Annotated in this window: 47 protein-coding genes (1 of these 47 running past the window's edge); 34 read left to right on the top strand and 13 right to left on the bottom strand. The window is 60.2% G+C overall.

Annotated elements, in window-relative coordinates:
• The 7 genes from FHS09_RS03790 to FHS09_RS03760 form a co-directional block, all read left to right on the top strand.
• On the top strand, window positions 1–1,201 hold the 3' portion of the coding sequence (locus FHS09_RS03790; RefSeq protein ID WP_183456875.1) for a glycosyltransferase. The gene continues 98 nt to the left of window position 1, outside the view; the window shows 1,201 of its 1,299 coding nt (coding positions 99–1,299); its start codon lies off the left edge, out of view; it ends in the stop codon at window positions 1,199–1,201.
• Window positions 1,198–3,642 (top strand): endonuclease/exonuclease/phosphatase family protein, encoded by a 2,445-nt coding sequence (locus tag FHS09_RS03785; protein ID WP_183456873.1) that lies wholly within the window; start codon window positions 1,198–1,200, stop codon window positions 3,640–3,642. The genes FHS09_RS03790 and FHS09_RS03785 overlap by 4 nt, the downstream gene beginning before the upstream one ends.
• Window positions 3,643–3,891: 249 nt before the next feature.
• Window positions 3,892–4,572: a Bax inhibitor-1/YccA family protein gene (locus tag FHS09_RS03780; protein WP_183456871.1), complete on the top strand. Its 681-nt coding sequence runs from the start codon at window positions 3,892–3,894 to the stop codon at window positions 4,570–4,572.
• Window positions 4,573–4,691: 119 nt separating this feature from the next.
• A complete protein-coding gene (tusD, locus tag FHS09_RS03775) occupies window positions 4,692–5,084 on the top strand; it encodes a sulfurtransferase complex subunit TusD (protein ID WP_183456869.1) in 393 nt (130 codons plus the stop codon).
• Between the two features lies 1 nt (window position 5,085).
• Window positions 5,086–5,448: a sulfurtransferase complex subunit TusC gene (gene tusC / locus FHS09_RS03770; RefSeq protein ID WP_183456867.1), complete on the top strand. Its 363-nt coding sequence runs from the start codon at window positions 5,086–5,088 to the stop codon at window positions 5,446–5,448.
• A gap of 1 nt (window position 5,449) precedes the next feature.
• Window positions 5,450–5,731: a sulfurtransferase complex subunit TusB gene (gene tusB, locus FHS09_RS03765; protein ID WP_183456865.1), complete on the top strand. Its 282-nt coding sequence runs from the start codon at window positions 5,450–5,452 to the stop codon at window positions 5,729–5,731.
• The gene (locus FHS09_RS03760) at window positions 5,731–6,066 is read left to right on the top strand and encodes a TusE/DsrC/DsvC family sulfur relay protein (RefSeq protein ID WP_183457289.1); all 336 of its coding nucleotides are present in this window, start codon (window positions 5,731–5,733) and stop codon (window positions 6,064–6,066) included. The genes tusB and FHS09_RS03760 overlap by 1 nt, the downstream gene beginning before the upstream one ends.
• Before the next feature lie 86 nt (window positions 6,067–6,152).
• Here the strand turns inward: FHS09_RS03760 and FHS09_RS03755 are convergent, their stop codons facing one another.
• Window positions 6,153–6,557 carry a secondary thiamine-phosphate synthase enzyme YjbQ gene (locus FHS09_RS03755; RefSeq protein WP_183456863.1) on the bottom strand — a complete coding sequence of 135 codons (405 nt, stop codon included), beginning with the start codon at window positions 6,555–6,557 and terminating at the stop codon, window positions 6,153–6,155.
• 78 nt (window positions 6,558–6,635) lie between these two features.
• Between FHS09_RS03755 and trmA the strand changes: the two genes are divergently transcribed.
• Window positions 6,636–7,724: a tRNA (uridine(54)-C5)-methyltransferase TrmA gene (gene trmA, locus FHS09_RS03750; RefSeq protein WP_183456861.1), complete on the top strand. Its 1,089-nt coding sequence runs from the start codon at window positions 6,636–6,638 to the stop codon at window positions 7,722–7,724.
• Window positions 7,725–7,811: 87 nt separating this feature from the next.
• Here trmA and FHS09_RS03745 read toward each other — a convergent pair whose 3' ends face one another.
• The 3 genes from FHS09_RS03745 to FHS09_RS03735 are packed head-to-tail and all read right to left on the bottom strand — an operon-like array spanning window position 7,812 to window position 10,585.
• Window positions 7,812–8,276 carry a DUF2489 domain-containing protein gene (locus tag FHS09_RS03745; protein WP_183456859.1) on the bottom strand — a complete coding sequence of 155 codons (465 nt, stop codon included), beginning with the start codon at window positions 8,274–8,276 and terminating at the stop codon, window positions 7,812–7,814.
• The gene (locus FHS09_RS03740; protein WP_183456857.1) at window positions 8,273–9,202 is read right to left on the bottom strand and encodes an AEC family transporter; all 930 of its coding nucleotides are present in this window, start codon (window positions 9,200–9,202) and stop codon (window positions 8,273–8,275) included. The genes FHS09_RS03745 and FHS09_RS03740 overlap by 4 nt, the downstream gene beginning before the upstream one ends.
• 6 nt (window positions 9,203–9,208) lie before the next feature.
• Complete coding sequence (locus tag FHS09_RS03735) at window positions 9,209–10,585, bottom strand: DNA recombination protein RmuC (protein WP_183456855.1); 1,377 nt, start codon at window positions 10,583–10,585, stop codon at window positions 9,209–9,211.
• A gap of 64 nt (window positions 10,586–10,649) precedes the next feature.
• On the opposite strand from FHS09_RS03735, the gene murI reads away from it, so the two are divergent.
• From murI to FHS09_RS03675, 12 genes are all read left to right on the top strand, one after another.
• Window positions 10,650–11,462 (top strand): glutamate racemase, encoded by an 813-nt coding sequence (gene murI, locus FHS09_RS03730; protein WP_183456853.1) that lies wholly within the window; start codon window positions 10,650–10,652, stop codon window positions 11,460–11,462.
• 75 nt (window positions 11,463–11,537) lie between these two features.
• Window positions 11,538–11,783 carry a type II toxin-antitoxin system CcdA family antitoxin gene (locus FHS09_RS03725; RefSeq protein ID WP_343057397.1) on the top strand — a complete coding sequence of 82 codons (246 nt, stop codon included), beginning with the start codon at window positions 11,538–11,540 and terminating at the stop codon, window positions 11,781–11,783.
• The gene (locus FHS09_RS03720) at window positions 11,783–12,100 is read left to right on the top strand and encodes a CcdB family protein (RefSeq protein ID WP_183456849.1); all 318 of its coding nucleotides are present in this window, start codon (window positions 11,783–11,785) and stop codon (window positions 12,098–12,100) included. Before FHS09_RS03725 ends, FHS09_RS03720 begins: the two co-directional genes overlap by 1 nt.
• Window positions 12,101–12,110: 10 nt before the next feature.
• Window positions 12,111–14,819 carry a PD-(D/E)XK nuclease family protein gene (locus FHS09_RS03715; protein WP_183456847.1) on the top strand — a complete coding sequence of 903 codons (2,709 nt, stop codon included), beginning with the start codon at window positions 12,111–12,113 and terminating at the stop codon, window positions 14,817–14,819.
• An 88-nt stretch (window positions 14,820–14,907) separates the two neighbouring features.
• Window positions 14,908–18,408, top strand: coding sequence for a UvrD-helicase domain-containing protein (locus tag FHS09_RS03710; protein WP_183456845.1), 3,501 nt, complete (start codon window positions 14,908–14,910; stop codon window positions 18,406–18,408).
• A gap of 195 nt (window positions 18,409–18,603) precedes the next feature.
• A complete protein-coding gene (locus FHS09_RS03705) occupies window positions 18,604–19,677 on the top strand; it encodes a 3-deoxy-7-phosphoheptulonate synthase (protein ID WP_183456843.1) in 1,074 nt (357 codons plus the stop codon).
• A 423-nt stretch (window positions 19,678–20,100) separates the two neighbouring features.
• Complete coding sequence (locus tag FHS09_RS03700) at window positions 20,101–20,646, top strand: hypothetical protein (RefSeq protein ID WP_183456840.1); 546 nt, start codon at window positions 20,101–20,103, stop codon at window positions 20,644–20,646.
• A complete protein-coding gene (gene pcp / locus FHS09_RS03695) occupies window positions 20,647–21,315 on the top strand; it encodes a pyroglutamyl-peptidase I (protein ID WP_183456838.1) in 669 nt (222 codons plus the stop codon).
• 199 nt (window positions 21,316–21,514) lie between these two features.
• Window positions 21,515–22,153, top strand: coding sequence for a thiopurine S-methyltransferase (tmpT, locus tag FHS09_RS03690; protein WP_183456836.1), 639 nt, complete (start codon window positions 21,515–21,517; stop codon window positions 22,151–22,153).
• An 85-nt stretch (window positions 22,154–22,238) separates the two neighbouring features.
• The gene (trxC, locus tag FHS09_RS03685; RefSeq protein ID WP_183456834.1) at window positions 22,239–22,694 is read left to right on the top strand and encodes a thioredoxin TrxC; all 456 of its coding nucleotides are present in this window, start codon (window positions 22,239–22,241) and stop codon (window positions 22,692–22,694) included.
• A gap of 113 nt (window positions 22,695–22,807) precedes the next feature.
• Complete coding sequence (locus tag FHS09_RS03680) at window positions 22,808–22,957, top strand: DUF3096 domain-containing protein (protein WP_343057396.1); 150 nt, start codon at window positions 22,808–22,810, stop codon at window positions 22,955–22,957.
• Window positions 22,958–23,428: 471 nt separating this feature from the next.
• Complete coding sequence (locus FHS09_RS03675) at window positions 23,429–24,706, top strand: endonuclease (RefSeq protein WP_183456830.1); 1,278 nt, start codon at window positions 23,429–23,431, stop codon at window positions 24,704–24,706.
• A gap of 236 nt (window positions 24,707–24,942) precedes the next feature.
• Here the strand turns inward: FHS09_RS03675 and FHS09_RS03670 are convergent, their stop codons facing one another.
• Window positions 24,943–25,716 carry a hypothetical protein gene (locus FHS09_RS03670; protein ID WP_183456828.1) on the bottom strand — a complete coding sequence of 258 codons (774 nt, stop codon included), beginning with the start codon at window positions 25,714–25,716 and terminating at the stop codon, window positions 24,943–24,945.
• Window positions 25,717–25,984: 268 nt separating this feature from the next.
• Here FHS09_RS03670 and hrpB point away from each other — a divergent pair, with 268 nt between their 5' ends.
• Complete coding sequence (gene hrpB, locus FHS09_RS03665; RefSeq protein WP_183456825.1) at window positions 25,985–28,528, top strand: ATP-dependent helicase HrpB; 2,544 nt, start codon at window positions 25,985–25,987, stop codon at window positions 28,526–28,528.
• Between the two features lie 87 nt (window positions 28,529–28,615).
• Entirely contained in the window at window positions 28,616–29,713 is a 1,098-nt protein-coding gene (locus FHS09_RS03660) for a calcium:cation antiporter (protein ID WP_183456823.1), read from the top strand.
• A gap of 150 nt (window positions 29,714–29,863) precedes the next feature.
• Here FHS09_RS03660 and nfuA read toward each other — a convergent pair whose 3' ends face one another.
• The 4 genes from nfuA to FHS09_RS03640 all read right to left on the bottom strand — a co-directional run bounded on the left by nfuA (window position 29,864) and on the right by FHS09_RS03640 (window position 33,176).
• Window positions 29,864–30,466 (bottom strand): Fe-S biogenesis protein NfuA, encoded by a 603-nt coding sequence (gene nfuA / locus FHS09_RS03655; protein WP_183456821.1) that lies wholly within the window; start codon window positions 30,464–30,466, stop codon window positions 29,864–29,866.
• A gap of 251 nt (window positions 30,467–30,717) precedes the next feature.
• Window positions 30,718–31,392 (bottom strand): type 1 glutamine amidotransferase domain-containing protein, encoded by a 675-nt coding sequence (locus FHS09_RS03650; RefSeq protein WP_183456819.1) that lies wholly within the window; start codon window positions 31,390–31,392, stop codon window positions 30,718–30,720.
• A 27-nt stretch (window positions 31,393–31,419) separates the two neighbouring features.
• Window positions 31,420–32,457 carry an NADP-dependent oxidoreductase gene (locus FHS09_RS03645; protein ID WP_183456817.1) on the bottom strand — a complete coding sequence of 346 codons (1,038 nt, stop codon included), beginning with the start codon at window positions 32,455–32,457 and terminating at the stop codon, window positions 31,420–31,422.
• 128 nt (window positions 32,458–32,585) lie between these two features.
• Entirely contained in the window at window positions 32,586–33,176 is a 591-nt protein-coding gene (locus FHS09_RS03640) for a TetR/AcrR family transcriptional regulator (RefSeq protein ID WP_183456814.1), read from the bottom strand.
• 453 nt (window positions 33,177–33,629) lie between these two features.
• Between FHS09_RS03640 and FHS09_RS03635 the strand changes: the two genes are divergently transcribed.
• Entirely contained in the window at window positions 33,630–34,151 is a 522-nt protein-coding gene (locus FHS09_RS03635; protein WP_183456812.1) for a DNA-binding protein, read from the top strand.
• 42 nt (window positions 34,152–34,193) lie between these two features.
• Here the strand turns inward: FHS09_RS03635 and FHS09_RS03630 are convergent, their stop codons facing one another.
• A complete protein-coding gene (locus FHS09_RS03630; protein WP_183456810.1) occupies window positions 34,194–37,814 on the bottom strand; it encodes a hydantoinase B/oxoprolinase family protein in 3,621 nt (1,206 codons plus the stop codon).
• A gap of 135 nt (window positions 37,815–37,949) precedes the next feature.
• Between FHS09_RS03630 and metH the strand changes: the two genes are divergently transcribed.
• The gene (gene metH, locus FHS09_RS03625; RefSeq protein ID WP_183456808.1) at window positions 37,950–41,663 is read left to right on the top strand and encodes a methionine synthase; all 3,714 of its coding nucleotides are present in this window, start codon (window positions 37,950–37,952) and stop codon (window positions 41,661–41,663) included.
• A gap of 2 nt (window positions 41,664–41,665) precedes the next feature.
• Window positions 41,666–41,878 (top strand): DUF2970 domain-containing protein, encoded by a 213-nt coding sequence (locus FHS09_RS03620; protein WP_183456806.1) that lies wholly within the window; start codon window positions 41,666–41,668, stop codon window positions 41,876–41,878.
• 47 nt (window positions 41,879–41,925) lie between these two features.
• Here FHS09_RS03620 and FHS09_RS03615 read toward each other — a convergent pair whose 3' ends face one another.
• From FHS09_RS03615 to FHS09_RS03605, 3 genes are read right to left on the bottom strand one after another with little or no spacing between them, the layout of a single operon-like run.
• The gene (locus tag FHS09_RS03615; RefSeq protein WP_183456804.1) at window positions 41,926–43,083 is read right to left on the bottom strand and encodes a lipocalin-like domain-containing protein; all 1,158 of its coding nucleotides are present in this window, start codon (window positions 43,081–43,083) and stop codon (window positions 41,926–41,928) included.
• A complete protein-coding gene (locus FHS09_RS03610; protein WP_221191784.1) occupies window positions 43,080–45,581 on the bottom strand; it encodes an ABC transporter permease in 2,502 nt (833 codons plus the stop codon). The genes FHS09_RS03615 and FHS09_RS03610 overlap by 4 nt, the downstream gene beginning before the upstream one ends.
• On the bottom strand, window positions 45,578–46,243 hold the full coding sequence (locus tag FHS09_RS03605) for an ABC transporter ATP-binding protein (protein WP_183456802.1): 666 nt from the start codon (window positions 46,241–46,243) through the stop codon (window positions 45,578–45,580). The genes FHS09_RS03610 and FHS09_RS03605 overlap by 4 nt, the downstream gene beginning before the upstream one ends.
• 521 nt (window positions 46,244–46,764) lie before the next feature.
• Between FHS09_RS03605 and FHS09_RS03600 the strand changes: the two genes are divergently transcribed.
• The 9 genes from FHS09_RS03600 (at window position 46,765) to FHS09_RS03560 (ending at window position 57,425) form a co-directional block, all read left to right on the top strand.
• On the top strand, window positions 46,765–48,426 hold the full coding sequence (locus FHS09_RS03600; RefSeq protein ID WP_183456800.1) for a nitrite/sulfite reductase: 1,662 nt from the start codon (window positions 46,765–46,767) through the stop codon (window positions 48,424–48,426).
• Window positions 48,410–48,973, top strand: a complete 564-nt coding sequence (locus FHS09_RS03595) for a DUF934 domain-containing protein (protein WP_183456798.1) — start codon at window positions 48,410–48,412, stop codon at window positions 48,971–48,973. The genes FHS09_RS03600 and FHS09_RS03595 overlap by 17 nt, the downstream gene beginning before the upstream one ends.
• A gap of 183 nt (window positions 48,974–49,156) precedes the next feature.
• The gene (locus FHS09_RS03590) at window positions 49,157–50,476 is read left to right on the top strand and encodes an ATP-grasp domain-containing protein (protein WP_183456796.1); all 1,320 of its coding nucleotides are present in this window, start codon (window positions 49,157–49,159) and stop codon (window positions 50,474–50,476) included.
• A gap of 3 nt (window positions 50,477–50,479) precedes the next feature.
• Window positions 50,480–52,504, top strand: coding sequence for a CocE/NonD family hydrolase (locus FHS09_RS03585; RefSeq protein ID WP_183456794.1), 2,025 nt, complete (start codon window positions 50,480–50,482; stop codon window positions 52,502–52,504).
• 117 nt (window positions 52,505–52,621) lie between these two features.
• Window positions 52,622–54,022: an asparagine--tRNA ligase gene (gene asnS / locus FHS09_RS03580; RefSeq protein ID WP_183456792.1), complete on the top strand. Its 1,401-nt coding sequence runs from the start codon at window positions 52,622–52,624 to the stop codon at window positions 54,020–54,022.
• A gap of 893 nt (window positions 54,023–54,915) precedes the next feature.
• On the top strand, window positions 54,916–55,239 hold the full coding sequence (locus FHS09_RS03575) for a hypothetical protein (RefSeq protein ID WP_221191783.1): 324 nt from the start codon (window positions 54,916–54,918) through the stop codon (window positions 55,237–55,239).
• 115 nt (window positions 55,240–55,354) lie between these two features.
• A complete protein-coding gene (locus tag FHS09_RS03570; RefSeq protein ID WP_183456790.1) occupies window positions 55,355–56,125 on the top strand; it encodes a DUF2971 domain-containing protein in 771 nt (256 codons plus the stop codon).
• A gap of 360 nt (window positions 56,126–56,485) precedes the next feature.
• Window positions 56,486–56,953, top strand: coding sequence for a hypothetical protein (locus FHS09_RS03565; RefSeq protein ID WP_183456788.1), 468 nt, complete (start codon window positions 56,486–56,488; stop codon window positions 56,951–56,953).
• A 28-nt stretch (window positions 56,954–56,981) separates the two neighbouring features.
• Window positions 56,982–57,425: a hypothetical protein gene (locus FHS09_RS03560; protein ID WP_221191782.1), complete on the top strand. Its 444-nt coding sequence runs from the start codon at window positions 56,982–56,984 to the stop codon at window positions 57,423–57,425.
• Window positions 57,426–57,671: the final 246 nt, after the last annotated feature.

Below are 57,671 nucleotides of genomic sequence, written 5' to 3'. Positions count from 1 at the left end.
CCAGGTCTTGATCGTCGCACCGGAGTTTCCGCAGACCGGCAGCGAAACAGACGAGGACGAGCAGGATGTGGTGCGGATTTCCGCGATTCAGAACTTCAATGGCAGCGACTTCTCCGTAGCCCTGCCCTTTGCCGGACACCTAAATGAGAAGCTCAACGAATTCCGCCCGGATATCGTCCACTCCCACCACCCGTTTCTATTGGGCATGACCGCGCTGCGCATCGCCCGTTCGCGGCAGCTGCCGCTGGTTTTCACCCACCACACGCTCTACGAGCGCTATACCCACTACGTGCCGGCGGACTCCCAGGCGCTGAAGCGCTTCGTCATCGAGCTGGCCACCCGCTATGCCAATCTTGCCGGCCTGGTATTCGCACCCAGCCTGAGTATTGCCAAACTGCTCCACGAGCGCGGAGTGAAAACCTCCATCGCGGAAGTGCCCACCGGCGTGCAGCTGGAGAACTTCCGCGGCGGCGACGGGCCCCGTGCACGGGCCCGGTTCGGCATACCGGAATCAGCCCTGCTGCTCGGACATCTGGGGCGTCTGGCGCCGGAAAAAAACCTGGAATTCCTTGCCGGTGCAGTGGCGGAATTTATGCAGGAGAATACCAACGCGCACTTTTTAATCGTCGGCTCCGGCCCCATAACCGAGCAGCTAACCAGGCAGTTTGCCGCTCTGGGACTCGCCAACCGCCTGCATATGCCGGGAACGCTGCAGGGAGAGGCGCAGCGAAATGCCTACGCGGCCATGGATGCCTTTGTATTCGCTTCCACCAGTGAGACCCAGGGCATGGTGCTCACCGAGGCCATGGCCGCCGGTGTACCGGTGATCGCGCTGGATGCCAACGGTACTCGCGAAGTGGTGCGCGACGGGAAAAACGGCCGCCTGCTGCCACGGCAGCACAGCAGTGATTTCATCGGCGCCTTGCAGTGGCTGCGGGACCTGCCCCTACCGGAACGTCGCAAGCTGCGCGAGCAGGCGCTCCGCACCGCGGAGGACTTCTCCATGGAAAGCTGCGCGGAGCGGGCCCTGCAGCTGTACCGGCCGCTGCTCGAACGCCCCTGGTCACTGGACGACTCTCTGTACGCCCAGTGGATGCGCCTGCGCAACCTGATCGGCGCCCAATGGGAAATCATCGAGGGCGTTACCGGTGCCGCCGGTGCCGCCTTCACCCACACCCAAACACCATCCGAGCGGCAATGATCGGGCGCATAGAGACCACGCTGCGCCGCTGGCGCCGCCGGTTCAGCCGCAGCGAATGGATGGCCCGGCTGCTGGGCCTGCCCACCAGCAAATCTCCATCCAGCGCCCCTGGGCTGATCCTGATCCAGATCGACGGCCTGGCCCATCCGCAACTGGAAAAAGCACTGGCCAAAGGCCGGATGCCGTTTCTGAAACGGCTGATGGACAGGGAACACTACCACCTGGAACATCTCTATCCCGGCATACCCACCACCACTCCGGCGGTGCAGGCGGAGCTGTTTTACGGCGTGCGCCAGGCGGTTCCCGCCTTCGGTTTCATGATGCGCGACTCACAGCAACTGGTGCGTATGTATGATCCGGACGTGGCCGCTCGGGTGGAGGAGAAAATTACCGCCAGGTATCGGAACCCACTGCTGAGAGGCGGCAGCTGCTACCTCAGCCTGTTTCGCGCAGGCGCCGAACACGGCGAGGCCCACTTCTGCCCGGCGGACCGCGGCTGGGGCCCGGCACTGCGCGAGGCGGGCCCGCTGAAAATGCTGCTAATGCTGATCACCAACGCCTGGAGCCTGGTGCGCACCGGCGCACTGGTAGTCGTGGAAGGGGCACTGGCGATGACGGACTGTGTGCGCGGCGTTATCCAGGGCCAGGACCTGATACGGGAGCTGATGTTCGTGCCCACGCGCGTCGCGGTTACCATCCTGATGCGGGAGCTTTGCACCATCGGGGTAAAGATCGATATCGCCCGCGGCTTGCCGGTGATCTATGTGAATCTGCTGGGATACGACGAGCAGTCCCACCGCCGCGGGCCCCACTCGGGCTTCGCCCACTGGACCCTCAAGGGCATCGACGACGCCATCGCGCGTATCTGGCGCGCCGCACATCGCTCAGACCGGCGCAACTACGACGTGTGGATCTTCTCCGACCACGGCCAGGAGCAGGCGCAGCCCTATGAGGAGCGGCACGGCCGCACCCTGGGAGATGCCCTCACCGAAGCGCTGGCGGACCTGCCCACGGAGCCCCGCGGCTACCACAGCAACGGCCGGCGCGGCATGCAGCTGGAGCGGGCGCGGCTGTTCGGCAGCGAGTGGATACAGAAAATGATCCCGGAGGACAGCCCACAATATCGGGGCGACGAACCGCGCCTGGCCCTGGCCGCCCTCGGCCCGGTGGCCATGCTCTACAACCTGGAACTCAATAGTACCCCGCGGGAACAGGTGGCGCGGCTGATCGTTGAGAAGGCGGGAGTACCGCTAGTGCTCTACCGCACGGCCCCCTCAGACCCCGCCTCTCCGGTCCACGGTTGGTGGTATAAGGGGCCGGTGCGCCTGCCGGAGGACGGCCCGCAGCTACTGGGCAGTGGCCACCCCTTCCCGAAGGAGACCATCGAGGATGTGGCCCAGCTGTGCCGCCATACGGACGCCGGGGAATTTATGATGTTCGGCTGGTGTGCGGGTCGCGAACCCATGACCTTCGCCATGGAGAACGGCAGCCACGGCGGCATAGGCCCCAACGAGACCCATGCCTTCGCGCTAATGCCCGCGGATATTCCGTCGCCGGACCCGGAGCGCGGTTACTGGCGTCCGGAGGAACTGCGCTCCGCCGCCAGACTCTTTCTGCGCGGCGCCAGGCCGGCGCCGGCGGCACCCCGCGCCGCCCCGGTCAAAACCCTGCGGGTAATGACCTACAACGTGCACAGCTGCCGTGGCGTGGACGGCAAGCTCTCCCCCCAACGCATCGCGCGAATCATCGCCCGTTACCACCCGGACGTGGTGGCGCTGCAGGAGCTGGACGTGAAGCGGCAGAGAAGTGGCGGCCTGGACCAGGCGGAGCGGATCGCCCGCCTGCTGGCCATGGACTATCACTTCCATCCGGCGCTCCATATGGAGGAGGAGCGCTACGGCGACGCCATTCTCTCCCGCCTGCCGATGCGCCTGGTCAAGAAAGACATACTGCCCGGCCCCCCTGACGACAAAAGCTCCCGCTTCAGCCCCGCCCGCTTCAATCCCGCCGCACAGGAGCCGCGGGGCGCAGTGTGGGTGGAAGTGGATTACAACGGCAAGCATGTGCAGATACTCAACACCCACCTGGGCCTGTCCAAGGCCGAGCGCCTGCGCCAGGTGGAGGCCCTGCTCGGTCCTGAATGGTTGGCGCATCCGAACTGCCGGGGCCCCAGGCTCCTGCTCGGGGATTTCAACGCCCTGCCCAATTCCATCGAGTGCAAGCGATTGGGGAGCCGGTTACACGATGCCCAGATCAAGGCGCCCGAGCACATCCCCCTGGGCACCTTCTTCAGCCGCATGCCCAAGGTGCGCATCGACCATATTTTTGTGGAGCCGGGCCTTGAAGTAAGCCGGATACTGGTGCCGCGGACCGAGCTCACCCGGCAGGCCTCCGATCATCTGCCGCTGATTGCGGATCTGGTGGTGGGTGGGGAGGATTGAGTGGTTCGCCCCTACCGCGCATTATCGTCGTTGCGGCGCAGGAACGTCATGCCGGACCGGTCCGGTCCCGGAACCCAGATCGGAGTGGATACCAGGGTGCGCCGGTATGACCAGAGTTGGATTTGAAACAGAGTATCTAAGGCTCCGCGGTCCCCAGTTCCAAAAAAACGAACTCCGGTTCCCCTTGAAGGTCCAACTAGCCGCCTATATGATTCCCTAACATCATTGGATCAATAGCAGGAGTTGCTAATGCAGCCGCAAGTTTACACACAATCCCGGGCATTGGACCGCGCGGAAACGTCCAAGGTACTGCGCAATACCTATGCCCTCCTGGCCATGACCGTATTGTTCAGCGCTTTCACCGCCGGCATCGCCATGGCTATCGGTATGGGGCGTGGCATGGGGCTGATCTGTTCCATCGCCGCCATCGTGCTGGTGTGGTTTGTCCTGCCGCGCACCGCCAACTCCGCCGCCGGTGTCGGCGTGGTATTCGCGTTCACCGGACTGCTGGGCGCCTCCTTGGGCCCGCTGCTCAACTACTACCTTGGCCTCGCCGGTGGCGGGCAGATCGTCATGCAGGCCCTGGGCACTACTGCACTGATTTTCTTCGCGCTGTCCGCCTACGTGCTGACCACCCGCAAGGATTTCAGTTTTATGGGCGGTTTCCTGTTCGTGGGCCTGATTGCGGTGCTGGTCTGCGCCCTGGGCATGATGATCGCCAGCATGTTCGGCGTATACATGCCGTTGGCCAGCGTGGTGCTGAGTGGTGTGATCGCACTGCTGTTTTCCGGCTTTATCCTCTACGACACCAGCCGGATCATCAATGGCGGCGAAACCAACTATCTCATGGCCACCACCGCTCTGTACCTGGATATCCTGAACCTGTTCACCGCCCTGCTGCATCTCTTCGGTTTTGCCTCCGACGATTGATGCCGAAGGAATCATTCTGTAGGAGCGGGCCATGCCCGCGATTGATATCCGATCGCGAACATTGCCCCTGCAGAGAAACCAATGCCCCGCTTTACGGGGCATTTTAATATCCGGCCACGATGAAATTTTCCCTGGTAATCTACGGCGCCCCCCACGCCTCTCAATCCGCCGCCAGCGCGCTGCGCTTCGCCCGGGCGCTGCTGCAACAGGGCCATGAGATCCACCGGGTCTTCTTCTACTGCGACGGCGTGCACAACGGCAGCGCGCTGAGCGCACCACCTCAGGATGAGACCGACCTGGTCGCCGGCTGGCAGTCGCTGCAGGAGCAGCACCGACTGGATCTGGTGGTCTGCATCGCCGCCGCCCAGCGACGTGGCGTACTCAGTGAAAGCGAGGCATTGCGGCTGGAAAAGCCCGCGGGCAATCTCGCCGAAGGTTTCGAATTGTCCGGTCTCGGCCAGTTGGCGGACGCCGCGGCCAGATCCGATCGCCTGATAACTTTTGGAGCCTGAAATGGCAAAACGCCTGCTCGCCCTGTGCCGCCAGGCACCCTACGGCAACGCCCTCGCGCGCGAGGGCCTGGAGGCCGTACTCGCCGCGGCAGCCATGGATCAGGCAGCGGACCTGCTGTTCCTCGGCGACGGCGTCTTCCAATTGCTGGACGACCAGCGGGCAGAGGCCATCGAACAGAAGAACCTGCGGCGCAACCTGCAGGCGTTGCCGATATTTGGAGTGGAAACGGTTCACATCTGCGAGCGCAGCCTGCTGGAGCGGGGGATCGATGCCGGACAACTGCAAATTCCCGGCGCCGGGTTAAAATTGATTGCCGATACCAGCCGTTTTATCGCCGGCTACGACAGCGTACTGAGTTTTTGACATGACCCTGCACATCGTCAGCAAATCCCCCTACAGTTCGTCCGCGCTGACGGACTGTATCGGCAGTTTCGCCGAGGGCGACGCACTGCTGCTGATCGAGGACGGAGTCTACGCCCTCAGCGGACCCGCGTCGGAAAAAATTACTATATCGCCGGTCTACTGCCTGGAAGCGGATACCGATGCGCGCGGCCTGTCGATTCCGGAAAATATCCAGGCGATCGACGACGCCCGCTGGGTGTCCCTGTGCACCGAACACAACCCTATCGTCAGCTGGTTCAAGTGATGAGAAGTATTCAGGTGGAAGACCGGGAAATTCCGCTGGATAAAGAGGGCTTCCTGCGCAACCTGGGTGACTGGAGCCCGGCTGTGGCGGAGCAACTGGCTCGGGCGGAGGGCATAGAACTCACCGAGGACCACTGGCAGGTAATCCGCCTGCTGCAGGAATTCTACCGGGAATTCGAACTGTCCCCGGCCATGCGCCCGCTGGTCAAATACGCCGGTCAGCACCTGGGAGCGGACAAGGGACGCAGTATCTACCTGATGCAGCTGTTTCCGCCGAGCCCGGCCAAAGTGGCCAGTAAGATCGCCGGCCTGCCCAAGCCTACCAACTGTCTGTAGCCCCTCTTCCCCTGGCCGGCCCTCTTCCCCGACCCCTCTCCCCCTTTGGGGGAGAGGGTTAGGGAGAGGGTTAGGGAGAGGGGGCACTAGAAGTGCAAAATCACCCGCCGCCTGCCCCGGTGATGCCTGTGCTCCCACAGATAAATCCCCTGCCAGGTCCCCAACATCAACCGCCCCGCCTGTACCGGGATGGAAAGGTTGGTAGCCGTCAACGCCGCCTTGATATGCGCCGGTATATCGTCCGGCCCTTCCAGGATGTGGGTGTAAAGCGGATCGTTTTCCGGCACCAGCCGGTTCAGCCAGTTCTCCAGATCCTCCCGCGCGCTGGGATCGGCGTTCTCCTGGACCAGCAGGCTGGCGGAGGTGTGCTGGATAAACAGGGTGCAGAGGCCGTCGCCGCCGCCCTGCTCCCTCACCCAGTCGTTCACCTGGTCGGTAAATTCGTGCAGCCCCTGGCCGCGCACCGGTATTTGTATTTCACCAATTGCCATATAATCCGCGCCCTGAATTTCTGAAGCAATGCCACCCAGCCTCCGAAGGCAGGCCCCTCCCCTATAGTTAGTTCACTTATGGCCATACACAGTGTAAACACAGACGACTACACCCGACAGCTCCAACAGAAGGTGGAGCGTCTGCGTGAGGCCTATGGGGACTACACCGACCTCGACCCGGAAGTTTTCCCCTCGCCCCCCAGTCACTACCGGCTGCGCGCGGAGTTCAAGATCTGGCAGGAACAGGGCCGCGCCCATTACGCCATGTATCGTCAGGGCGAATACAAGAAGCCGTTTATTATCGAGGAGTTTACCGTCGGCGCCGGGCTGATCAATCGCCTGATGCCCTTGGTGCTGGAGGCGGTTAACACCAGCGAGGTTCTCAGGAAACGGCTGTTCAGCGCCGAGTTTCTCACCACCCTGGGCGGCGATGCGCTGGTTACCCTGATCTACCACAAGAAACTGGACGAAGACTGGGAGTCCGCCGCCCGCGCCCTGCAGGAAAAACTGGGCTTCCCCGTCCTCGGCCGCTCGCGCAAACAGAAGGTGGTTCTGGAGCGGGATTACGTTACCGAACGGCTGCAAATCGGCGACAAAACCTACCAGTACAAGCAGGTGGAGGGCAGTTTTACCCAACCCAATGGCGAAATCTGCCGCGCGATGATTGGCTGGGCCAAGGATGTCTGCAAAGAAAGCCGCGGCGACCTGCTGGAACTCTACTGCGGTAACGGCAACTTCACCATTCCGCTCAGCGAGCATTTCGATAAAGTGCTGGCGACGGAAATTTCCAAGGTTTCGGTCAATTCCGCACAGGAAAATATCCGCGCGAACGGGGTGAACAATCTGGATATCGTGCGCCTGTCCAGCGAGGAATTCACCCAGGCCATCGACAAGGTGCGCCCCTTCCGTCGGCTCAGGGATATCGACCTGGAGCGCTACGACTTCTCCACCGTGCTGGTGGACCCGCCCCGCGCCGGGCTGGATGCGGACACCTGTGCAATGGTCGCGCGCTTCCCGCGGATTCTGTATATCTCCTGCAACCCCGAGACACAGCTGGAAAACCTGGCGGAACTGAGCAAGACGCATAGGGTTGAGCGTTTTGCGATATTCGATCAGTTTCCCTATACGGACCACACCGAATCGGGTCTCTTGCTGGTCCGCAAATAGCTAACCACTGTCATGCAGGACTTGATCCGGTACCAGCATCCAGATTCAAAGCTCCGAAAACTGGACACCGTGCGCCGGTGTGACGACTTAAAATGACCTACCAAGAATCCTCTGCGCCGCATCCAGGGCAAAATCCCGGTACTCCACCTCCACTCGCGCCATTTCCTGCTCAAACTGGAATTGCTTCTTGCGCGGCAGCTTCTTCCATTCCTGCAGAATCGGGATATGGCTGGTCTTGTCCGCCACCGTATAAAAGGCCACAAACTCGTCGCGCACACTCTGCCCCACCTGCAGCGCGTCCAGCAGAACGCGAATGCGGATCGAGGCCTCGGTCAGCCCCACCCCGTCGTCCAGCAGTGTGCGGGCGAGGATCTTGATACTGTCGTTGACCCGCCGCCGCTGATCCTGTGCCGCCCGCTCCAGTTCCGCCAGCTGTTGTGCCTGCACCTTTTGTGCAAGATGCAGTTTGCGCAGGTAATAACCGGCGATCACCGCCAGGGCAAGGACGATCAGCGCCGCCACAATCAGTAGCCAAGAGGGAAAGGAGTTCATAGAAATACCTCTAACAGCGCCAGCCCCAGGCTGGCGGTAACGATAGATAACAGGGTGCTCAGGGCGACGATATTGGCCGCCAGCTGGCTGTTGCCGCCCAGCGCCCGCGCCATAATAAAAGACACAGTGGCACTGGGTGAGGCGGCGAGCAGCAGCAGTACGCCCATGGATTGCGAAGGCAGTCGAAACAGCCAGCCGAAGGCGAGCAGAACCGCCGGCACAATCAGCAGTTTGAATCCAACCGCGCCGAAGGCGGCCAGCGAGCTACGACGCAGCAAGCTGAAATCCAGGCTGGCGCCAATGCACAGCAGTGCCAGCGGCAGGGTGATGGAGGCCAGGTAGTCACCGGTCTGCAACAGAATCTCCGGCAGTTTCACGCCCAGTTGCTTGCAGATCAGCGCCAGTACGATGGCCACGATCAGCGGGTTCTGCGCAATGTCTTTCGCCAGTTTTTTCCAGCTGAAGCTTGCCTGTTGGCTGTACACCGCGAACAGCGCCACCGCCGCCAGGTTGTATATAATGGTGACCACCGCCATCAGCAGCGCCGCCTGCGCCAGGCCGCTGCTGCCGTAGGCGTTGGCCGCCCAGGCCAGGCCGATAATTCCCAGGTTGCCGCGGAAAGCGCCCTGAATAAAAGCGCTGCGATCCCCCCGCGCCAACGGCCGGGCCACTACCCAGGCTAATGGAATCGTGATGATGGTTCCCAGGAATCCTGCCGCCAACAGCGGCAATTCCTGCCCCAGCTCGGCGTCCGCCGTGAAAATATTGATAAACAGCAGCACCGGCAGGGTGATCATGAACACCAAGCGCGAGGCGTCGTCCACAAAGCCCTCGCGCAACAGGCCCTGGCGCGCCAACCCGTAACCGATGATGAGGGTGAGAAAGATCGGCCCGGTAACCGATAGTGCAAAGGCGAACATCTCCATCGGGTTTTACTCGCCTTCGGTTTCGGTCTGGGGCTCTGGCAGTGCCCCGCTGTGGGAAGTCTCCGCCTGCTCGCGCAGGTTCGCGTCTATCTGTTTACGGGTCCTGGCCCCCAGCTTGCGCAGGCTGTCGATACGCTTGACCGCATTGCCGCGGCCGGTGGCCAGGCGTTTGTAGGTCTGCTGGTAGGCGTCCTCCGTCTGCCGGATACGGCTGCCCAGTTCGTCGAGGGACTCCAGCACCATGGCGAACTGGTCGTGCAGCTTGCCCGCCTCCTCGGCGATCTTTTCAACATTCCTGTTCTGTTTTTCGTAGCGCCAGATATTCTCCACCGTGCGCAGGGTGGCCATCAGGCTGGTGGGACTCACCAGCACGATATGCTTGTCGTAGGCGTCGCGGAACAGCCCCGGGTCCGCCTGCATGGCCAGCATGTAGGCGGCCTCGATGGGCACGAAAATAAATACGAAATCCAGGGTGCGCACGCCCTCTAGTTGCTCGTAGGCCTTCTTGTTCAGGCCGGCGATATGCGCGCGCAGAGACTGCACATGCTGCTTCAGCGCCTGCGCCCGTTCCTCGTCGGCTTCCGCGGAGCAGTAGCGCTCGTAGTCCAGCAGCGAGACCTTGGCGTCGATAATCAGATCCTTGTTTTCCGGCAGGTGCACGATCACGTCCGGCTGGCGACGGCGGCCATCCCCGATGAAGCTGACCTGGGTATCGTACTCGCGCCCCTTCTGCAGACCGGACTCCTCGAGCAGTCGTTCCAGCACCACCTCGCCCCAGTTGCCCTGCACCTTGCGGTCGCCTTTGAGCGCCGAGGTCAGGTTGAGGGCCTCCTCGCTGATGCGCTGGGTCTGCTCGCGCAGCGCCTTGATCTGCCCTAGAAGGCTATTGCGTTCGGCGTTCTCGCGGTCGTAGACGTGCTCCACCCGCTTGCGGAAATCCCCCAACTGGCGCTCCAGTGGGTCCAGGCTCTTGCGCAGGCTGTCCTCACTGCGGCGTACGAACTGTTGCTGCTTTTCCTCGAAGATGCGATTGGCCAGGTTCTCGAACTGCTCGGCCATGGCCTTGCGGGTCTGCTCCAGCAGTTGACGCTGCTCCGCCAGCGCCGCCTCGCTCTTCTCCACCAGCACCTGACTGCGGGTCAGGCGCTGCAATTTGTCCTCCAGCTCCGTGCGCAGTGCCTGCACTTCGGCGGAGAGCTGGGCCTCGCGCTCGCGGCTGTTGTCGAGCCGCGCCTGCAACACCGCCTGCGACCCGAGGCTCTGCTCCAGTCGGCGCGCCAGGCCGGCGCGGCCCAGCCATACCGCTGCAGCCAGCAGGCCGAGCAGCACAAGGACGGCACCGACTGCCTGGTCCAGTTCGATCCGCAGGGGGAAGACTTCCATGGAGTGCTCTTGGTCGGGTGGATGTTTTGTTATGCTATGCCGAAACCGGCTTTGAGTAACAGCATTGGCGAGCGCGCATTCTAGCAAGGGGGCGGACCGGCCCCCAAGTGTACTGGTCTTCGATTCCGGCGTGGGTGCAATAAGTATCGCGCGCGAGATCCGCACCCTGCTGCCCGGCCTCACCCTGCACTTCGGCATCGACAACGGCTTCTTCCCCTACGGCGACAAGACCGAGCAACAGCTGCGCCCGCGTATTGTCGACACAGCGGGCCGCATGATGGCCCGGAGCCGGGCGGATATCCTGGTGGTGGGCTGCAACACCGCCAGTACCCTGGCCCTGCCACAACTGCGCGAAGTACTGGCCCAGCCGGTGGTGGGCGTAGTGCCCGCGGTCAAGCCGGCGGCGGCCGCGAGCGGAACCGGCACCATCGCCCTGATCGCCACCGAGGGTACGGTCAATCGCAAATACACCCACGACCTGATCGAGGAATTCGCCAACGGCGCCCAGGTGATCAACGTACCCGCACCGGAACTGGTGCGCCTGGCGGAAGCCAAGCTGCGCGGCGAGCCGGCTACCGCCGAAGACCTGGCCCCGGTGCTGAGTCGTATCTTCGACGCCCCCGGCGGGGACAAGGTGGATATCGCCGTACTGGCCTGCACCCACTTCCCCCTGCTGCGGGACGAACTGGACCGCTGCGCACCCCGCCATATCCAATGGCTGGACTCCGGTGCGGCCATAGCACGGCGGGTGCAGTGGTGGTTGGAGGAGCTTAAGTTTGCCCTGCCCGCAAATCCCGGCTCGGGGCTGCTGCTGACAAGCGCACCTGACCCAGACTACAAGATTGGTCAAGCGTTTGCCGGATTTGAACTTGTCTGATCCCCATCCGCGGCATACACTGCACTTATGCGCATAACTGATGCGCACCAAGAATCCTCATTAAGGAGATGCCCCGTGAAGCAAGCTTACGATCACTCCGCGCCCAAGAAGCCGACAAATCTCAGCCTGAACCAAGAGTTACTCACCGAGGCCAAACGACTAAAAATCAATTTGTCAGCAACCCTAGAAAAGGCGCTGGCCGCGGAAGTAAAGACTCGTCAGGAGCAGGAGTGGTTAAAGAAAAATCGGGAATCTCTCGAAGCCTGCAATGATTTTGTGGAGAAGCATGGACTATTTTCTGATTCCTTTAGAGGATTCTGATGAATCAATTCACACTCTTCGAGAATACCGATAAAGACACCAGGAAGGCGTACCCTTACTTCCTAAACGTGCAGAGCGACTTGGTTTCTGTGCTGAATTCCAGGATGGTTATACCCGTCGTTCTCGCTTCCCAGCTGGAAAAGTCAGCTCCAGAAAGGCTTTGTCCTGCTTTCCAGCTGGGAGGAACCGAATACGCTCTACTCACCTATCAAATGGCCAGCGCACCAATTTCCATGTTAAAAAAGCCCGTCGTTTCTCTTGATTTTTTTCGAGATGAGATAATTAACGCGATAGATCTTCTGATTACAGGGATTTAGTAAAGACAAAATGCTGCAACCCGCCTTCCCCCTACTGGAAATACTCGCGCAACTCCCCCCGGGCGGCCTGCTGCTGACCCCGACCAACCGCTTGCGCAATCGCTGCCAGCAGGTCTACGGCGCACAACAGGCCGCGGGCAGTTGCTGGGCGCCACCGCCGGTGGAATCCCTGCAAGGTTGGCTGGAGAAATGCTGGTTTCGACTCCAGCAGCGCAACTGGCAACTGGCGCTCAGGCAGGTATTGAACCGGGAACAGCGCCAGTTGCTGTGGCAGCGCGCGCTGGATCAATCACTGGACAGGCAACTGCTCAACAGCCAGCAGCTGTGCCGCGATGCGGACAGCGCGTTGAGCCAGCTGATGCAATGGCGCCTGCTGTCCGATTTTGACACCCTGGATGACACCCTGCCGCCGCTGCTGGAGCAATTCGCCCTTGCGCGCGGGGACTTCCCGCTGTTCGATATGATCGACGCCTTTCAAGCCCAGCTGCGAAGCCACAACGCCATTACCCAGGACCAGCGGGACCAGCTGATCGCCCGCGCTTTTCGCGAAGGTGTACTACTCCGCGTACCGCAGCTGGCACTGGCCGGCTTCGCGCAGATCTCCCCGCTCGCGGAGGAGATAGTGACCCTCGCGGCGGAACAGGTAACACGCTGTGATAGCCCGGAAGCAAAACCGCAGATCACCTGCGCCCCCTGCGTGGACCTGGAAGACGAACTGCTGCAGGCCGCGCGCTGGGCGGCGGACAAACTGCGGCAGAACCCGGGCGCCGGCCTCGGCATAGTGGTCAACAACCTGGGCCAGTGCCGCGCCCAGGTGGAGAATATTTTCGCCCGCGTACTGGAACCCCAATGGCTGAACCCGGATCAGCCCCGCTATACCCTGCCATTCAACTTCTCCGCCGGCACTCCGCTGGCGCAAACCCCCGTGGGCGCGGCGGCCATGCAATTGCTGGAACTGCTGCGCGACCAATGGGACTACGCCCAGCTGAAAAATATTCTATTCTCGCCATTCTGGGGCACAACCGACGAACTCCATCTGCGCAGCGCCCTCTTCCGGCAGCTGCAGAAGCTGGAACTGTGGCAGATCGACGGCGTCACCCTGCGCTACCGCGCGGAAAAAATCGCGGGAGAACTCTCACCCGAGAGTCCCCTGCCCAAACAACTGGAAAAAGTCGCCGACTTCGCGCGCCGCTGGCAGCGCGCGCCGGCGGAAATCTGGGCCCAGCGCTTCTCACAAACCCTGGAAACCCTCGGCTGGCCCGGCCCGCGCAACCCGGACAGCCAGGAATACCAGCAACTCACCCAGTGGGAAGGCGCACTGGAAGAACTGGCCGCACTCAGCACCTTCGCCGGCGCCCTCACCCTGAACCAGGCGCTGCAACAGCTGAACCAGATCGCCAACCGCACCCCCTTCCAGGCGGAGACCCGGGACAGCCCGGTGCAGATACTCGGCGTACTGGAAGCCGGCGGCCTCGCCTTCGACCACCTGCGCCTGGTGGGCTTCGGCCAGCAGCAATGGCCGCCACCCCCCTCGCCCAACCCGCTGTTGCCCATGCCCTGGCAAAAGCACTGGCAGATGCCCCGCGCCAGCGCCGAACGCGAACTGGAACTGGCCCGCCAGATCACGCGCGACCTGCTCGGCGCCGCCGCCGATATCACCGTCAGCTTCGCCCGCGAGGAAGACGGCGTACAGCAACAACTGAGTTCCCTGTTCGGACAGTTGCCGCAGGCGGCAACTGTAAATGGAGATTCATTGGAATCTTTTTATCACCAACTGGAATCTGCGGCTGCGCTGGAAAAAATCGAAGATGCGCAACTGCCGCCCCTCCCCGCTGAAGAGCGTGTCCGCGTGCGCGGCGGCGCCTCGGTACTGAAGGCCCAAGCGCTCTGCCCGCTGAACGCGCAATTGCAATACCGCCTGGGCGCCGCCAGCTATCAGGCGCCCGCGCTCGGCCTCTCCGCCGCCGAGCGCGGCAACCTGGTACACCAGGTGCTCGCCCACTTCTGGCTCTCTTTCCCCGAAGGTCGGGCCGATGCCTTTTCCCTGCACCAACTGCAAGGTGAAGAACGCCAGCTGCGCATCCGCGAAGCAGTGGAAAACGCCATCCGCGAAAAACAGGCCCAACACCGCCAACTCCCCGCCGGCTTCTGGCAACTGGAACAACAGCGGCTCACCCGGCTGCTGGAGCAGTGGCTGGAAGTGGAGGAAACCCGCCCGGATTTCTCCGTGACCCGGATCGAATGGGAACAACCCATCGAACTCGCCGGCCTCGGCTTCCACCTGCGCCTCGACCGCCTGGATCAACTGCCCAACGGCGAACAACTGGTGATCGACTACAAAACCGGCGTGCCCAGTATCAACGACTGGCTGAGCGAACGCGTGCGCGAACCCCAATTGCCTCTCTACGCACTGATGCAAACCGAGGCCCGCGCCATTGCCTTTGCGCAGGTGCGCAACGGTGATAGCAAATTTAAAGGCTGTGGGGATATTGCAGAGCCCATCGAGGGTATCAAGGCGGTGGCGGACACGCAGAAGGAATCGCCCTTTGACAATTGGGAGCAGTTAGTCGATCACTGGCGCCTGGGTCTGTCGCAACTGGCGGAGGAGTACCGCGAAGGATATGCAGCGCTGGCATTTCAGCGGCCGGCGGATAACTTTGCGCAACGGGATCTCTGGCCGCTAAATCGGTGGCCGGAACGGGTGCGAACGGCGGAATGATCCTTTACCTGGCGGGTGCAAGCATCAGAAAGCCATCAGAAAATAACTGAACCGATATCTAATTCCTGCTCTCAGCCCAGAAAATTCTATGATCGAAGTAACCGATACAGTCAGCCAGCCAGTCGACACCAAAGCTCGAATCCGCGCACTGGATATCCGCCAGAGCTTCGCCGTCTCCGCCCCCGCCGGTTCCGGCAAGACCGGCCTGCTCACCCAGCGGCTGTTGAAACTGCTCGGCAGCTGCGAGCAGCCGGAGGAAGTGCTGGCGATCACCTTTACCCGCAAAGCGGCGGGCGAGATGCGCGAACGATTGATCGAGGCGCTGCGCAACGCACGGGAAACTGCCGATCCGGAAAATCCCCATGAGCGCACTACCTGGATTCTGGCGCGGCAACTGTTGCAACGGGACGAGGAGAAGAACTGGCAGCTGTTGCAATCCCCCCAGCGCCTGCGAATCCAGACCATCGACGGCCTCTGCCGCAGCCTGGCCAGCCAGCTCCCCATCGAGAGCGGCATGGGCGCGCCCGGCGAACCGCTGGAACAGCCGCAGATTGCGTTTGAAATGGCGATCGTCAATCTGCTCAAGCAGTTGGATACCGGGGAGCCGGACGGCGCGCTGCAATCCCTGCTGTTGCACCTGGACAACGATCTCGGCCAGCTCAACAAGCTGCTGCAGATATTGCTGGGCAAACGAGAGCAGTGGCTGGGGCCGCTCCTGAACGTGAACCTGGAGGGCGCCGAGGATTATTTTCATTTTGTGATCGACGAGCTGATCACAGAAAACCTCGGCGCGCTGCAACAGGTGCTGCGCGGCTATGCCGGCGAACTGGTGGAACTCGCGAATTTTGCCGGGACCAATCTGCGCCGGGACAAACCGGATCACCCCCTGTGCCAGTGCGCGGATCTCGATACACTGCCGCCGGTGACCAATCAGGCCCTGCCCCAGTGGCTGGCACTGGTGGGCCTGCTGGTGACCAATGCCGGCGAGCTGCGCAAACCGGGGGGGATCAACAAAAATCTGGGCTTTCCCGCGCTGGGAAAGAAGGACCCGGAAAAACCCCGTGCGGATGAATATAAAACCCGCCTCAAGGAGCTGCTTGCGGAGCTGGCCGGCAACCGGCAGCTGCTCGACACCATCGCCGAGGTGCGGGCCCTGCCCGCGGGTATGGTGCGGGATCAGTGGCAGTTGCTACAGGCGCTGGCGAAAGTGCTGCCGCTGCTGGTGGCGGAGCTAAAACTGGTTTTCCAGCAATTGGGCGCCACCGACTACACGGAGGTGGCCCAGGCCGCGCTTACCGCGCTGGGTGAAGCCGAGTCGCCCACGGACCTGGCACTGAAACTGGATGTGCAGATCCGCCATATCCTGGTGGACGAGTTCCAGGACACCTCGCAACTGCAGTTGCAACTGCTGGAAAAGCTTACCGCCGGCTGGCAGATGGACGACGGCCGCACCCTCTTTATCGTCGGCGACGGCATGCAGTCCTGCTACGGCTTCCGCAACGCCAACGTGGGGATTTTTCTCGACGCGCGCAGCCGCGGTATTGGCGAAGTGCCGTTGGGGCCGCTGGACCTGCAGGTGAATTTCCGCTCCGGCTCGCCGGTAGTGGACTGGGTCAACCGCACTTTTCAAACCGCCTTCCCAACCCAGGACAATATCGGCCGCGGCGCCGTGCGCTATCTGCCATCGCAGGCATTCAAGGCCAAAAACTGGAACGGCGCGGCGGTCAATTTCTACGGCTGCGTCAACGACGAAGAGCGGCAGCAGGAAGCGCAGCAGACGGCGCGGCTGGTGGAGGAACTGCTACAGCGGGACCCCCAGGGCCGCATCGCCATACTGGCGCGCAAGAAAAAACACCTGGAGCGCATACTGCCCGAGCTGTCAGCCGCCGGCATCGCCTATCAGGCCTCCGAACTGGCGCCGCTGGCAAGTCAAATGGTGGTGCTGGACCTGCTCAGCCTCACCCGCGCCCTGCACGACCCCGGCGACCGTATCAGCTGGCTGTCGGTCCTGCGCGCACCCTGGTGCGGCCTGGATCTCACCGACCTGTACCATGTGGCCAACTGTGGCAACGGCCCCTCCACCTCTGGGGATAAGAGGGCACCGCTGGATGTCCGCGCGCGGCCGCTGCTGCAGACGCTGGAAGAAATCGATCGGATCGAACCCCTCAGCGAAGCGGGTCGCGCGCGCCTGCGGCGCACCGGCCCCCTTTTGCGCAACGCCTGGCAAGAGCGCCGGCGCAAACCGCTGCGCGCCTGGATCGAAGGCCTGTGGCTAGCCCTCGGCGGCCCGGTGGCAACCGCCGACAAGAGCCAACTGGCCAGCACCCACGACTTTTTCCTGCTGCTGGAAAAATTCGATTGCGGCGGCAGTATTCAGGACTGGAAAGCTTTCGAGCAGGCGCTGCAGAAACTCTTCGCGCGTCCGGCCCAGGAAGCGCGGGTACAGGTGATGACCATCCACAAATCCAAGGGCCTGGAATTCGAGCATGTGCTGATTCCCGGCCTGGACCAGGGCGGCAAGCCCGGCGGGGACCAACTGCTGCGCTGGGCGGAATGGCTGAACAGCGCCGGCGAAAACCGCTTCCTGCTGGCCCCGAAAAGCCCCCGCGGCGACCGGGACCCATTGTTCGACTACCTGCGCCACGATAACAGCGAACGCGAACGTTTAGAGGGAACGCGCCTGCTGTACGTCGGCTGCACCCGCGCCATCCGCTCCCTGCACCTGCTGGCCTGCGTGCAGCGAGATGAAAAAAGCCAGTCTCTGAAAGCCCCCGGTAGTGCCTCCCTGCTCGCCAGCATCTGGCCGGCCATCAACGGAGAGACAGACTGGTGCCACTGGCTGGAAGCGGATGGGGTAGCCCAGGAGAGCGATGCCGCAAGCGATCAAAGCTATCTGCTGCGCCTGCCTGCGGACTGGCAGGCCCCCGCCCTGCCCCGGCAGGAACTGTTGGCGGAGTATCGCACCGCCGACTACCGGCGCGCGGACAGCGAGGAACCCAACCTGCCCGATATGGGCCAGGTACGGCTGCGCTGGCTGCGCCACGCCGGCACCGTGGCCCACGAAACCCTGGCCACCATCGCCCAAGGCAAGGCCACCATCGCCCAAGGCAAGGCCACCATCGCCCAAGGCAGCCTCGACCAATGGGACAATGAACGCCTGGCGCAACAGCACCCCCTGTGGCAGCTGCGCCTGCAACAACTGGGACTCAGCGGCTCCGGCCTGGAACGGGCGCAGGAAAAGGTGGAACAGGCAGTGCGCAAAACCCTTGCCTGCCCCAGCGGCCGCTGGCTGCTGGACTCCGGCCACCGCGACTCCGCCTGCGAACTGGAACTGCACAGCGGCGGCCGGCAGCTGCGCCGCGCCATCGTCGACCGCACCTTTATTGACGAACAGGGCCGGCGCTGGATCGTGGACTACAAGACCGCGGAGCCCGCCGCGGACCAGCCCGAGGAAGACTTTGTCGGGGAACAGTTGGAACGCTACCGCGGGCAATTGGAAGCTTATAGGAAATTGTTCTACGCCCGCGGCGAACGCAACATCCGTTGCGCTCTCTATTTCCCCCTGCTGCAAAAACTCGCCGAGCTGTAATGGGCATGCTGCTCTTTACCCGCCCGAGACCGCGGAGCTCCAGCTCCGCAAAGCGGGCCACCGGCCCGCCCCAGCCCGGAAAAACCCCATTTGGTTACAAATGAAACCCTAGCCGTACCTGCAAGCTCTAGGTAGGATACCCACTCACTCTAATTGGACGTAGGGTGCGCCGTGCGCACCAGTAAAGATTTCACTATGACCACACAGCAGTTCGACGACCTGAATGTCGTCTCCCAGGAAATTCTGATCAGCCCCGAGCAACTCAAGGCGGAGCTGCCGGTCAGCGATGCCGCGGAAGCCACCGTTGCCGCCGGCCGCACCGCGGTGCGGGACATTCTCGACCGCAAGGACCACCGCCTGATGGTGGTGATCGGCCCCTGCTCCGTACACGATGTGGACGCCGCCCTGGACTACGCGCGACGCCTGAAAGCAGTGGCGGACCAGGTGTCCGACACCCTGCTGATCGTCATGCGCGTCTACTTTGAAAAGCCCCGCACCACCGTGGGCTGGAAGGGGCTGATCAACGACCCCTACCTGAACGATTCCTTCAAGATTCAGGATGGCCTGCATATCGGCCGCAAGCTGCTGCTGGATATCGCCGAAATCGGGCTGCCCACCTCCACCGAGGCACTGGACCCCATTTCGCCCCAGTACCTGCAGGACCTGATCTCCTGGTCCGCCATCGGCGCGCGCACCACCGAATCCCAGACCCACCGGGAAATGGCCAGCGGCCTCTCTTCCGCCGTGGGCTTCAAGAACGGCACCGACGGCAGCCTGGACGTGGCCATCAACGCCCTGCAATCCGTGGCCAACCCGCACCGATTCCTCGGCATCAACAAGGAAGGCCAGGTCGCAGTCATCCACACCGCCGGCAACCGCTACGGCCATGTGGTGCTGCGCGGCGGCAACGACAAACCCAACTACGACTCCGTGAGTGTGGCCATGTGCGAGCAGGAGCTGCAAAAGGCCAAGGTGCCGGAAAACATCATGGTCGACTGCAGCCACGCCAACTCCAACAAGAACCACGAGCTGCAGCCGCTGGTAGTCGATAACGTCACCCACCAGATACTGGACGGCAATAAGTCCATTATCGGCATTATGGTGGAGAGCAACCTCAAGGCCGGCAACCAGAAGATTCTGGAAGATCACAGCCAGATGGAATACGGCGTGTCGGTAACCGACAAGTGTATCGACTGGGAGACCACCGAATCGCTGCTGTTGAAGATGGCGGAGCAGTTGAGAGAACCGCTAAAAGCACGCAACGCCTGAAATCATGCGCGGGCATGGCCCGCTCCTACAGTCTCTGTGTAGGAGCGGGGCCACGCCCGCGAAGCCGCTGATATCCATATCCTTACCCCTTCCCACGCCTGTATACACAGTGCCCAACGATATGAGCTGACAGACAAAGTCTGCTAAGCTTCGGCAAAATATCCACGGTGGCCCCATCGAGGGTTAATAAACCGCTTCTTCTTGTTGGGCACAAATCGGCAGGATTGCCGATTTGGACGCCGCAGGCGCCTGCAAAGCGGGCGAGTGCCATGGATGGCGCGAGTCAACGGAGCGCAGCGACGTGCCCATCTTCCCGGGCCTTGATGGGCACGCTACGCTTTGCCTATCCTACGAAAATTGCCCTGCCGACCCTTAACTTAGTGCCATTGAGGTATTACCCAAGAACTGTAGAGTGAGCTGATAATGATTCATTCTTTAAGAGCAGTCGGCATTGTTATATTGAGTTTTTCACTCCTGGCATGTGACCACGGGAAAGATACTGCGAAGATTTCCGCAGATGCGGACGCTTTTGCCTTGAATGAGCGGGATTATTTTCAAAACCGTGGCGTGGGGGTTATGGCCTTTCACGACACTGCGCCGGAAAGCCACCAGAGAGGCGTTATTATTGTGATGCACGGCACCCGCATCGCCAGTAACGGCGATCTGCGCCTGGAACCGACCCCCGGCCAGTGGTCGCCGACCCCTAAAGTATTGTCCCGGCATGTCGACCGGGAGGCAGGCGAGATCCGCACCCGCTTGGCCTATCCCGATGAGAACCAACACCACACCGGCTTTAATCCCCTTCACTATCCGGACCTGGAACTCACCCACGATGTGCGGATGCGAGCCGAAGGCAATGCCATCAAGGTGAGCGTGGACCTGGACAAGCCCCTCAAACTCATATTGGAGCGCAGAGTAAAATATTGGCGTCCTTTTTCAGAGGGCCAGATTAGGATAGAGAGGCAATAAATGACAAGGATTCTACTGACAGGTTTTGAAGCCTTTGGCAATACGCCGGTCAATCCCGCCGAATCTGTGGTTCGATCCCTTGACGGCACAGCCATCAATAACGCGAAAATTGTCGGAATTGTAGTGCCGAACAACTTCTTCGAATGCATCGATGTTGTGCGTACCGCAATCGAGGAAGTAAATCCTGAGCTGGTTGTGATGATGGGTGAGTACGGCGGCCGCGCCACCATCACCGTCGAGCGTATCGCGCAGAACTTCAATGACTCGACGCGCTACCGGCTGAAGGACAACCGCGGCGTGACGCTGCAGGGCAAGCCCACTGTGCCCGGTGGCCCCATTGCCTATCACAGCACCCTGCCCTTGCGAGCTATAGTCAAGGCCATGCGTTCCGCGGGCGTGCCGGCCGATATATCGGATACTGCTGCCACCTTCTGTTGCAACCACCTGATGTACGGCATCCTCCACTACATCGCCACCAACGATCTGGATATCCGCGCCGGCTGGATCCACCTGCCCCATCTACCCGAGGTCGCCGCACTACCTGAGAACCTGGGCGCACCCAGCATGTCCCGTGAGACCGCGGCCCTCGGCGTCCGCACCGGGATAGAGTCTGCCTTGCAACACCCGCAGGATATCGACGAACCAATCCTGTCACGCCTGCAGATTTAGGAACATTGATTTTTCACCTATCATTCCAACGATTCTGGCAGCCTGGTGGCTACTACCAGCCAGCATAGTTATTTCAATTCAACCCGTTGCGGTAGAATTTCAAACATATAAAAACGCTGGAAGCAGCTCTCGATGTACCTGAAGAGAGCATACACTGATACTATTGCTCATACGCAAACATACTTCATAGGCAATTAGTATGGACCACGAATTTTGGCTTAAAAAGTGGGAGGGCAATGATATTGGCTTTCACGAGCACAAAGCCAATCCGGCTCTAGTAGATAACTTCCGCGAACTTTCTTTAGAGAAAGGCGCCCGCATATTTTTACCGCTGTGCGGAAAAACCCTTGATATCGCCTGGTTACTGTCTAAGGGCTACCATGTTTCCGGCGTTGAACTGAGCACCGTGGCTATCAAACAACTGTTTGCGGAACTCGATGTCGAACCCCAGTTTGCTGATCTCGACAGAATAAAGCACTACAACGCAGAGAATATCGATATCTACGGCGGCGATATCTTCGATTTGTCGGCTGAGATATTGGGCCCGGTTGATGCCATCTATGATCGGGCCGCTCTGGTGGCACTTCCCGAAAAGATGCGTCGCCGTTACGCAGCACACCTGATGGAGATCACACGGAAAGCACCTCAGTTGCTGATTACTTTTGTTTACGATCAGACGCTGTTGCCAGGCCCACCCTTCTCTGTCACTGACGAGGAGGTCAGTAATCACTATAGTGATTACTATCAGCTAAAGCTTCTGGAAACCAAGGACGTACCCGGAGGGCTGAAAGGGCAATGCCCAGCCCGGGAACAAGTGTGGCTACTCAACAATAGCTGAAGTATACATGGCTGCCGACACATGGATTAAAATCAGGTAACCGATACACATATACTTGCCAGCATTGACCTGCTGAGATCCTCGAATGACCGATACCTCCCCTGTGCAGATTGTCTGCCCCGCTTGCGGCACAATCAACCGTGTGCCCACCCACAAACTCAGCCATCGGCCCCTGTGCGGCAAATGCCGGAGCGCGCTGCTTAACGGGCGGCCAATCGAGGCCACCGATCGGAACTTCCGACGCTTTGTCGATAAGTCGGGGCTGCCGGTGGTCGTGGATTTCTGGGCACCCTGGTGTGGCCCCTGCCGGCAGTTTGCGCCGGTTTTCAGCCAGGTGGCGGCGGAGATGGCGACCCGGGCCACTTTTATCAAGCTGGATACCCAGGCCAACCCGAGCACTGCGGCGAATTACCAGATCCGTTCCATTCCGACCCTGATGGTGTTCCATGGTGGCCGGGAGGTTGCGCGGCTGTCAGGCGCACGGCCTAAAACCCAGTTTCAGCAGTGGTTGTACCAGCAGCAGCCTTTCTTGACCCACTAGCAAGTAAAAACGCCGACAATCTGATGCGTTTATCACGATCTTCGACTACATTAAGTTCGAAATTACGAACAAGGCTTGTCGGTTGGCGCAAAAAATCTCACAGTCAATGGTGAATGGATATGACTCTACATTTTGAATTGGTTCCCGTTATCTCCTTACTCTCAGGCATCGCAATACTGATATGGCCAAGATTGCTCAACTACATAGTCGCCATCTATTTGATCATTGTCGGGTTGGTTCAGATCTTTGGCATTCAAGTCTAGAATCCAGCAATCAACCTAACGAAACTGTCTTTTGCGCAGTATTCTTTTTTGACGCAGGCTTTCGATGCGGAAGCCTGCGATTTTGTCGTGCTCCGAATCCACCTTGATGGCGCCCCGGCCCACCATAAAAGTTAGCCAATTTATATAAAGATCCGCCACCAATATGGTGGGCCGCACTAATTTGTATTGATCACAGAAGCGCACCAAATACTGTCATATATAAACAGTATTGTGACGGGCAACCATTATAGCTGCTTGTTTATTAAGGGCTTCATGCGGCTGACCAGGCGATCGCCAGGTGTGTCCTGCAACAGTTTCGTAGTCGCCAGTGAGATTGATCAGTGCTCAAGCAGATGTGGAGCTCCGGATCCCAACACCTGTTCCAATTGCCCCCTTAACGAGCAGCTATAGCGGTATATCGGGACGGGTTCTCTCTTTATGTCCCCAACTGCAATCCTCAGGATAATAGTGATGAAACAATACCTTGGAGTGTTTTTGTTGTTATCGGTATTTAGCCAATGGGCGAATGCCGATGTGGCAAACGGTGATTTCGAAAACTGGACTGGCGGCAGTCCCGATGGCTGGACTACCATTGACTCGGGCATCAGCGTCAGCCAAAGCACATCCGTCGTTTACGGCGGCAATTCTTCAGCGGCAATAACCGTCAGAACCGGCGAACAGTCCTCGACGGATTTTCGGCAGACGGTGGGTATCACCGCGGGACAGACTTATGATTTTTCCGTATGGGTCCGCCACACCGAAGGCCATGTGAGTGCGCGCCTCTACGTTAACGGCTATCGCGATTACACCAACTATTCGCTCACTGGCCAGTGGCAACAGCTCAGCTATAGCCTCACCGCCAGTTCCAGCGGCACCATAGAGGTTGGGCTGCGGTTCTATGACCGGTCGGGCTTCGACGGCACGGAAGTGGTTTATGTGGATACCTTTGAACCCACAGGCACCAGCGGCGGTGACAGCGATGACGGCTATTATGACCCCGCGAAGGGCCTGAGCGGCTACAGCCTGAAAACGGCGCTCTACAACATCATCAGGGATCACTCCGCCCAGAGTTACAGCGCACTGTGGAGCTTCTACGCCGCCAACGATCTGGATTACCACTACGAGCAGGACGGATCGATTCTGGATATCTATTCGGAAAAGCCCACCGGCAGCGATTCCTATAACTACACCGCGGTGAGCGACCAGTGTGGTAACTACGACAGCGAGGGCGACTGCTACAACCGCGAGCACAGCTTTCCGCGCTCCTGGTTCGGCGGCGCCGTAGCGCCGATGAACACCGACGTACACCACATCTTTGCCTCCGACGGCTATGTAAACGCCCTGCGTTCCAGCTACCCCTATGGTGAGGTGGCCACCACCAGCGCCGTGTCCAGCAACGGCAGCAAACTCGGTTCCGGCCAGTCCAGCCAGGGCTATATCGACACAGTGTTCGAACCCATTGACGAGTTCAAGGGCGATGTGGCGCGGGCCCACTTCTACATGGCCACACGCTACCAGAATGTGATTGCCAGCTGGGAAAACTACAGCATCTATGGCGATGCCGTGCTGGACGGCTCCAGTAATCAGGTGTTTGAAGACTGGGCACTGCAGTTGCTGATCGACTGGCACAATGCCGATCCCGTGAGCCAGTGGGAACTCGACCGCAACGATGCGGCCCAGGAGTTCCAGGGCAACCGGAATCCCTTCGTGGACCATCCGGAGTATGTAGAATCCATCTGGGGGCAATAGTCCCCGGGTCAGTCCCGGGCCGGATCGGCTCGGGCCGGTGGAAACTGATCGGATTGTAATACCCCAGCCGGCAATATCGCCCACAATCCGCTTTTCGTCATTAAGCCGGGATTCGCTATTTTGTAGGATGGGCAAAGCGCAGCGTGCCCATCAAAGCCGCGGATGATGGGCACGTCGCTACGCTCCTTTGCCCATCCTACGGAGGTTGCACCGCTTAAGTCAGTGCCATTCGGGGCTTACCCTGGCAGGCGCACTTTCCAGATTCTCGGCGGCAAGCGGGGCTTATCCGCCGCCACGGGGCGACTGGGATCGCCGGTGACCAGCAGCGCGCCCTCCCACCAATCGACATCTACGACGATTCCGGCCTTAAAAGCAAATCGGGCCAGGTTTACACCATCGGGGAACTGGGGCGTATAGACCCGCAAAACGGTATGGGCGGGGCGGGACGAGTCGCCACCAAAGCCATAGGAAACATCGCCCTGATAAATGGCCACGATTACACCGGGAAAGCCCTCGGGCGAGAATGTTCTCGGAGGCCGCTCAAAGGTGTAATAGGGATTCTCTTCTATCATCTCCATTTGCAGCGTCGAGTGGTTGACCTGCCACAGGCGGGTTTCCACATGCTGAAACTCCTTTAACGCCGCCGATAACAGAAACCATTCGCTGTTGATACCGCCGATATACCCAGGCCCATCGAAGGGCGCATCTTCAAACTCCACCAGTTTGTCCCCGAGATTATCGCCATCCCGAGCGTAGATTATCTGACCGATAAAGATTTTCACAGGCAACTCGCCAGTGGCGTCCAGTTGCAGGACTTGGCGGTTTGGGTCTTTATCGAAGACCCTCTCGCCCTCTTCCAGCGCGTTATCCGGTGTCAGCAGCACCCGTCTCGCCGCTGCTATATCGCCGGCACCGGGTTCCCATTCCCGTTCCAGTGAAGGATGGTTGTGCTCAACCTCCTCTATCGTCACGCCATCCAACAGCACAACATAATCTTTTCCCCTTGACACTTTCCACTCGGTTATCTGGGCGACAAAAGCCATGTTAAGAAAAACGATGACAAAAAATATAACGCAGATAACCGCTATCGCGGCAAACCCGGTTCCAATCCAGAATAAAATTTTCATAGGGAGACAAGCAGATTTACGCAGTGTTTGTGTGCCGGCAAGATACCTCTATTGATTCGCCAGGCGCAACAAGAACAGGGCCCAACCGAATACGCCAGCTTATTTTTCTCCCATATCCTCGATATGTTCCCCAGCCGTTATAATACCGCCCATGTCAGAGTTGCCCATTCACACCGCTTTACCCGAACTGCTCTCCGCCCTGAGCCGGCACAATAACGTCATCCTCCAGGCCCCGCCCGGCGCAGGCAAGACCACTGTGGTGCCGCTGGCGCTGCTGGACTGCGACTGGCTGGGAGGCAGAAACATTATCATGCTGGAGCCGCGGCGACTGGCGGCGCGCAGTGCGGCTGCGCGGATGGCGGAACTGCTGGGGGAAGCGGTCGGGCAGACGGTGGGCTACCAGATCCGCGCCGAGCGCAAGATGAGTGGCAGAACCCGCATACTGGTGGTCACAGAGGGAATCCTGACCCGGCTGCTACAGTCGGATCCGGAACTCGCACAGACGGCACTGGTGATCTTCGACGAATTCCACGAGCGCAATCTGCAAGGGGATCTGTCCCTGGCACTGTGCCTGCAATCCCAGGAGTATCTGCGCGAGGATCTAAAACTGCTGGTGATGTCCGCCACACTGGAGACCGAAGCGGTGGCCGCTCTGCTCGGCGGCGCCCCGGTGGTCAGCAGTGAGGGCCGCAGCTTCCCGATTCACGTTCACTACTTGCCGCATCGTCAGGTTCCCGATGACAACCGCCAACTGCCCGCGCTGATGGCCCGCAAGATTTCCGAGTGGATGGATGTGGAGGACGGCAGCCTGCTGGCCTTCCTACCCGGCGTGGGCGAGATCAGGCAGGTGGAGGAACGGTTGCGGGAACAACTCGCCGACCGAAAGGAGATCACCATCGCCCCGCTCTACGGGGACCTGAGTAAACAGCAGCAGGACACCGCCATAGCGCCCTCCCCGTCCGGCCGGCGCAAAATCGTGTTGGCCACCAATGTGGCTGAGACCAGCCTCACCATCGAGGGCATCCATATGGTGGTGGATTCGGGCCTGATGCGGGAATCCCGCTTCGATCCGAACACGGGCATGAACCGCCTGGTGACCACTAATATCTCCCAAGCCTCGGCCACCCAGCGCTGTGGCCGCGCCGGACGCCTGAGCGAAGGTCAGTGCCTGCGCCTGTGGAGCGAATCCCGGCAGCAGGGCCTGGCGCCGAAAAACGCCCCAGAAATCCTCATCAGCGATCTGGCGCCACTGGTACTGGAACTGGCCCACTGGGGTGTTCGCGAAATGGATGAACTGCGCTGGCTGGACCCACCGCCGCCCGGGCCCGTGGCCCAGGCCCGGGAGCTGTTGCAGCAACTCGGTGCCCTAGACCGGGAACTGCGGATCACCGCGCACGGCAAGGCCATGCTGGCGCTGGGCACCCATCCGCGCCTCGCCCATATGATGATCCGCAGCCTCGACTGGGGCCTGGCGCGGGAGGCCTGCCTTTTGGCGTCGCTGCTTTCCGAACGGGATATATTTCGGGGTGAACAGCGCTGGGACCGGGATATTCACAAACGCATGGAAGTTCTCCTCGGCCGGACTAAGAATCCAAATGCCGACAAAGGCGCCATACAGCGCATCCGCCAGCAGGCCGGAATCTGGCAGGGGCAGCTGCCGGGAGTGGAAGGCAACACAAGCGGCATCGACGATATCGACCGCACCGGCGTGCTGCTGGGCCAGGCCTACCCGGATCGCATCGCCCGCAATCGCCACGACCGGGAGCGCCGCTTCCTGTTGGCCAGCGGCCGCGGTGCCCATTTCTCCCACGACGACGAACTGGCCCTGGTGGATTACCTGGTGATAGCGGAACTGGACGGCCAGGGCCGCGATGCGCGTATCCAGTTGGCCGCGCGTATTTCCGAATCTGTTCTGCGCGAGTACTTTGCCGATTTGATCGAGCGGAACGAATCCGTGCGCTGGGATGACAACAGCGATCGCGCCGTTGCCAGCGAACGCACTACCCTCGGACGCTTAGTGCTGGATGAACAGCCGGCAAAAAATATTTCCCCGGAATTGCTCAGCCGCGCCCTGTTGGATGCCATTCATCAGAAGGGCTTGAATACTCTACCCTGGAGCAGAGAGGCTGTTACCCTGCGCGCCCGGGTGGAATTTCTGCGCCGCAATGTGAATGAATTTCCCAATTTACTGGCGGAGCTGGCACTGCCGGACTGGAGCGACACAGTGCTGAGGGAATCTCTGGAAGACTGGCTGCTTCCCCATCTGCAGGGCCTCAGTAAACTGGAGCAGCTGAAACAGCTCGACCTGCACAGCATCTTGCGAAGCCAGCTGGACTGGCCCTGCCAGCAACAGATAGACCAACTGGCTCCAACCCATTTCACCGCGCCCAGCGGTTCCCATATCCCGATCGACTACGAAGGGGAAGAGCCGGTGCTGGCGGTGCGCCTGCAGGAAATGTTCGGCCTGGCGCGGACCCCGGCGGTTCTCAAGGGGCAGTATCCCCTGATGATTCACCTACTCTCCCCCGCCCGGCGGCCGGTGCAGGTCACCCGGGACCTGGCCAGCTTCTGGGCCAACACCTATCAGGAGGTGAAGAAGGAACTCAGGATCAGGTACCAGAAGCACTACTGGCCGGACGATCCACTGACGGCGCAGGCGACCAGCAAGACCAAAAAGCGCATGGATTCGCCATAGACAGCGACAATTGGGCCAAACTGAATGGCGGAATGCCGTTCTGCCCACAGTGCCCAAGTAATCAGGAGACTCGAAAGCAAGGGACCTATGCTGCAACCGATTACCCGCTTGTCGCGCAAATTCCACCTGTGCAGCATCGGCGCACCACTGGCCGCCTGCGGGGTACTGGCCCTGGTCTGGGGTCGCTCGCTGGGGTGGTTTCTTCTGCTGGTTTCCACGGCCGCGCTGATCGCGGCGGTCCTTGTCGCTGTTCACCACGCGGAAGTTATAGCGCGCCGAGTGGGCGAGCCCTTCGGCGCGCTGGTGCTCGCCCTGGCGGTCACTGTGATCGAAGTGTCGCTGATCCTTTCAATAATGCTGTCGGAGACCCTGGATTCCAGGGACCTGGCGCGGGATACGGTTTTCGCAACGGTGATGATTGTGTGCAATGGGGTCATCGGCCTGTGCCTGCTGATAGGCGCCCTGAAGCACCGGGTCCTCGGCTTCCGCACCGAGGGGACAACGCCGGCCCTGGCGGTTCTCGCGACCCTGGTCACCACCATTCTGGTACTGCCGGATTTCACCTTCAGTACCGAGGGCCCGACCTTTTCCGATTCGCAGTTGATATTCGCCGGCGTGGTCTCGCTGTTGCTGTATGGCGTATTTATTTTTGTGCAAACCATCCGCCACCGGGATTATTTCCTGCCCGAGGCCGAGGGTGTCGAAACCAGGGATGAGCGTAGACCTTCAACTTTCGCCGCCGGGTCCAGCCTGCTTTTGCTGATCCTGTCCCTGGTTGCTGTCGTCGGCCTCGCGGAATCACTGGCACCGCCCATCGAAGGTTTTGTCCAGCGCGCGGGCATGCCGCACGCGGTAGTGGGTATCGCCATCGCCGCGATGGTACTGCTGCCGGAAACCACCGCCGCCATCCGTTCCGCCCTGCGCAATCGCATGCAGATCAGCTTCAACCTCACCTTGGGCTCGGCGCTCGCCAGTATCTGCCTGACCATTCCCGCGATCGTCTTTACCTCTATCTTTCTGGACCTGCCGATGCATCTCGGCTTGCCCGCCAAGGAAATAACGCTGCTCGCACTAACCCTGCTGTTGACAACCATGACCCTGTCCGGCGGGCGCGCCACGATTCTGCAGGGGACCGTGCACCTGGTGGTTTTCGCGGTATTTATTTTTACCGCGATGGTGCCTTGATCCGGTTCGGGAAACTTGTGTGGCGCCGGGTTTTATTTATCTGCTGTAGGAGCGGCCGCTGGCCGCTCCTACAGAAGGAAGGTGTGGAAATGATTTCACCGCAAGCATAAAAAACGCGGGCTCTACCCGCGTTTTTATATCTGGTCCAGATCAGTAGTAGGCCTGGGATGTATCGGTGTGGTCGGTAATGTCTTTGACCCCGGCCAGTTCGGGAATCTTTTCCTTCAGGGTCTTTTCCACACCCTCTTTCAGGGTCATATCCACCATGCCGCAGCCCTGGCAGCCGCCGCCGAATTTCAGTACTGCATAATGGTCGTCGGTCACTTCCACCAGGCTCACCTGGCCGCCGTGGGCGGCGAGGCCGGGGTTGATATCGCTGTAGAGCACGTAGTTGATACGGTCTTCGATGGGGCTGTCGTCGGTGACTTTCGGCATACGCGAGTTGGGCGCGCGAATGGTGAGCTGGCCACCCATCTTGTCCGTGGAGTAGTCCACCCGGGCTTCGTCCAGGTAAGGGATGCTGCGCCCTTCGAAGTAAGCCTTGAGGCCCTCGTATTCCACCATCACATCTCCCTCCTGCTCCTCGCCGGGACGGCAGTAGGCGATGCAGGTCTCCGCGTTGGGAGTGCCGGGATTCGACACGAACATGCGCACAGCGATACCCTCGCAGTCCTGCTTCTCCAGCAGTTCACGGAGGTAACCCTGGGCGGATTCGGTGATAGTGACGTTCAGGTCTGAAGGCTGTTGTGACATAAAGCTTCTCAAATAACCGAGTTTCTTACTCGGGTATTTTACTCTCAGTTGGCCGCAAGTTAAACCGCGGATTGGCTGCAAGCGCGGACAGGGGGTCCGCGCTTCCGTCATTTCGGCGCAAGCCGGAACCCAGAGGTCACTGTTACTGGATAGCAGGCTGCGCCGTTATGATGAATCGATGGCAGACTGGTTCGAAACCAGGTATCTGCGGCTGGCCGCCGGCACTCCATGGCAGCCGCCGCATTGGCGCTTTACAGCCGCCCCAGCAGCGCTTTGGCACCCTCTTCCGAAGAAGCTGGATTCTGACCGGTGATCAGCTGTCCGTCGGTGACCACATGGCTCTGCCAGTCTTCCGCCTTGGTGTAGAGGCCGCCGTTGGCCCGTAGCATATCCTCCACCAGGAAGGGCACCACCTCGGTCAATTCCACTGCATCTTCTTCCGAATTGGCGAATCCGGTGACGCGCTTGCTGCTGACCAGGGGTTCACCGTCAGCTCCCTTGGTATGGCGGAACACTCCCGGCCCATGGCAGACCGCGGCAACCGGTTTTCCGGCGGCGTAGAAGGACTCGATCAGGGCGATGGAGTCCTTGTCCTCGGCGAGGTCCCACAGGGGACCGTGACCGCCCGGATAGAAGACACCATCGTAGTCCTCCTGCTTGACGTCGGCGAGTGGCGTTGTATTGGCCAGTGCCTCCTGTGCCTCCGAATCCTTCTGGAAGCGCTCGGTGGACTCGGTTTGTGAATCCGGGTCTTCGCTTTTCGGGTCCAGGGGCGGCTGGCCGCCCTTCGGCGAAGTCATGGTTATCTCCGCGCCCGCATCCTTGAAGATATAGTAAGGCGCAGCCAACTCCTCCAGCCAGAAACCGGTTTTCTTGCCGGTATCACCGAGTTGGTCGTGGGAGGTGAGTACCATCAAAATTTTCATCGTCAGTCTTTCCTTGTTTTTAAAAAATCAGTTGTCGGCGCCGACGCGCACCACGAGCTTGCCGAAATTGCCACCCTCCAGCAGGCCCATAAAGGCCTGTGGTGCCTTCTCGAGTCCGTCGACAATTTCTTCCCGATATTTGATCTTGCCGGCGGCGAGCCATGCCGACATATCTCGCTGAAAATCGTCGAGACGGGGACCGTAGTGGTCCAGGATGATGAAGCCCTGAATTTTCAGACGTTTTACCAGCGCTTGGCTCATCAACAGCCCCGAGCGATCCGGCCCCTCTGGCAGCGAAGTGGCGTTGTACTGGGAGACCAAACCGCAAACGGGAACCCGTGCAAAGTCGTTGAGCAGCGGCAATACGGCATCCCAAACCTCGCCGCCGACATTCTCGAAATACACGTCGATACCATCGGGGCAAGCCGCGGCCAGTTGCTCGGCAAAATCTTCCGCGCGGTGATCGATACAAGCGTCGAATCCCAACTCATCCACCGCGTAGCGGCATTTCTCCGCGCCGCCGGCGATACCCACCACGCGGCAGCCCACAATCCTGCCGATCTGGCCGACGGTTGCGCCAACGGGGCCGGTCGCAGCGGCAACCACCAGGGTCTCACCGGGCTTGGGTTCGCCGATATCCAGCAGCCCCTTGTAGGCGGTAAAGCCCGGCATGCCCAATACCCCCAGAGTGTAGGAAGGATGTTGCAGATCCGCCCCGAGATTGGTGAGCCCGGTGCTGTCCGACAGCTCGTAGTCCTGCCAGCCGCTGTAGGCCAACACCCAATCGCCAACCTCGTAATCCGGGTGGCGGGACTCCACGACTTTGCTCACCGTGCCGCCCACCATAGTCTCCCCGATCTGCACCGGCTCGACATAGGAGGGGGCATCGCTCATGCGCCCGCGCATATAGGGGTCCAGGGATAGATAGACACTGCGCAATAACAGTTGCCCCTCTGCGGGCTGCGGCAGCGGCTCCTCTTCCAAGCGGAAATTCGCTGCGGCGGGTGCGCCTTCAGGCCGGCAAGCCAGCACAATGCGGCGGTTCTTGTCAGTGGGTTGCGACATGAATCGACTCCTTCGATTGGTGGAACGTTTATTTATTGGGGACTGCTCTTGACCCAACATCTATTAGACCGGTCGTCTAATTCGTACTTCAAAAATACCCGCCTCGCGGCGGGTCGAAAAACTCGGGACTATTCCTGGCCCAGTAGAGTGCGCGTCGCCTCCATCGCCTGGACCATGGACTCACCCGTGCGATGCAGTTTGGCCAGCAGGCTGGCGCCCAGCCACATCTGGTAAAGGGTGACGGCGCTCTTTCGGGCATCCAGGTCCTGCGGCAGCGAACCGTCCTCCCGACCCGCCTCTATGCATTCCGCCAGGCGCGCGATAATCCGGTCCGTGCCGTCGCGCAGGGTCAGGCGCATAGGCTCCGACAAATCGGCTACTTCGGCGCTCAGCTTTACCACCAGGCACTTCTGCTCGTCGCAGGGTTCGCTGTAGATTTTCAGCCACTCCTGCCAGTAGCGCATCAGGCTGTCGGCGGTGCTGCGAGCCTCCAGGGAAAAAAGCAGGTCCATATCTTTCAGGTATTTACTGAAGTAGTCCTCCAGCAGCGCCTGGCCGTACTGCTCCTTCGATTTGAAGTAGTGGTAGAAGGAACCCTTGGGCACGCCCGCAGTGTTCAACAGCTCGCTCAGGCCGACACAGGAGAAGCCCTTGCTGGACATCACCCGGTGGCCGGTATCGAGGAGATGCTGGCGTGTATCGTCGTAGCTGGATTTCATGCCGCGGAGTTTAATCTCTACTAGACCGGTCGTCTAGAACATTTGGTTACAAGCCTATTCCTAGGCTATTGGGCCAGAGAACTATTCGGTCACAATAATGATCTAGCTGGACTCCTCACCAAAAGTTGTCAATTGACAACCTTGATTAACTCCTCCTACACTTGAAGAAAAAGGAAGCAGCCGGACTTATGCCTCGAAATAGACACCCTCATAAGGAGATCGAAGGAGCCCTGCAGCACGCGGAAGAAAGCGGCTGGAGAGTTGAGGTTGGCGGCTCCCATGTGTGGGGAAAGATATATTGTCCTCATAATGACAAAGAGTGCCGATGTGGCGCCTTTTGCATTACAGGCATATATAGCACTCCGAGAAACCCAGGAAAACATGCGAGGCAGATTATCAAGGCTGTTGATAAATGTACCGGTGGCGAATCAGATGAGTCTGCGGAGTAAGTTTATGAAAGAGTTTGAATTTACGCTTAACTATAAACTTCCTGATGCTGATATAGACCCGGAACAATATATTGGCCAACTAATTGAAGCTGGATGCGATGACGCGATTATTGGACTAGGGCATCCCGGTTGTATATCACTTCAATTTGACAGAGAAGCAGAAAATGCAGTTGATGCAGTACTTTCTGCAATGCGTGATGTGAGGAACGCCATCCCTGATGCGGTATTTATCGAAGCTACTCCCGATATTGTAGGAGTTTCTGATATAGCGCCATTTGTTAGGTGTTCCCGCCAAAATGTAAGAAAACTGGTAACTAAATCCACATTTCCGCTTCCCCTACATTCTGGAAAGCGTCCTTTATGGCATCTTTTTTTTGTTCTCGAGTGGTGCGTATCTGAAAAAATCCGAGAAGTTGAACCAACGATGTTAGACCTGGCTTCGATAAATATGCAGATAAACCTCAACAGGAAAACAGAAAGAATTGATCCTGAAATGCAATCTTTATTGGCAACGGAAGTTCACTAAACAAAGCCAGTGATACTAGGGGAGACGATGTTCTCCCCTTCATCAAAACTCGCCATAGCCACCCCCGCCGGGAGTTTCGATAACGAAGACATCCCCCACCTCCATCTGCACCTCGGCACAGCCGTCCAGTTCTTCTTTGGAACCATTCGCCTTTTCCACCCAGTTGCGCCCCAGCGCCGCCACTTCGCCGCCGTCCAGCCCAAACGGCGGAAGGCGGCGATGGGAGGCGAGAATGGAGGCGGACATGGGCTCCAGGAAGCGGAGGCGCCGGCGCGCGCCGTCGCCGCCCCGGTGTCGCCCGGCGCCGCCGGAGCCGCGGCGGATACTGAACTCCTCCAGCAATACCGGGAAACGCCATTCCAGTACCTCCGGGTCGGTAAGCCGGGAGTTGGTCATATGGGTGTGCACGGCATCCGTACCATCGAAATCCGGCCCCGCGCCGGAGCCGCCGCAGAGGGTTTCGTAGTACTGGTAGCGCTCGTTGCCAAAGGTGAAGTTGTTCATGGTGCCCTGGGCCGCGGCGATGGTCCCCAGCGCGCCGAAGAGCGCATCCACTACGTACTGGGAAGTCTCCACATTGCCCGCGACCACCGCCGCCGGGTACTGCGGATTCAGCATACAGCCCTCGGGGACGACGATATCCAGCGGCTTCAGGCAGCCGCCGTTGAGCGGGATATCGTCCCGCACCAGGCAGCGGAACACGTAGAGCACCGCCGCCTTGGTCACCGCCGCCGGCGCGTTGTAGTTGCCGGCGTGCTGGGGGCTGGTGCCGGTAAAGTCGATGCGCGCGCGGCGCGCGGACTTGTCGACGGTGACCGCCAGCCGGATCTCGCTGCCATCGTCCATCTCGTAGCGGAAGTCGCCGTCGTGCAGCGCGTCCAGGGTCCGACGCACGGATTCCTCGGCATTGTCCTGCACGTGTTTCATATAGGCCTGCACCACCGGCAGGCTGAAATGCTCCACCATGCGCGCCAGTTCGTGCACGCCCTTTTCGCAGGCGGCCAGCTGCGCGTGCAGGTCGGCGATATTCTGTTCGATATTGCGCGCGGGCCATTTGCTGCTGGCGAGTTTTTCGCGAATGCTGTCCTCGCAGAATCTGCCGGCGTCCACCAGCTTCAGATTGTCCAGCAATATGCCCTCTTCTTCGACATTGCGGCTGAACGGCGGCATGGAGCCTGGGGTGATGCCGCCCACGTCCGCGTGATGGCCGCGGGTGGCGACGTAGAACAGCAGTTCATCTCCCTCGCCCTCCCCTTGAAAAACCGGTTTGATCACGGTGATATCCGGCAGGTGGGTGCCGCCGTTGTAGGGCGCGTTCAGCACATAGGCATCGCCGGCGCGCATGGTGTCCGCGCGTTCGCGGATCACCGTCTTGATACTCTCGCTCATGGACCCCAGGTGCACCGGCATATGGGGCGCATTGGCGATCAGTTCGCCGTCGCGGTCGAAGAGCGCGCAGGAGAAGTCCCTGCGCTCCTTGATATTCACCGAGGAGGCGGTCTTTTCCAGCACTGTGCCCATCTGCTCGGCGATGGACATAAACAGATTGTTGAAAATTTCCAGCATCACCGGATCGACATCGGTGCCGATGGCCCGCTGCCGGGGCAGTTCCTCGACCCGCTCCAACAGCAATCCAGTGGCTTTGACACTGGCGCGCCAGCCGGGCTCGACCACGATGGTGCTGTTGGCCTCGCTGATAATCGCCGGGCCGGACACCGCCTCGCCCTCGCGCAGTTCCTCCCGGCGGTAGATCGGCGCGGTGCGGCTCTCTCCCCCCATGGTCACCCGGGCCTCTGCGCTGGGTGGTATTTCGCTGCGCGCCTCTGCGCTTCCACTTTCCGGCTTCTCGTCCGGACTGCCGGAACCGCCGATCACCTCCACCTGCACCGCCTCCACAATCAACGGCTTGCCCTCGGCGAGAAAACCGAAGCGCTGGCGGTAGGCGGCCTCGAATTCGGCGATCACCTGCCCGCGCCCGCCCATGGCCACCTCCAGTGCGGTATCGGTGCCGGCATATTTCAGGTGCAGTTTGTACAGGCAGTGGATCTGCTCCTCCGGCACCTGCTGGGCCAGCATTTCCGTCCTGCCCTCGTCCGCGAGTTCTTGCAAAAGCCGGTTCAGCTCCGCTTCCGATTCGGGAGAGTATTCCCGCTCCAGGCTGCGCTCGCGGGTCAGGCGCAGATCGGCGAGGCCGATACCGTAGGCGGACAGCACCCCGGCCAGCGGGTGCAGCAGCACCTGCTCAATGCCCAGCGCGTCCGCCACCAGGCAGGCGTGCTGGCCGCCGGCACCGCCGAAACAGTTGAGCAGATAATCGGAAACGTCGTAGCCGCGCTGCACGGAGATCTGCTTGATCGCGCTGGCCATATTCTCCACCGCGATGGCGAGAAAACCTTCCGCCACCTGCTCCGGTGTGCGCGTATCGCGGGTGGCGCGCCGGATTTCCTCCGCCAGCGCGGCGAATTTCTCGCGCACGACCGACCCGTCAATGGGCTGATCGGCGCCGGGGCCGAACACATGGGGAAAGAATTCCGGCTGCAGTTTGCCCAGCATCACATTGCAGTCGGTCACCGTCAGCGGTCCGCCGCGGCGGTAGCAGGCGGGGCCGGGATCGGCGCCGGCGGAATCCGGGCCCACCCGGTAGCGGGCGCCGTCGAAGTGCAGGATCGAGCCGCCGCCGGCGGCCACCGTGTGGATCAGCATCATGGGCGCGCGCATGCGCACCCCGGCCACCTCGGACTCCAGGGTGCGTTCGTAGTCGCCGCGATAGTGGCATACATCGGTGGAGGTGCCCCCCATATCGAAGCCGATTACCTGCGAAAAACCCACCTGCTCCGCGGTGTTCGCCGCGCCCACTACACCGCCGGCGGGGCCGGAGAGAATCGCGTCCTTGCCCTGGAAGAAATGCGCATCGGCAAGGCCGCCATTGGACTGCATAAATAGCAGGCGAGTGTCGCCCAGCGCGCGGTCGACCCGGTCCACATAGCGGCGCAGCACCGGCGACAGATAGGCGTCCACCACGGTGGTGTCGCCCCTACCCACCAGCTTGATCAGCGGGCTGACTTCGCTGCTGACGGAGATCTGGGTAAAGCCGATTTCGCGGGCGATGGCGGCGATGCGCCGCTCGTGGTCCGGATAGCGGTAGCTGTGCATCAGCAGGATGGCGAGGCCGCGGATGCCGCGGTCGAAAGCCGCCTGCAGGTCGCGGCGCACCCTTTCCTCATCCGGTGCCTGCAAAACCTCGCCACTGGCGGTGACCCGCTCGCCCACTTCCAGAACTTCGGCGTAAAGCATCTCCGGCAGCCGGATATGCAGGTCGAACAGCCGCGGGCGGGCCTGGTAGCCGATACGCAGGGCGTCGCGGAAACCGTGGGTGGTGACCAGGACCAGGGGGTCCCCCTTGCGCTCCAGCAGCGCGTTGGTGGCCACAGTGGTGCCCATCTTCACCGAGCGTATCCGCTCCGCCGGGATCGGCGCCTCCGGCTCCACCTCCAGCAGCGCGCGGATGCCGGCCAGGGCCGCGTCCTCGTACTGCTCCGGGTTCTCGGAGAGCAACTTGTGGCTGACCAGCCGGCCGTCCGGGCGTCGCGCGACGATATCGGTGAAGGTGCCGCCGCGGTCGATCCAGAAGTCCCACCGTTCCTCTCTGGCGCTTTGCAACATAGTTCTGCTCTTCCAATTGAGGGGCCTGTGCCCGTTTGCGGAACTGGCGGCAGGCGCTCCCGAGCTCCGCGTTCCGGGGGCTGCGCCCCAATATGTTAAGATTGCCGCCCCCGTAACCCCGCGAAGGAAGTTTCAATGCCCCAGCAGTCCCGCCGCCACCGCTTCGACCAGCTTCACGCCGCGCTGGCAGAGCACATCCTGATCCTGGATGGCGCCATGGGTACCATGATTCAGCGGGAGAAGCTGGCGGAAGAGGACTACCGCGGCAGCCGCTTCGCCGACCATCACAGCGACCTCAAGGGCAACAATGACCTGCTGGTCCTGACCCAGCCGGAGCTGATCGAGAAGCTGCACCGGGACTATCTCGAGGCCGGTGCCGATATTATCGAGACCAACACCTTCAACGCCACCCGCCTGTCCCAGTCGGACTACGATCTGGAGGATATTGTCCCGGAGCTGAACCGGGCTGCCGCCCAGGTCGCGCGCCGCGCCGCCGACGCCCTGTCCACACCGGACAAGCCGCGCTTCGTGGCCGGCGTCATAGGCCCGACTTCACGAACCGCCAGTATCTCCCCGGACGTGAACGACCCCGGCGCGCGCAATGTCACCTTCGACGAGCTGGTGAACAACTATGTCGAGGCGGCACGCAACCTGGTCGAAGGCGGCTCGGACATCATCCTGATCGAGACTATTTTCGATACCCTGAATGCCAAAGCGGCCATCTACGCCCTGCACCTGCTGTTCGAGGAGTTGGGTTTTGAGCTGCCGATCATGATCTCCGGCACCATCACCGACGCCTCCGGGCGCACCCTGTCCGGGCAGACCACCGAGGCCTTCTACTACTCCATCGCGCACGCGAAGCCGCTCAGCGTCGGCCTCAACTGTGCCCTGGGCGCCACCGAGCTGCGCCCCTATGTGGAAGCGCTGTCCGGCGTCTGTGCCGAGAACGTTTCCGCGCACCCGAACGCGGGCCTGCCGAACGAATTCGGCGAGTACGACGAGACCCCGGAGGAAACCGCCGGTATCGTCGCCGAATTCGCGCGCAGCGGCTTTCTGAATATTCTCGGCGGCTGTTGCGGCACCACGCCGGAGCATATCCGCGCAATTGCCGATGCGGTGGCCGATATTCCGCCGCGTGTACTGCCGAAGATCAAACCGGCCCTGCGCCTGTCCGGCCTGGAGCCCTTCGTCGCCGATGAAAACGCCCTGTTCGTGAATGTGGGCGAGCGCTGCAACGTCACCGGCTCCGCCCGCTTCAAGCGCCTGATCCTGGACGAGGACTACGACACCGCGCTGCAGGTGGCCGCCGCCCAAGTGGAAGACGGCGCGCAGGTGATCGACTTCAATATGGACGAGGCGATGCTCGACTCCGTCGCCGCCATGCGCCGCTTCCTCAATCTTGCGGCCACCGAACCGGATATCGCCAAAGCGCCCTTTATGGTGGACTCCTCCAAGTGGGAGGTGATCGAGGCGGGGCTGCAGTGCATCCAGGGCAAGCCCATCGTCAACTCCATCAGCCTCAAGGAAGGCGAAGAGGATTTTGTCAAGAAAGCCCGCCAGTGCCTGCGCTATGGCGCCGCGGTGGTGGTAATGGCCTTCGACGAAAGCGGCCAGGCGGATACCTTCAAGCGCAAGACGGAAATCTGCAAACGCAGCTACGACATTCTCGTCGACAAGGTCGGCTTCGCGCCCACGGATATTGTGTTCGACCCGAATATTTTCGCCGTGGCCACCGGTATCGAAGAGCACAACAACTACGCGGTGGACTTTATCGAAGCCACCCAGTGGATCCGCGAGAACCTCCCCGGAGCGAGCGTTTCCGGCGGCGTGTCCAATGTGTCCTTTTCCTTCCGCGGCAACAACCCGGTGCGCGAGGCGATCCACTCGGTATTCCTGTTCCACGCCATCAAGGCCGGTTTGAATATGGGTATCGTCAACGCCGGCCAGTTGGCGGTGTACGACGACCTGCCGCAAGAACTGCGGGAAAAAGTCGAGGATGTAATCCTCAACCGCAGCCCGGAAGCCACAGAGGCGCTGCTGGATATTGCGGAAAAGTATCGCGGCGACGGCGCGGCACAGGCGCGCAAAGAGGATCTGAGCTGGCGCGAACTGCCGGTGAACAAGCGCCTGGAACACGCGCTGGTCAAGGGTATCAACAACTATATCCTGGAAGATACCGAGGCCGCCCGCGCCGCCGCTACCCGCCCGCTGGATGTGATCGAAGGTCCGCTGATGGACGGCATGAACGTGGTGGGCGACCTGTTCGGCGAGGGCAAGATGTTCCTGCCCCAGGTGGTGAAATCCGCGCGGGTAATGAAACAGGCGGTGGCCTACCTGCAGCCCTATATCGAGGCTGAGAAGACCGCGGACAGCAAACCCAACGGCCGCATCCTGATGGCCACGGTCAAGGGCGACGTGCACGATATCGGCAAGAATATCGTCGGGGTGGTACTGGCCTGTAACAACTACGAAGTAATCGACCTGGGTGTAATGGTGCCCTGCGAAACCATTTTGCAGACCGCAAAGGAAAAGCGGTGCGATATCATCGGCCTGTCCGGCCTGATCACGCCGTCGCTGGACGAAATGGTGCACGTGGCAGCGGAGATGGAGCGCCAGGGTTTCGATATCCCGCTGCTGATCGGCGGCGCCACCACCTCCAAGGCGCACACCGCGGTAAAAATCGATCCCCAGTTCAAGCGCAACCAGACGGTGTATGTGGCCGATGCCTCCCGCGCGGTGGGCGTGGCCAGCAGCCTGATCTCCGACGAATTGCGTCCGCAATTCGTCAATGGTATCCGCGAGGAGTACGAAAAGGTCCGGCACCGCACCGCAAATCGCAAGCGCAACGATACTCGTCTCAGCTACGAGGAGGCGCTGGCGGCGGCGCCGCAGTTCGATTGGGGCAGCTACACACCGGCAATTCCGCGAAAACCCGGAGTAACCGTTATTGACAATTTCCCGTTAGAGAAATTGGTCGACACCATCGACTGGACGCCTTTCTTTATCTCTTGGGACCTGGCCGGCAAATACCCGGCGATCCTCAACGACGAAGTGGTGGGCGAAGCGGCCACGGATCTTTTCAAGAGCGCCCAGTCGATGCTGCGGGAAATTATCGACAAGAAACTGCTGCGTGCCCGCGCGGTGTTCGGCCTCTGGCCGGCCAACAGCGACGGCGACGACATCATCGTCTACAAGGATGAAAGCCGCACTGAAGAACTGGCCCGCCTGCACCAGATGCGCCAGCAGGTGCAGAAGCGCGGCGGCGATGGCCTTTGCCGCTCGCTGGCCGACTTTGTCGCCCCGGTGGACTCTTTTAGGGCTGACGGCTCTGGTGTGGGGGACTATGTCGGCGGCTTCGCGGTCACCACCGGCATCGGCGCCGACGAATTGGCTGCAAAATACGAAGCGGCCCACGACGACTACAGTGCGATTATGGTCAAGGCGCTGGCGGACCGGCTGGCGGAATCCCTCGCCGAGTATCTGCACAAACAGGTGCGCAGGGAATACTGGGGCTACGCGCCGGACGAGCATCTGAGCAACGAGGAACTGATCAAGGAAGCCTACACTGGCATCCGCCCCGCTCCCGGCTATCCCGCCTGTCCGGATCACTCGGAAAAGAGCACCCTGTTCCGCCTGCTGGACGCCGAGGAAAATGCCGGGGTTCGCCTGACCGAGCACTTCGCCATGCTCCCCGCCGCCTCGGTAAGCGGCTGGTACTTTGCCCACCCGCAAGCCAAGTACTTCAACGTGGGCAAGATAGGCCGCGACCAACTCAAGAGCCTGGCCGAGCGCAAGGATATGCCGGAAAATGAGCTGGAGCGCTGGCTGCGCCCCAATCTGGAGGACTGAGCATGAGCGAAGACAAGAAACCCAACCCCTCTTTTGGCCAGGTGATACTCAGCACCCTGGCCGCCGCCATCGGCGTGCAGAGCAGTAAGAATCGGGAACGGGATTTCAAGGTTGGCAGTATCAAGACCTATATTGCCGCGGGGGTTATCTTTACGGCCCTCTTTGTGTTGGCCTTGGTGCTGGTGGTGAAAACCGTGCTGGGTAATATGGGCTGAGCCCTTTGCCGGAACCACGCCTCGATCGCGGCCATGGCGCATCCAGCTCAATAGCCGGTCATTTCCAGGTAACCGACCCCCGAACGGCTGCCCTCCACCACCACGTCGCCTTCCCAATAGGGGAAAGCGGTATTCATCCAGCGATCCGCACGGCGTGCACTCACGGTCACGTCCAGATCCCTGGACGGAAGGCGCAGTCGCCACTGGGTGGGCACTTGGCGCCCGGCCACCGGACTGTATGTCATAGGCTTTAACCGCAGGTCGTCGCCGGCAAGGGAGGTCCGCCGCCCATCCGCATCGATCCAGCTTCCCGAGACAAAGTCACCACCTTCCTCGCCACCGCCACGCAGGCGAAAGGCCATCAGCTTGGCACCGCCCTCCAGATGCAGCGAGAACCAGTCCCAACCCCGTTGCCCACTGCCCAGCAACTGGCTACTCCACTCGCGATCCAGCCAGGCTCGGCCGCTGACTTCGCGTGTCTCTCCGTCGATCTCGACCTGCCCCTCGACCCGGTAAAACGGTTGGCTGTAGTAGTAGGAACCCTGACCATCGGCAGACTTGCGGCTGAAGCCCCCTTCCCCATGCAGCACCAACGGGCCTTCGGCATTGAGGTCAAGGCGGTAGCCGAATTCATACCCTTCGTCGCTGCCTTGTGCCGTCACTTGCAGCCGGTCCAGGGTGTCACCGGCGGGGGCGGTCGACCGGCTTTCCATGCGCCAATGATCCAGCCAGGCCGCGAATGGTTCGAGTTTGACGCCGGCCTGGCCACGACTATCGGGCAGCGTCATGCCACGGGCGAAGCGCTCGGCGACGAAATGCGCATCCGGTGTCGACAGCGCGGCGTGGGCCATCCATAACTGGCGGCTGGCCCAGGGGGAGTCGCTGCGCCCATCGTCATCATCGGGAGGGGACAACGCCTGGCGGAACAGCGTCCACTGGATACCCAGGGGCGTGCCGTCGGGGTCTTCGAGATTGGCGGTCAGGTACCACCATTCGATGCGGTAATCGGGGTGGGCGCCATGGTCTCGGGGAAAGCGCAAGGCAGCTCCCGGACGTGCCTGGGCGTAGCCCTCCGCCTGCTCGCCCAACCCCGCAAAATCTTCCGGTGGCGGCTCGGTATCCCGCTGCTGCAATGCCAGTACCGCGAGCAGCGCCACCAGCGCCAGCCAGGGGAGAAAACGTTTTGCATGTCCGCCTGGGCTCATAGGGCTTCGAACTCCGTCAGCAGAATGCGCGGCGACGTGCGCCACAGCCGCCAGGCCGGCAGCACGGCGGCGAGAAGAGCCACGCCTAACGCCAGTGCCAGGGTGGCGGCGATCTGTGCGGGGAAGACATACAGGGGCAGGCGCCAGCCGAAGGCCGCGACGTTGATCACCGCAACCAGGCACCAGGACAGTGCCAGGCCCACAGGCACGGCGAGCAGACCAGTAACCAGGGCCGCGCTGCCGAGCTGGACAACGCCCGCTCCGGCCAGCGGCCCGCGCGCGACCCCCAGCGCCCACAGGGGAGCGAGCTGGCCACGACGCTGGCTGCTCTGTGCCAGTAGGCTCGACAGCAGAGCCAACCCCGCAACCCCGAGTGTCAGGGTGTTCAGGGCCCGGGTGATGGCGAATGTGCGCTCGAAGATGTCGGTCGAACGGCGCCGGATCTCGCGCTGGTCGATCAGGCTGCCGCCGCCGATACCCAGGGCCTGGATAAGGTCGCGGCGCAGCGTCTCGATGGCTCCTGGTGGCAGTTCCCGCTCGAGCACGATAGCGATCGAATCGGGCGAGGTTTGAAAACGTGCACTGAGGTCAGTCGTGGTCAGCATCACCTCGCCGCGTGGATTGCCGTAATCGGGATAGACCGCGGCGATCGGCAGTTCAAGCGGCCCGGAGGGACTCGACAGGCGCAGCCGTTGTCCCGGTGCCAGGCCGGTGGCCAGGGCGAGCTGCTCGTTGATCATCGCCGCGCCCCGGGCAAAGGCTCGCCATGCCGACGCTGCGTTCTCCTGGCTGGCGAGCAGGGGCCAGCTTTCGGTCAACGTTGGATGAGGCGTGACGCCGTATACGCTCGCCGGCCGGGGCTGGTACTGCGAACCCTCTTTGGCGAGCAGCGTGGCCTCGGCACTTGCACGGGGCAGCAGGGTGTCGATTTCGTCGCGCGATTCCAGCCAATCAACGGCCGCCTGGTACTGTGCGGGCGGCAGGCGCAGGTAGAGATCGGCAACCAGGCGCTGGTCCAGCCATTCGAGGAACGTCAGGCGAAAACCGCCGACCATGCTGCCCACACCCAAATTGGCCGACAGGGCCAGCAGCAGCGCCATCATTGCCACCGACAGCCGTGGCAGTTGCAATTGCAGGTCGGCCAGCGCCCATTGGGCCAGCGGATGCCGGCGAAGCAGGTGGCCGGCACCGACCAGCAGCATGGCCAGCAGCGGTGGCAGCCACAGTGCACTGCCGAGCAGCCCCGCCGCGATCATCACGAAGCCCGGGGTCAGCCCCTCAGCCGGCGGCTGGCGATCGAGCCATACCAGCAGGCCCAGGGCGACCAGCCACAGCAGGCCGCCGGCGAGCGTCATGCTGCGCAGCTGGCGCAGGAACTGGGCGCGCCAGGCCTGGGCGTGCCCCAGGCCCAGCACATCGAGCCGGGCCGCCCGCCACAACGTGCCGAGTCCGGCGGTCAGGAGCCCGCCCAAGGTAACCGCCAATCCCCCCAGCCAGTAGTGCCACGGCAGCGCCAGCTCGATGCCCACGCGCTCGCCATAGAGGGCCTGCAGACTGGCGGCGACATCGGGTAGTAGCCACCGGGCCAGCCACGCGCCACTCAGGATACCCAGCGCGGCGCCCAATAGCCCCAGCAGCAGCAATTCGCTCAGCAACAGGCCGACCAGCGCCCGGCCCGATACCCCAAGGGCGCGCAGGGTGCGCATCAACCCCAGACGTTGCTCAAGAGTGAGGCTGAGCGCGGTGTGCACAATCAACAGCCCCACCACCAGGGCCAGCAGGCCCATGGCGGTCAGGTTGAGGTGGAAACTGTCGGTCAACTGGCCTGGCGCCATCGGGGTCGCGGCGGCGCTGCGCACCAGCGAGTCGGGCAGTTCGACACGAGCATCCGGCGCCACCAACAGATGGCTCAGGCCGTCGCGTTCGAGCAGTTCGAGGGCGACGGCGATGTCCATTACCGCGAGGCCGGGCGGCAGTTCAGGTGCCAGTTCCAGTGGCGGCAGCGCGCGACCATCGGCCAAGGACGGAAGCGCATCGTCTTCCGCCGTCAGCGATGCCAGCGTATCGGGCGCCAGGCGGGTACGGTAGGGAGGCTGCAGGAAGTCGCGCAGCGACCCGGTACCGCCGGCAGTCCGGAAGCCACTGATTTCCGGCAGGGTCAGGGGATCGACGCCCAATACTTCCACGCGCCTGCCTCCGGCGAGTTCGATCTCCCCTTCCACCATTGGCGACACCGGGGCGCCCGCGAGGCGCAGCGACAGGTAATCATCCAAGGTGAGCGGACGGCCATCGCGGCGTTCGATCCGGTCCAGGCCGGTGCTGAACAGGGCTTCAGCTCGCGCGTAGCTGTCGCGGGCCGAGGCATTGATCGCCTGCACGCCACTCCACAACGCGCTGGCTACCCACAGTCCTACTATTAGCATGGCGAGTTGACCGGGATGGCGGCGATAGTGCGAGAACAGGGTGAGAAAGGCGGTTCGCGGTGATGCGGCATTCACAGCGAGGCTTCCGCGATTCGGCCGTGTCTGAGACGCAGACAGCGATCGAGGGGTGCCGCCACCCGCGGGCTGTGGGTGACCATCAGCAGCGCGCAGCCTCTGTCCCTGACCAGTGCCAGCAACAGCGCCAGTACCTCATCGGCGCTGTTTTCGTCGAGGTTGCCGGTGGGTTCGTCGGCGAGCAGTAGTGCCGGGCGCGCTGCCAGGGCGCGGCCGATCGCCAGGCGCTGCTGCTGGCCGCCGGAGAGCTGTTCCGGATAGCGCCCGGCCATTCCGGCAAGGCCCAGGCGCTCGAGCAGTTCCCGACTCCAGGCGGCATCCTCACGCCCGGCCAGCCGAGCCTGCAGACGCAGATTGTCGGCTGCGGTCAGGCTCGGCACCAGGTGGTACTGCTGGAACACCAGGCCGAGCCGCTCGCGGCGCAGTCGAGCCCGTGCGGGCTCGTCGAGTGCCGACAGCGGCTGGTCATCGAGGCGCACTTCGCCGTCGTCGGGGGTGTCGAGCCCCGCCGCCAGGTGCAGCAGGGTCGACTTGCCACTGCCCGACTCGCCCATCAAGGCCAGGCTCTCGCCGGCGGCCAGGCGCAGGTCGACGCCCTGGAGTACTGGCAAGAGACCTTGTGGTGTGGGGTAGGACTTTCTGATGCGGCGAAGTTCAAGCATGACGTTCCCTGACAGCTATCCAGCCCGGTCATGTTCCTACAAAAAAGGCGCCGCCGATTCACGGCGATTGCGAAGGGGGTTTAATCGGAGAGTTCCGCCCGGCACCGCTCAGCTCCGGGCACAGGGAAGGGATGGATTTACTGGGAAGCCACCCAGAAAATACAGGTTGCGACAAAGATAGCCACCAGCGCCACCGCCGCTATGGCATCGACAAAGTCATCGCTTTCACTGGATACAACTACTTCTTCACTCATCGAAATACTCCGATACCAATTATTGTTCTTGACTGTAGTTGGACCGCTTCAGAACGGTCGCTTCAAGTAGAGCAAATCCCCGCCGGCAGCGCAAGCGAGCCAATCCCGGCAATTGGAAAGCACTTATAACTATTAGTTACTAAGCTAGCGAAAAAAATTGTTACTTTTCGCATAAGCCCGCTGGTATGTTATGCGCCGCGGGAGATGCCTGTGGGCGTGCTCCTGTCCGGGCTACAAAGCGCTAAAAGGCAATGGAATCAAGTTCTTATGTATCGATACGACGAGCGGGACCACACCATTATCCAGGAGCGGGTGGCACAGTTTCGCAGCCAGACGGAACGCTACCTGGCCGGTGAACTGAGCGAGGAGCAGTTTCTGCCCCTGCGCCTGCAGAACGGCCTCTACATCCAACGGCTGGCTCCCATGCTGCGTATCGCAGTACCCTACGGCCTGCTGAACAGCGCGCAGCTGCGCCGGCTGGCGCGCATCAGCCGCGACTTCGACAAGGGCTACGCCCACTTCACCACCCGCCAGAACCTGCAGTTCAACTGGCCGCAACTGGAGGATATCCCGGATATCCTTGCCGAACTGGCGGAAGTGGAGATGCACGCAGTACAGACCAGCGGCAACTGCATCCGCAACACCACCTCGGACCCCTTCGCCGGAGTGGCCCGGGACGAGATCGCCGACCCGCGCCCCTACTGCGAGCTGATCCGCCAGTGGTCCACCTTCCACCCGGAATTCGCCTTCCTGCCGCGCAAGTTCAAAATCGCGGTCAGCGGCAGCGAGGCCGACCGCGCGGCGATCCGCGTGCACGATATCGGTGTGCAGATCGTCAGGCGCGGCGACGAGATCGGCTTCCAGGTTCTGGTCGGCGGCGGCCAGGGCCGCACACCGGTGATCGCCGAGCAGATTCGCGACTTCCTGCCGGAAGAGGACCTCCTCTCCTACCTGGAAGCCATAGTGCGCGTCTACAACCAACTGGGCCGGCGCGACAACAAGTACAAGGCGCGCATCAAGATCCTGGTGAAGGCCCTCGGCGCCGAGGAGTTCGGCCGCCGCGTGGAGCGGGAATGGGAGCAGATCAAGGACGGCGCCGACAAGCTCACCGATGACGCGCTGGCCTGGGCCAAGTCCTTTTTCACCGCACCGGAGTACAAAACCTTCGACGGCGCTGTAAGCGACGCTGCCCTGCAGGCCCAGGCGGATGATGACAAGGCCTTCTCCCGCTGGCTGGAACGCAACAGCTTCCCGCACCGGGTGCCCGGCTACCGCGCCATCACCCTGTCCACCAAGCCCACCGGCGTGCCCCCCGGCGATGTCACCGACCGCCAGTTGGAGGCCATCGCCGACCTGGCGGATGAATACAGCTTCGGCGAGGTGCGTGTCACCCACGAGCAAAACGTGGTACTGGCAGACGTCCCCCAGGATCGATTGCTTGAACTCTGGCAGGCGGCGCGCAAACACGGCTTCGCCACACCCAATATCGGCACCCTCACCGATATGATCTGCTGCCCCGGCGGCGATTACTGCTCCCTGGCCAATGCCAAGTCCATCCCCGTGGCCGAGGCCATCCAGCGCAGGTTCGACGACCTGGACTACCTCTACGACCTGGGCGACCTGGACCTGAATATCTCCGGCTGCATGAACGCCTGCGGCCACCACCATGTGGGCCATATCGGCATTCTCGGCGTGGACAAGAAGGGCGAGGAGTTCTACCAGGTGCAACTGGGCGGCAGCTCCTCTGAAAACGCCAGCCTGGCCAAGGTACTCGGCCCCAGCTTCTCCCGCGCGGAGGTGACGGAGGTAATCGGCAAGATCCTGGATATCTACCTGGAACAGCGCCGCCCGGAAGAACCCTTTATCGACACGTACAACCGCATCGGCGTGCAACCGTTCAAGGAAAAAGTCTATGCCAAAGCCAGCTAGTTCAGGCAAAGCGGGTCCCCAGCCCGCCAACCCGGAGCAACTGATTCTCGACGGCCGGATAGTGGCCAATGAATGGCGCCTGCTGCCGCAGACCGACGAGGAGACGGAAATAACAGCGGAATCCCTCGCCCCGGGCAAGGTGATTCTGCCCTACTCTCTCTGGCAGCCCCTGCGCAGCGCCCTGGCCCCGCGCAAAGCCGAGATCGGCGTCTGGCTGGACAGCGACGAGACTGCGGACCTGATCGGCAAGAATGCCGGGAAACTGCCGCTGATCGCGGTGCACTTCCCCGCCTTTGCCGATGGGCGCGGCTTCACCACCGCGCGCCTGCTGCGAGAGCGCTATGGCTATCAAGGGGAACTGAGAGCGGTAGGCGCCTTTATGCGCGACCAGCTCACCTATCTGCGCCGCTGCGGTTTCAACGCATTTGCCTATGAAGGCGAGCAGCCGCTCTCCGGGCTGCTGGAGTCTCTGAACGACTTCAGCGAGAGCTACCAGGCCGCCGTAGACCAACCCCAGTCACTCTTCCGCCGCCGCGGCCTCGTTTAAAGCTGCGACTGCTTTCCCGTCACCCCGGCACTGACCGGCGCTCTGATCGCCGGACCCGGCCCGCACCGGGGTGACGAGTTCAGAATATCCCCCGCTCCCCCTGTGGACATTCTCCACACTGCTAAACTGCTGGTAAATCATTGTTGACCGCAGCAGGCGGCTCGCGCACAGCTGGATCAGTGTATGCCCACGCACTTCTTTGTCCTCGGGCTGGACCCGTTACGCCTGCCCTACCTCGAAAGTATCCACCACCCCGAGGAGTATCGATTCCACCCCCTCCTCCAGCTCGAAGAAGTGGTACTGGCGGAAAATTACCCCTACGACGCGTTGTTGCAGAAAGCGGAGCGTCAACTTCGCGAATTCCCCGAGCCCATTGCCGGCATCCTCGGCCACTGGGACTATCCCACCAGTGCCCTGCAGCCCCACCTGAGTGAAAAACTCGGGCTGCGCTCCGCTTCCCTGCAGGCGGTACTCAAATGCGAGCACAAGTACTGGAGCCGCCTGGAACAGCGCGAGATCCTACCCGACTGGACACCGGACTTCTGCGCCATCGACCCATTCGCCCAGGACCCCCTGGATCAGGTGACCATCGACTATCCGCTCTGGCTCAAGCCCATTAAGGCCCACTCCTCATACCTTGGCTTTCGCGTCGACAACGAGCGGGCCTTCTGCAGCGCAATTGAAATGATCCGTAAAGAAATTCACCGCTTCGGCGATCCTTTCAATCAGACCCTCGCCCATATATCGGTGCCGCCAGAGGTGGCTCCGATCAACGGTAACTGGTGCATTGCCGAGGAAATCATCACCGGCAAGCAATGTGGTATCGAAGGCTCGATGCTGGATGGGGAATACCGTATACACGGCATAGTCGACACGGTAAAAGACAGCAAAAACCAGAGCTTTACCCGCTACGAATATCCCTCGGTCTGGCCCAGGCAGGTGCAGCATAAAATCCGTGCCGCCGGTGAAAAATTGCTGCGCCACCTGGGCTTCGACAACTCGGCATTTGGAATCGAGTTTTTCTGGGACGAACAGAAAAATACGTTCAAGATCCTCGAGGTCAACACCCGTATTTCCCAATCCCACAGTGACCAGTTTATCAAGGTGCACGGTGTATCCAATCACCAGGTTGCAGTAGACCTGGCACTGGGCCACACACCAGACCTCAGCAACTGCCGCGGAAAGTACCGCTCCGCCGCGAAATTTATGTTGCGACGCTACGACGACACATTGGTACAGCGCGTTCCCAATGAGGCGGAAATCCGGGAGATCGAATCGACGGTGGCCGACAGCAAGATAGAGATCACCGTCGAGCAGGGCCAGCACCTCTCGGAAATAATCAATCCGGACAGCTACAGCTACGAAATCGCCAATATTTTCCTGGGTGCCGAGAACCAGCGCGAGTTGCTCAAAACCTATCGCCAGCTCGCCGGCAAGCTGCATTTCGAGTTCTCCGACGGCAAGGAGCCGGAGGCGTTCCAGTTCAATCATGTCCGGTACTAGAAAATGAAAGTGGTGGAGGAATTCCCACACGCGGTGGAAATGCGCGAACATGTGGAAATTCCCATGCCCGACGGCTGCCGCCTGGCCGCGCGGATCTGGCTGCCGAAAACAGCCATGCAACAGCCGGTGCCCGCGATCCTGGAATATATTCCCTATCGCAAGCGGGATATGACCCGGCTGCGGGACTCTATCATGCACCCCTACCTGGCGGGGCACGGCTACGCCTGTGTGCGCGTGGACCTGCGCGGCAGCGGCGAGTCTGGCGGCATACTCAAGGACCAGTACCGGCAGCGGGAACTGGACGACGGCGTGGCGGTTATCCGCTGGCTGGCGGAGCAGCCTTGGTGCAACGGCAATGTGGGGATGATGGGTATCTCCTGGGGCGGCTTCAATGCCCTGCAGATCGCCACACTGGCACCGCCGCAACTCAAGGCAGTGGTATCCGCCTGCTCCACCGACGACCTCTACCTGGACAACATGCACTATATGGGCGGCTGTCTGCTGACGGATAACCTGTCCGAAGCCACCACCATGTTCTCGGTGAACACCTGCCCGCCGGACCCGGCGCTGGTGGGCGAGCGCTGGCGCGATATGTGGTTCCAGCGCCTGCGCCACAGCGGCCTTTGGTTGGATATCTGGCTGCGCCATCAACACCGCGATGGCTACTGGGAACACGGCTCGGTGAGCCAGCACTATGGTGCCATCCGCTGTCCGGTGATGCTGGTTGGGGGCTGGAGCGACGGCTATACCAACGCGATCTTCCGCCTGCTGGAACATCTCAAAGTACCGCGCCAGGGACTAATCGGCCCCTGGGGCCATAAGTACCCCCACCAGGGGGCGCCGGGCCCGGCGATCGGCTTCCTGCAGGAAACCCTGCGTTGGTGGGACCACTGGCTGAAAGGCATGGACACCGGGATCATGGACGAGCCCATGCTGCGCGCCTGGATGCAGGACAGCGTGCCTCCCACCACCCGATATCTTGAGCGGCCCGGCCGCTGGGTGGGGGAAAGACGCTGGCCGGCACCGGACATCCGCGAAGTCAGCTACCCACTGGATTCAGGCCGCATACTGGTGGGCAATGAACCGCCCCGCTCCCGGGAGGAAATGGTAGAGATCCAGTCACCACTGAGCGTCGGGCTGTTCGCCGGCAAGTGGTGCTCCTATACCGCCGCGCCGGACCTGCCCCACGACCAGCGCGAGGAAGACGGCGGTGCCCTGGTTCTAGAAAGCGCACCGCTGGATAGAGAGGTGGAGATCCTCGGAGCCCCCTCTGTCCAACTGGAGCTCACCTGCAACCAGCCGGTAGCCATGGTGGCCGCGCGGCTATCCGACGTAGCGCCGGACGGTAAAGCGACCCGGGTAACCTATGGCCTGTTCAACCTGACCCACCGCAACGGGCACGCCGAGCCGGAACCACTGACACCGGGGAAGCGCTACCGAATCTGGGTTTCAATGAACTATATCGGCCAGAACTTCCCCGCCGGCCACCGGCTGCGCCTGAGCCTCTCCACCTCCTACTGGGCCCTGGCCTGGCCGCCCCCCAAACCGGTGCGGCTCAGTATCTTCCCCGCCGGCAGCCGACTGATACTGCCGGAGCGCGATCCCCGCCCGGAGGATGAGGATATCCAATTTGAACCGCCGGAGGGCGCCAAACCGATAGATATCCAGTTCATAGAACCCCCAAACCACAACTGGCTGGTGCACCGGGACCTGGCCCTGGATGAATCGGTGCTGGAAGTGATCAAGGACGACGGCCTGAGGTATATCGAGGAGATCGATATGGAAGTCGCCAACCGTATCTGGAACTGGTACAGCTATCGCGATGACGACTTCATGTCTTTGAAAGGTGAAACCCGCACCGAGCGCATCTTCCGGCGCGGCAACTGGTCCGTGCGCACCACCACCCGCACCCTGCTCACCGCGGATACAAACAACTTCTACATCCACGCCGAATTGGACGCCTGGGAAGGCGACAGCCGGGTCTTTGCCGAGAACTGGCACCGGCAAATCCCGCGGGACCACCTCTGACCGCCCCGCCCCCGGGGCTGGATTTCCCTCCGCCAAAACGTCAATATGCGCCGGTAATTCACTGAGTAGGCGGGACCCGCTCCCCCACCCAATCGAATAATAGATAAGAGCACACCCATGCAAGTTGAGTCTGTAAATAACCTATTAAAGTCCAGCGACCGCGAGGGCAGCAGCACCCGGGTGCAGGGCTGGATCAGAACCCGCCGCGACTCCAAAGCCGGCCTGTCCTTCCTGGCCGTGCACGACGGCAGCTGCTTCGATCCCATCCAGGTGGTGGTCGAATCCCATATCGCCAACTACCAGTCGGAGGTGCTGCGCCTGACCACCGGCTGCGCGGTGGATATCGAGGGCACCATCAAGCCCTCCGAAGGCAAGGGCCAATCCATCGAAATCCTGGCGACCTCAGTACAAGTGGTCGGCTGGGTGGAAGATCCGGATACCTACCCCATGTCCCCCAAGCGCCACACCATGGAGCACCTGCGCGAACACGCCCACCTGCGCCCGCGCACCAACGTCAGCGGCGCCGTGGCGCGGGTGCGCAACTGCATCGCCCAGGCGATCCACCGCTTTCTCCACGAGCGCGGCTTCAACTACGTACACACCCCGATCATCACCGCCTCCGACTGCGAGGGCGCCGGCGAACTGTTCCGGGTGAGCGCCCTGGACCAGACCAATCTGCCGCTGACCGACAAGGGCGAGGTGGATTACTCCCAGGACTTCTTCGGCGAGGAGAGCTTCCTCACCGTTTCCGGCCAGCTCAACCTGGAGAGCTACTGCCTGGCGCTGTCCAAGGTCTACACCTTCGGCCCCACCTTCCGTGCAGAAAATTCCAACACCACCCGTCACCTGGCGGAGTTCTGGATGGTGGAACCGGAAGTCGCCTTCGCCGACCTGGCGGATATCGCCAGCCTCTCCGAAGCGATGCTGAAATACGTATTCAAGGCAGTACTGGAAGAGCGCGCCGACGATATGGCCTTCTTCGCCCAGCGTATCGACAAGGAGACCATCTCGCGACTGGAAAATATTATCGGGAATGACTTCGCGCGCATCGATTACTCCGAGGCCATCGAAATCCTGGAAAAGTGCGGCGAGAAATTCGAATTTCCGGTTGCCTGGGGCGTCGACCTGGCCTCGGAACACGAACGCTACCTGGCCGAGAAGCATTTCAGGAAACCGGTGATCGTGCTCAACTACCCCAAGGATATCAAGGCCTTCTATATGCGCATGAACGACGACGGCAAAACCGTCGCCGCCATGGACGTACTGGCCCCCGGTATCGGTGAGATTATCGGCGGCTCCCAGCGGGAAGAGCGCCTGGAAAAACTCGACGCGCGCATGGACGAAATGGGTATTCCCATGGAACACCTGGACTGGTACCGAGACCTGCGCCGCTACGGCACAGTCCCCCACGCCGGCTTCGGCCTGGGCTTCGACCGCATCGTTTCCTACGTCACCGGAATGGGCAATATCCGCGACGTTATTCCATTTCCGCGCACACCGAAAAATATCGCCTTTTGATATCGAGCCCCGCAATGCGGGGCTTTTACCTTAAGGAGTCCTCCCCTGGGAACACCGAGCCCCAGCTCGGCTTGCGGGCCGCAGGCCCGCCATCCCCGCTCATCAAGCTACCCTTCTAGCACCCGATCCGAGGCAATCGACAGCACATGTCATTCGTGAGAGTGCCTCATTTGCTGTTTTTATATACAGAATTTACCGGCATCATCACACGTCAAGCAGAATTCAGCAGCAGCTTCATCTATCTCCGAAAAATACCCGCTAACTCATTGACTTTTAAGGGATTCTCAATATGATCAAAAGCACCTTTAATGAAAAGATAGAAAGCCAAGCTGCACTATCTATCTGTAGAAAATGGCGCCAACTTAGTCGAACTCATTGATTTTTAAGAATTTTTCCCTGTAGAGATATCCGAGAGGTCTGCAGATAGAGAGTTGGAGGTCTGCAGATAGAGAGTTGGTAGATATATTGCGGTGTCTTTTGAATTAACTGTTATGCACATCAGAATGACCGTGCCTTGAAGGATTTGCGATTACCGTATTTCGGCTGATTTTCGCATTACAACGTGTGCAAATGGGGGGTGGGAATAGACCCTTTGACGTACACTAACTCGCACCAAGCAAAGGAGTTGAGATATGGCCGTAAAACACACACCCACCGGAGAAGTCCACAGCGGATCTAAGGGCGGCACTACTGGGTGCGGCACTAATACAAATGCTAATCCGGGTCATTGGGTAAACTCATCAGAGCGCATTACGTGCGCCAAAAACGGATGTAAAAACTAGCAGCAATGCATAACAAACGCAGCCACACGGACCCAGCAAGCACTGGCCTTGAAAAACAGGCCAGTATACGCTTGCTGGGCCGGTGCTGCGGGCGTTAACTGCTAAAACCAAATGAGTACTTGGGAACCGATAAAAAAGAGCCACTTAGAAGGCATCATAGAAGTCTCAGAATATGAGATGGGCCCGGAGGCTAGGCTTGTTTGGGAGAAGATCAAACTGCCTGAAGTGCAAAAATGGCTCCAGTCGCCAATGGGCGATGAGGGTGGTGGATTCTGGGTAGTCGCCATTTACGGCAACAAGTGTTTGTATTACAACGATATTGAAGATGGCTTTAATGAAAGCTCTTTTAAAGAATGGGGTACAATCGAAGAGTATTGGTGTAATCAAACAGAGTTGCACCACTTTATAGCATCAACCTTCGTGTCTCGCAGTTAACCAGGCAATGCAGCCGACGTCTTATTTTGTGCACTTTTTACACGGTCGCTGCGCTCCTATTTTCGTGCAAAAAGCACACAAGGCAAGCCGCGTTTGATTGCGGCGTTAACCAAAAATGCTATATAAATATCGATCTTTTAATGATTATAAATTTGAGCAGGTTTTCGAAGAAGGTTTGCTCTATTTTGCAAAGCCAGCAGAATTTAATGATCCGTTTGAATCAAAACCAAAAATCACTGGCATTGAGACGTTAGAACAACGCAAAGTTTATGCTCGGGATTATATTGCTAGGCAATACCCAGGGATAGGTTTCAAAAAAAGAAAGGAGTTGGAGAAACAAATAGTCATTAGTATGGCCGATGAAAGATCCGTTCGTGAGAGACTTCATGACACTTTCAATAATTACGGTATTCTTTGCTTGAGCAAGAAGTGGGATAAAATTCTCATGTGGTCTCACTACTCAATGAAACATTCTGGAATTTGTATCGGCTTTGATTTTAATTGTGAGCTAGACGATGACTACGGTAGTCTACATGAAGTTAGATATAAATCAGAATACCCGGAGGTTCATCCAGGGATATTTGGCTCAGATGATGAAAAAGATCTAAATGAACTATTCGAAGTGACAATGCAAAGAAAATCGAACGTATGGAGTTATGAAGAAGAGGTCCGTTTCATAAAGCTTAGGTATGAAGGTGGCTCTGGAACTTACCCATTTAAAAAAGAAAAAATTAAAGAAATTATCTTGGGTGCATGTATCTCAAAAGAAAATGAGGAAAAGATTTTACGACTCAAACAAAGTTATGCGCCAAATGCACAGATATTTAGGGCAACTTTGTCGCAAAGTTCATACTGCTTGGAGCGGGTGCTAGTCTCCGATGGTTAACAAAGCAATGCAGCTGACGCCTTACTTTGTTCACTTTTTGCACGGTCGCTGCGCTCACATTTTCTTGCCAAAAGCACACAAAGTAATCCGCGGCTGATTAGCTGTCACAGGAGAGTACAGCGAAGTCCTGTTTGATTGGTTAGTCGTTACAAAAAACCGTGAACAAACAATCGAGTTATCGAACAAAGTACAGGGCTTATAATCGGGTAGCCAAGGGTTTCTAACTCTCAGCCCCCACAACACCCTGCATGCGGGTCCGCACAGGGCGTTTCACTGAGAATGGTGAAGCCTGATCCATCCGTCTCGCAGTTCGTACAGCCCTTGAGATTTTAAATAGGCATTGGATAGGTTAGGGGTCTTATGAGAATCGTGCTCGCGTTTTTATCTGCAGCAGGTTTACCCGCTCTTTTGATGCTCTTGTGGTATCTCTATGGCCAATATCAGGCTTTTGAGCCCGACGATCCCTATATATGGATCCGCACAAAAAATTTTGCAATACTGTGCTTTTTTGTTTCCGCAGCTTTTGTACTTTTGCTCGGTTTACCAGCTTATTTTGTTCTTCGCTGGTTTAATCTGGTTCGTTGGTGGTCAACCTTAGGCGCGGGATTTATTTTGGCTGCTGTTCCGATGGCAATATTTACTTGGCCGCTGAAGTACCCGGAACTAAAAACAAGTGCATCCGTAAACGGTGTGCTAACAATGATTGATGGCGCCCCCACAATGGCAGGTTGGTTTCAGTTCGCCCAAGGGGTATCGTTTCTTGGGACATGCGGCCTAGTTGGTGCTTTAGCGTTTTGGCTGGCAGCCCCCAACAAGTGGACGCAGTAAACTGCGCTCCAGCTAAAAACGTTAACCTTTGAAAATGAAAAACTGGTCATTTGTCGCTATGGAGCATTACGGGTTAATACTTAACCGTACCTACTTGATTAGCATTAAAGAAGGGAAAATAGAAGGCAAAATTTGCCGAGGATTGACTGCAGCACATGTAACTTTTGGTGATCCACTCACTAAGTATGCAACTGGGATTTTAGCTGTATCAGGGGACCTAGAAAACTCAAGATCATACATAGAGAAGAAGAAGTTAAAACAAACTAGCTCAGCAAATTTCTCTATTCCTTTGTCAGAAATTAAATCCGTTGAATTTAATCCAAATAGAAAATTGGGGATGGGTGACTATCCCCATGATGGCAGGGTGTTTATAGAGGTTTTTCGAAAGAAACGAGAATTTATTATTCTTGGAAATCAAAATGGCAAGGTAATCGCTGACCGCTTAAGATCGGCGTCAGCGCTAGAAGGCTAACCAAGCGCTGCACAGGCGTTATAACTATTTAGACCCTGGCACTATTAAATGAAAAATAATGAAGTGAATTTTATGCCGAAATGGTGTGATAAGAAGGACGTTCTTCGAAGCTGGGTGGTTCTGCATAGTTCGATCACTCGCACCCTAAATCTAGGGTCCTCAGCGGAATCTGTGGGTCTAAATCCCGCTCAATAGGGGCTCCGCCCCTAGCCGCGGGCGGCTTACCCCGCCCTCGCCGGGAGGCAA

This window comes from Microbulbifer rhizosphaerae (assembly GCF_014191725.1).
GTDB classification, from domain to species: domain Bacteria; phylum Pseudomonadota; class Gammaproteobacteria; order Pseudomonadales; family Cellvibrionaceae; genus Microbulbifer; species Microbulbifer rhizosphaerae.
This window is presented reverse-complemented; position numbering and strand designations above follow the sequence as displayed.

Bases quoted from the DNA above. Each gene is read 5' to 3' on its own strand.
- FHS09_RS03785 (WP_183456873.1), top strand. From the start codon at position 1,198: ATGATCGGGCGCATAGAGACCACGCTGCGCCGCTGGCGCCGCCGGTTC.
- FHS09_RS03575 (WP_221191783.1), top strand. From the start codon at position 54,916: ATGAGTACTTGGGAACCGATAAAAAAGAGCCACTTAGAAGGCATCATA.
- metH (WP_183456808.1), top strand. From the start codon at position 37,950: ATGCCCCAGCAGTCCCGCCGCCACCGCTTCGACCAGCTTCACGCCGCG.
- FHS09_RS03760 (WP_183457289.1), top strand. From the start codon at position 5,731: ATGAGAAGTATTCAGGTGGAAGACCGGGAAATTCCGCTGGATAAAGAG.
- FHS09_RS03595 (WP_183456798.1), top strand. From the start codon at position 48,410: ATGCCAAAGCCAGCTAGTTCAGGCAAAGCGGGTCCCCAGCCCGCCAAC.
- FHS09_RS03715 (WP_183456847.1), top strand. From the start codon at position 12,111: ATGCTGCAACCCGCCTTCCCCCTACTGGAAATACTCGCGCAACTCCCC.
- FHS09_RS03640 (WP_183456814.1), bottom strand. From the start codon at position 33,176: ATGAAATCCAGCTACGACGATACACGCCAGCATCTCCTCGATACCGGC.
- FHS09_RS03645 (WP_183456817.1), bottom strand. From the start codon at position 32,457: ATGTCGCAACCCACTGACAAGAACCGCCGCATTGTGCTGGCTTGCCGG.
- FHS09_RS03705 (WP_183456843.1), top strand. From the start codon at position 18,604: ATGACCACACAGCAGTTCGACGACCTGAATGTCGTCTCCCAGGAAATT.
- FHS09_RS03660 (WP_183456823.1), top strand. From the start codon at position 28,616: ATGCTGCAACCGATTACCCGCTTGTCGCGCAAATTCCACCTGTGCAGC.
- tusB (WP_183456865.1), top strand. From the start codon at position 5,450: ATGACCCTGCACATCGTCAGCAAATCCCCCTACAGTTCGTCCGCGCTG.
- FHS09_RS03570 (WP_183456790.1), top strand. From the start codon at position 55,355: ATGCTATATAAATATCGATCTTTTAATGATTATAAATTTGAGCAGGTT.
- FHS09_RS03585 (WP_183456794.1), top strand. From the start codon at position 50,480: ATGAAAGTGGTGGAGGAATTCCCACACGCGGTGGAAATGCGCGAACAT.
- FHS09_RS03680 (WP_343057396.1), top strand. From the start codon at position 22,808: ATGGATATGACTCTACATTTTGAATTGGTTCCCGTTATCTCCTTACTC.
- trxC (WP_183456834.1), top strand. From the start codon at position 22,239: ATGACCGATACCTCCCCTGTGCAGATTGTCTGCCCCGCTTGCGGCACA.
- FHS09_RS03600 (WP_183456800.1), top strand. From the start codon at position 46,765: ATGTATCGATACGACGAGCGGGACCACACCATTATCCAGGAGCGGGTG.
- tusC (WP_183456867.1), top strand. From the start codon at position 5,086: ATGGCAAAACGCCTGCTCGCCCTGTGCCGCCAGGCACCCTACGGCAAC.
- FHS09_RS03710 (WP_183456845.1), top strand. From the start codon at position 14,908: ATGATCGAAGTAACCGATACAGTCAGCCAGCCAGTCGACACCAAAGCT.
- nfuA (WP_183456821.1), bottom strand. From the start codon at position 30,466: ATGTCACAACAGCCTTCAGACCTGAACGTCACTATCACCGAATCCGCC.
- FHS09_RS03755 (WP_183456863.1), bottom strand. From the start codon at position 6,557: ATGGCAATTGGTGAAATACAAATACCGGTGCGCGGCCAGGGGCTGCAC.
- FHS09_RS03620 (WP_183456806.1), top strand. From the start codon at position 41,666: ATGAGCGAAGACAAGAAACCCAACCCCTCTTTTGGCCAGGTGATACTC.
- tmpT (WP_183456836.1), top strand. From the start codon at position 21,515: ATGGACCACGAATTTTGGCTTAAAAAGTGGGAGGGCAATGATATTGGC.
- asnS (WP_183456792.1), top strand. From the start codon at position 52,622: ATGCAAGTTGAGTCTGTAAATAACCTATTAAAGTCCAGCGACCGCGAG.
- FHS09_RS03565 (WP_183456788.1), top strand. From the start codon at position 56,486: ATGAGAATCGTGCTCGCGTTTTTATCTGCAGCAGGTTTACCCGCTCTT.
- FHS09_RS03675 (WP_183456830.1), top strand. From the start codon at position 23,429: ATGAAACAATACCTTGGAGTGTTTTTGTTGTTATCGGTATTTAGCCAA.
- FHS09_RS03745 (WP_183456859.1), bottom strand. From the start codon at position 8,276: ATGAACTCCTTTCCCTCTTGGCTACTGATTGTGGCGGCGCTGATCGTC.
- FHS09_RS03630 (WP_183456810.1), bottom strand. From the start codon at position 37,814: ATGTTGCAAAGCGCCAGAGAGGAACGGTGGGACTTCTGGATCGACCGC.
- FHS09_RS03605 (WP_183456802.1), bottom strand. From the start codon at position 46,243: ATGCTTGAACTTCGCCGCATCAGAAAGTCCTACCCCACACCACAAGGT.
- FHS09_RS03615 (WP_183456804.1), bottom strand. From the start codon at position 43,083: ATGAGCCCAGGCGGACATGCAAAACGTTTTCTCCCCTGGCTGGCGCTG.
- FHS09_RS03740 (WP_183456857.1), bottom strand. From the start codon at position 9,202: ATGGAGATGTTCGCCTTTGCACTATCGGTTACCGGGCCGATCTTTCTC.
- pcp (WP_183456838.1), top strand. From the start codon at position 20,647: ATGACAAGGATTCTACTGACAGGTTTTGAAGCCTTTGGCAATACGCCG.
- hrpB (WP_183456825.1), top strand. From the start codon at position 25,985: ATGTCAGAGTTGCCCATTCACACCGCTTTACCCGAACTGCTCTCCGCC.
- FHS09_RS03780 (WP_183456871.1), top strand. From the start codon at position 3,892: ATGCAGCCGCAAGTTTACACACAATCCCGGGCATTGGACCGCGCGGAA.
- FHS09_RS03700 (WP_183456840.1), top strand. From the start codon at position 20,101: ATGATTCATTCTTTAAGAGCAGTCGGCATTGTTATATTGAGTTTTTCA.
- FHS09_RS03650 (WP_183456819.1), bottom strand. From the start codon at position 31,392: ATGAAAATTTTGATGGTACTCACCTCCCACGACCAACTCGGTGATACC.
- tusD (WP_183456869.1), top strand. From the start codon at position 4,692: ATGAAATTTTCCCTGGTAATCTACGGCGCCCCCCACGCCTCTCAATCC.
- FHS09_RS03590 (WP_183456796.1), top strand. From the start codon at position 49,157: ATGCCCACGCACTTCTTTGTCCTCGGGCTGGACCCGTTACGCCTGCCC.
- trmA (WP_183456861.1), top strand. From the start codon at position 6,636: ATGGCCATACACAGTGTAAACACAGACGACTACACCCGACAGCTCCAA.
- FHS09_RS03735 (WP_183456855.1), bottom strand. From the start codon at position 10,585: ATGGAAGTCTTCCCCCTGCGGATCGAACTGGACCAGGCAGTCGGTGCC.
- FHS09_RS03720 (WP_183456849.1), top strand. From the start codon at position 11,783: ATGAATCAATTCACACTCTTCGAGAATACCGATAAAGACACCAGGAAG.
- FHS09_RS03635 (WP_183456812.1), top strand. From the start codon at position 33,630: ATGAAAGAGTTTGAATTTACGCTTAACTATAAACTTCCTGATGCTGAT.